The organism is Flavobacterium chungangense LMG 26729, from assembly GCF_000735715.2.
Lineage (GTDB): Bacteria > Bacteroidota > Bacteroidia > Flavobacteriales > Flavobacteriaceae > Flavobacterium > Flavobacterium chungangense.
Genome location: NZ_JASY01000022.1, coordinates 1 through 57,423, shown reverse-complemented (window position 1 = coordinate 57,423; position 57,423 = coordinate 1). Strand labels below are relative to the sequence as shown.

Here is a 57,423-nt window from a genome sequence, read left to right as displayed (position 1 = left end):
TGGAGCCAACCTGCAGATCAACGCAAGTCCTGATTTTGAAACTAAATCCTCGTACTCGATTCGTCTAAGAACTGCCGATCAGGGGGGGCTTTCTTTTGAAAAAACTTTTACTATCAATGTAAACAACCTGAACGAAGTACCTACAGACCTGGCTCTTTCTGCTACGGCAATCAACGAAAACGTAGCTGCCGGAACAACAGTGGGAGTCCTATCTTCTGTTGATGTGGATGCTGCAAATACTTTCACTTATACTTTGGTTTTTTTGATTTTGAAACTAAATCCTCGTACTCGATTAGAATAAGAACAACAGATCAGGCTGGTTTAAGTTTTGAAAAACAGTTTACGATTACTATTAATAATGTATGCGAATTAGACAATGGAGCTACTCTGACATCTGGTGTCATTACAGCAACACAAACTGGCGCTTCATACCAATGGATTCAGTGTCCTGCTACTATATTAGTTGGAGAAAACGGACAATCGTATACTCCAACAGCTATTGGTTCATATGCGGTTGTTGTAACAATCGGAGCATGTAGTACACTATCATCATGCATACCTGTAACATCTTTAGCTAATCCTAATGTAGAAGAAAAATCTAAATTTGTAATATACCCCAATCCAAACAATGGTATTGTAAACATACAAACTGATCATGATGCTGATTTGAATATTATAAATCAATTGGGACAAACTATTAAAACAGCAAAAGTTACTTCTGATATAGTTAACACAATTAATCTTGAAAGCCAGGCTGACGGGGTTTATTTCATAACAGAAAAGAAAGGGAGTAAATTAATTACTCACAAATTGATTCTGAAAAAATAATTCAAAAAAGGTTTTATAAATTCTTTAAAATTAGAAAGGGAAAAATCAAATGATTTTTCCCTTTCTAATTTTAGTAAATTATTTTTAATTTTAATCCAATCTTAAAACGGTACATCACTATCATCATCGTCATCGTTCAGATTACTTCCGAAAGCCTCATTTGCAGATGGCAGATTTTTAGTTATATACTGATTATCATCATGATTCATTTTTGACGGCAAATCATCATAACTGCCCGAAAAATCATCAAGATTATCAAATTTTCCAAGGTGACCTATAAATTTTAGACGAACGTTTTCAATACCACCATTACGGTGTTTTGCGATCATAATTTCTGCCTGACCAGCGGTTGGGGAAGCTTCGTCATCATCCCACTCGTCAATTTTGTAATATTCAGGTCGATATAAAAACGAAACGATGTCGGCATCCTGCTCAATTGCTCCGGATTCACGAAGATCTGATAGTAAAGGTCGTTTACTGGATCCACGTGTTTCTACAGCACGCGATAACTGAGAAAGTGCAATTACCGGAACATTAAGTTCTTTTGCCAAAGCTTTTAGGTTTCGGGAAATGGTAGAGATTTCCTGCTCACGATTTCCTCCACCTTTATTATTTCCTCCTGCAGTCATTAACTGCAAATAATCCACAATGATAATTTTAATACCGTGTTGTGAAGCTAAACGACGGCATTTTGCTCTTAAATCGAAAATAGAAAGCGATGGAGTATCATCAATAAATAAAGGGGCTTTTTCTAAGTCCTTTACTTTGGTACTCAACATAGTCCATTCGTGAGGTTCTAGTTTACCAGTACGTAATTTCTCTGATGACAATCCTGTTTCAGACGAAATTAATCTGGTAATCAACTGAACAGATGCCATTTCAAGAGAGAACAAGGCTACTGCGTGTCCAAATTGAATAGCAATATTTCTGGCCATAGAAAGTACAAACGCCGTTTTTCCCATCGCAGGTCTTGCTGCAATAATAATTAAATCACTGGGCTGCCATCCGGAAGTCAGTTTATCTAAATTAGTAAAACCGGTTTCCACACCACTTAATCCCTCTTTTTTAGAAATTTCTTCAATTTTCTTTTTAGCTTGTAAAACTAAACTTTGTGCAGTTTCAGAACTACGTTTGATATTTCCCTGAGTTACTTCATATAGTTTTGATTCGGCCTGGTCTAATAAATCGAAAACATCCGTAGTTTCATCATACGATGCCTCAATAATTTCAGATGAAATTCGAATTAAACTTCTTTGGATAAACTTTTGAAGAATGATACGTGAATGAAATTCGATGTGTGCCGAAGACGCAATTTTTTGTGTAAGCTGTATTAAATAAAAATCCCCTCCAACTAATTCTAATTTGCCATTCTTTTTTAACTGACTTGATACCGTAAGTAAATCAATTGGCTGCGTTTCGGTAAAAAGCTGTATAATGGCTTCAAAAATATGTTTGTGTGCCTCTTTGTAAAAAGCATCCGGCTGTAAAATATCAATTACATCATCAACCCCTTTTTTATCAATCATCATAGCACCAAGCACAGCTTCTTCTAAATCAAGAACTTGCGGCGGCAATTTTCCTTTCTCCAGATTAATAATAGTGGTTTTATCTACCTTTACAGGGTTTATATTTTTGAAATTTTCCATATAGCGAAATTAGCGAAATTTAAAAAAATATTACTATTGAGTTATAAGTAATAATTGTTTATAAATAAGTATTTTTTGTTCATAACCCCAAAAAAAAATCCGAAACTGTAAGGTTTCGGATTTTAAATCAATTTATATAAATTTATTCCTTATACTCACCCATATTACTGTACTTGTCCATTCTTTGGGCAATTAAATCGGCTGTTGATAAATCTTTCAATTCGTTATATCCTTTCGTAATATATTCAGCTACGGTTTTAAAAGTAGTTTCTCTGTCATAATGTGCTCCTCCAAGTGGTTCCGGAATAACATCATCAACTAATTTTTGCTTTTTCATGTCAGATGAAGTCAATTTTAAAGCATCAGCAGCACGTTCTTTGTACTCCCAGCTTTTCCATAAAATTGAAGAACATGATTCTGGAGAAATTACAGAATACCAGGTATTTTCTAACATATAAACTTTATCTCCAACACCTATTCCTAAAGCTCCGCCTGAAGCTCCTTCTCCAACAATAATCGTAATAATTGGCACTTTAAGGCGAACCATTTCGAAAATGTTCCTTGCGATTGCTTCTCCCTGCCCTCTTTCTTCAGCTTCTAGTCCAGGATATGCACCCGGTGTATCTACTAAAGTTAAAACCGGGATTCCGAATTTCTCTGCCATTTTCATCAAACGTAAAGCTTTGCGGTATCCTTCAGGATTTGCCATACCAAAATTACGGTACTGACGTGTTTTTGTATTAAAGCCTTTTTGTTGTCCCACAATCATAAACGACTGACCGTTTATTTTTCCAAGGCCTCCCACCATAGCTTTATCATCCTTAAAGTTTCTGTCTCCATGAAGCTCTAAAAAAGTTTCGCCGCAAATGGCTCTGATATAATCTAAAGTATAAGGTCTGTTTGGATGCCTTGACAATTGTACTCGCTGCCAGGCTGTAAGGTTTTTGTATATATCTTTCTTAGTTTGTTCTAATTTCTTGTTGATTTCCTTACAAGTTGGCGTAACATCAACGTCAGATTCTTTTCCAATTATAACACACTTTTCTAACTGTTCTTCAAGTTCTTTGATTGGAAGCTCAAAATCTAAATATTCCATGGATTTTTGAATTTTGTTTTTAAATCGAACCGCAAATATAAAAATATTATATCATTGGTATAAATAATTTGTATTTAAATAGAATAATGCAAAATAAATATAAGGTAAATATTACACTTTTTCTTTGTTTTTATAATGTTTGAAAACACCGTTTAAAATAACTGTAATTACAATTATCAGAGCACCAATATAAAATTCAGTACTCATTTTTTCTTTTCCTCCCAAAATAAAATAGGCAAGCATAATTCCGTAAACAGGTTCTAAATTAGTCGTTAACATTACTGTATAAGGTGTTAATTTCTGCATTACTTTTACGGATGCTGTAAAAGCATAAGCAGTACAAACCGAAGCTAAAATAAGTAACAGCCCCCAATTGTTTAATGACATGGTAAAAAAATCAGCTGTGAATTTTCCCTGCAACAAAAAATAAATGGATATAAAGAAAACTCCTGCACCAAATTCATAAAATGTAATAACAGAAGGCTCATGATCAGAAATCAATTTCCCATTCATTAAAGTAAATAAAACCCCTAAAATAATCGAAGCCAAAGCGTAATACATTCCATTCAGATATTTTACTTCAACCTGCATAATCAAAGCTAAGCCTCCAATGATTATTAATCCAAAAAAAACTTCATACCACAATATTTTCCTTCCATAAAAAAGAGGTTCTAACAATGATGCGAAAAAAGCGCCCAGAGAGAATATTGACAATGTTATCGAAACATTAGAAACGTGAATTGCTTTAAAAAAGAAAATCCAATGTAGTGCTATTAATAATCCGACAAAAATTAATTTAGCGAAAGACTTTCCTGATATAACAAAAGATTGTTTTTTATAAACTATAAAAGCAGCCAAAAAAACTCCAGCAAGCAGCATTCTGTACCAAACCAGATTCTCTGCATCAATAGTTATTAAAGCGCCTAAAATTGCTGTAAAACCCCAGATAAAAACAATTAAATGAAGATTTAAATAACTTTTTAAATTATCGTTTCGCATTACGTAATAAGTAAACTGCCAAAATTCCAAATACAATATTCGGAAACCAAACAGCTAATAAAGGTGAAAATGTAGATTTTTCGGCAAGTGTACCAAATATTTTATCAAAAAATACAAATGAAAATGCAATTGCAATTCCAATTGCAAGATTAGTTCCCATTCCGCCACGGCGTTTCATTGACGAAACTGCAACTGCAATAATAGTTAGAATAAAAGCTGAAACCGGTACACTATATTTTTTATAAAGCACTACTAAATAAGTATTGATGTTTCCGGAACCTCTTTTTCTTTCCTTTTCAATAAAATCGATTAATTTTCCGAGTGAAAGTGTTTCGGCAATGTAAACCACCGGGGTTAAATCTGCCAGTTCAAACTTAAAATGAACTTTTTTTTCTGGAGATTTTTCAATTTTATCATTCAATTCCCCAAGAGTTCTCTTGGTATAATCATACAAAATATAGGTTTTCTTTTTAGGATCCCAGGTAATTCGGCTTGCGGTAATTTTATAAGTCAGTTTGTCCTTTTCAAAATGTTCCAATGAAAAATTAAAAGCTGTTTTAGTCTCCTCATTAAAACTATTTACAAAAATAAAATCGTTGTCATTTATTTGTCTGTAAACATTCGTATTTTCACCACGCATCAGTTGTTTTCCATTCCCTTTTAGATACGTATACCTAAAATTATTAAACCCTTCACTGGCTGCCGGAACTATAAAGAAACCCATTAAAAGAACAAAAACAGAAACAATAGAAGCCCCAATAATGTAAGGCCTTAAAAAACGTGTAAATGAAATTCCCGAACTTAAAACCGCAATAATCTCTGTATTATTGGCCAGTTTAGAAGTAAACCAGATTACTGATAAAAATAAAAATATCGGAAACAAGGAGTTCGCAAAATAAACCGTAAAATTGTAATAATAAATCGCAATTTCGGTAAACGGAATTTTGTTCTCCAGCATTTTATTCACCTTTTCAGAAACGTCAATTACAATCCCAATCGGAATAAATAAAAGAATCATCACCGAAAAAGTGGCTAAATATCTTTTTAAAATATACTTATCTATTATCGTTAACATAAAACTTTTGTTTCAGGTTCAAAAGTTTCAAGTTTTAAGTTTCAGGTTTCAGTTTCTCTACAGAAACATGAAACCTGAAACAAAAATAACCTGAAACATTTTTTATAGTCTTTGACTCATATTTTTAACCATCATTTCTTTCCATGGTCTAAAATCTCCTGCTAAGATATGTCTTCTGGCTTCACGAACCAACCACATATAAAAACCAAGATTATGAATCGTTGCAATTTGTTTTCCTAAATATTCGTTGGCTGCAAACAAATGACGTAAGTATGCTTTTGTATATTCTGTATCTACAAAAGTATGTCCCATTTCATCAATTGGAGAAAAGTCAGCTTCCCATTTTTTATTTTTGATATTGATTGTTCCGTTTGCAGTAAACAACATTCCGTTTCTCGCATTACGCGTTGGCATTACACAATCAAACATATCAATTCCTAACGCAATATTTTCCAAAATATTAATTGGCGTTCCAACTCCCATTAAATAACGGGGTTTATCTTCCGGAAGAATTTCGCAAACCACTTCTGTCATCGCATACATTTCCTCAGCAGGCTCCCCTACTGATAATCCTCCGATAGCATTTCCCTGTTGACCTGAATTAGCAATATATTCAGCAGATTGACGACGCAGATCTTTATATGTACTTCCCTGAACAATAGGAAAAAACGTTTGTTCGTATCCGTATTTATAAGGAACTTTATCTAAATGGTTAATACAACGATCAAGCCATCGGTGTGTCATGTGCATAGATCGCTGTGCGTATCTGTAATCACAAGGATACGGTGTACATTCGTCAAAAGCCATAATGATATCGGCTCCAATGGTACGCTGAATTTCCATTACATTCTCCGGAGTAAAAAAGTGATACGAACCATCAATGTGTGATTTAAACTTTACTCCTTCTTCCTTAATTTTTCTGTTATTCGAAAGAGAATACACCTGATATCCACCTGAATCAGTCAAAATATTACGATCCCAATTCATGAACTTATGCAGTCCACCCGCTTTTTCCAAAATCTCTGTTTGTGGACGCAAGTACAGATGGTATGTGTTTCCGAGAATAATATCCGGATTAATATCGTCTTTCAATTCACGTTGGTGCACGCCTTTTACAGAAGCAACTGTTCCAACAGGCATAAAGATAGGCGTTTCAATTACGCCATGATCTGTAGTAATACTCCCCGCTCTTGCTTTAGACTGCGGATCTTTTTGTAATAAATCAAACTTCATCTGTTTCTTTTTTCAGAGCGCAAAGATAGATTAATTTGAGGGAATTTTTATTAATTAGAAAATTTGTCAATTAGAAAATCAGATAATGTTTTTCAAGGACTTGAAACATCAAACCTTAAACATTGCATTTTCAGATTTTGCACCTGGCCTTTCAAATTTATTTTGGGCGTTCCCTACGGTCGGGCTATCCGCTGTATTCCCGTTTAACAAAAACTACGGCTAAAAAGCCTTGTTTTTCTAAATCGGGAGATGTCGCTGCTATCCCTAACGCAAGACCAGGATTTATCTATTACCAACAATAATCAAATGTAAAATTTACAACAATCACAATACTAAAATATAACGATGTAAATGGCTTCCCTTTATAATTTTACAAGAAATAATTTTCAACTAAACATTAGAAATCATGATAAACTCAGAAGAAAAAATAGATCAAATCAGGGATGCTCAAATTGAAAAAAACATCGAAAGAAATCTGGAAAACTTAGATTATCCTCCAAACGAAGACATTTACAATCAGGAAGAAAACCTCGAAGACATTGATCCGGAAGGGATCTCAGGAGAAAAACTCATTATAAATCAGGAAGATCATGAGTGGAAACAAAACAGTGACAAAATCGGAAATGATTTAGATATTCCGGGTTCTGAGCTTGATGATGAACAGGAAGAAATTGGATCGGAAGACGAAGAAAACAATTTCTACAGCGAAGGCGACACAAAATAACAATACATTAATTTCATTCCAAACAAAGCTTCATAATGGGGCTTTGTTGTTTTAAATTTTCGTCAAAAGACAATGAAATACAGATCTCTAATTCAAAAAACTTAAAACATTTCAACGTTTTTTTCAAGATCAATAAAAAAACTACCTGAATTTAACAATTACGACAAACTAAAGCAAAAAATCATTTGTCTTACCGCAAAATAAAATTTACTTTTGCACCAGTTTAACTTTTACATATAAAATGAAGCCTAACACACAACAATTAAGCGATTTAACTATCCAAGTAAGAAGAGATATTCTTCGAATGGTACATGCTGTCAACTCAGGTCACCCAGGTGGTTCACTAGGTTGTACTGAATTTTTGGTAACGCTATACCAAAATATTATGGAACGCAAAGAAGGTTTTGATATGGACGGAATTGGAGAAGACCTATTCTTTCTTTCAAACGGACATATTTCACCTGTATTTTATAGCGTTTTAGCACGAAGCGGTTATTTCCCTGTTTCAGAACTTGCAACTTTCAGACTATTAAACTCTCGTTTGCAAGGTCACCCAACAACACATGAAGGTTTACCTGGTGTTCGTATGGCTTCTGGTTCATTAGGACAAGGTTTATCTGTAGCTCTTGGAGCAGCTCAGGCTAAAAAATTAAATGGCGATAATCACTTAATCTTCACTTTACACGGAGACGGTGAATTACAGGAAGGACAAAACTGGGAAGCTATCATGTATGCTTCTGCTAAAAAAGTAGACAACCTGATTGCAACTATCGATGTTAACGGAAAACAAATTGACGGAACAACTGACGAAGTTTTAGCAATGGGAAGTATTCGAGCTAAATTTGAAGCTTTTGACTGGGATGTTTTAGAAATTGCTGAAGGAAATAATATCGATGCTATCATTGCAGGTTTAACTGATGCTAAATCGAGAACAGGAAAAGGAAAACCGGTTTGTATTTTATTACATACTGAAATGGGTAATGGTGTTGACTTTATGATGCATACACATGCATGGCACGGAAAAGCACCAAACAACGATCAGTTAGCAGCTGCATTGGCTCAAAACTATTCTGCAGATCAAATCGATTATTAAAAAAAGCTTTAAGCCAAAAGCAATAAACGACATGTTTATTATCTAAAGCCTATCGCCCAAAGCAAAAAAAACAAAATGAAAAAATATACAAATACAGGAAGTAAAGATACTCGTTCAGGTTTTGGAGCGGGAATGACTGAATTAGGTCAAAAAAACGAAAAAGTAGTAGCCCTTTGTGCTGATTTAATTGGATCATTAAAATTTGATGAATTCAAAAAAAATCACCCGGAGCGTTTTTTCCAGATTGGAATCGCAGAAGCTAACATGATTGGAATCGCTGCAGGTCTAACCATTGGAGGAAAAATTCCTTTTACAGGAACTTTCGCTAACTTCTCTACAGGAAGAGTTTACGATCAAATTCGTCAATCTGTTGCGTATTCTGATAAAAACGTAAAAATCTGTGCTTCTCACGCTGGTTTAACTCTTGGAGAAGACGGAGCAACTCACCAGATCTTAGAAGATATCGGGTTAATGAAAATGTTACCTGGAATGACTGTAATCAACACTTGCGATTACAATCAGACAAAAGCTGCAACGTTAGCATTAGCAGATCACCACGGACCGGCTTATTTACGTTTTGGACGTCCGGTTGTTCCTAACTTCACTCCTGCTGACGAACCTTTCGTTATTGGAAAAGCAATTTTATTAAACGAAGGAACTGACGTTACAATCGTAGCAACAGGGCACTTAGTTTGGGAAGCAATAGTTGCTGCTGAAGCTCTTGAAGCAAAAGGGATTTCTGCAGAAGTAATCAACATTCACACCATTAAACCTCTTGATGAAGAAGCTATTCTAAAATCAATTGCAAAAACTAAATGTGTTGTAACTGCAGAAGAACACAACATTCTTGGAGGTCTTGGAGAAAGCATTTCAAGAGTATTGGCTTTAAATACTCCTGCTCCACAAGAATTTGTAGCTGTAAACGATAGTTTTGGCGAATCAGGAACTCCTGAGCAATTAATGGAGAAATACAAACTAAACAACCAGGCAATTGTTGAAGCTGTAGAAAAAGTTATCAAAAGAAAATAATTTCAATTTTCTTAATCATAAAAAAACCTCGAAATTTACATTTCGAGGTTTTTTTATGATTTTTTCTTGACTTTTAGTTTTTATAAGGATAAGAATTATCTAAATGTATTCTTAATCTTCCTGAGGCAATGTAATCCTCCTCTGTAAACTTTCTAGGATTACTTGAAGACTCCGGCAAATTAGGATTAGTAAGAACACCTGTAGGTCTTCGTGGAATTCCTTTTGGCTCACTATTTAAACTTTCATTTACATTTGGAGTCATTGGATCGTCTACAATCTTAAATGCTTCAAACGGATAATACCTGCTTGGACCAAAACTACCTCCAACCTCAACAGTTGGTTTTGCAATTTCTACAATGGTTCTATATCCATCACCATCATCATCTATATCAATAAAATCAGGAATACCATCACCATCTGTATCATCTAAATTTACCGGTGCATTAGGATATAATGTTGTATTACGATAATCATATACGTATCCGTCGCCATTAATATCTTCCTGATAATCAAAAACTCCATCACCAACATATGCACTAACACCATTTACCACCCCAAGCTCATGATCCATTCTTTCCAAATCATATAATTTGAAACTAAAAATTAATGGCGAATAAGGCGGAATAACTACACTTCCTCTTGAATTTCCTGTATAATACCCTAATCCTGATGGAATAAACAATACACCTGCACCAAAATTTTCATATTTTACAGTTCCATCTGTCTGTACAGCACTGGTTCCGGTTTTAAACTGAGGAAAGATTTCGCTCCACCCCATAACACTACCATACAAATCAAGGGGAGCCTGAGGAAATTTTATTTCCTGAAAAAGCGTTGTTGTTAAATGAGCCGGGACTATTGGTGCTGTAGTAGTTGCCTCAACACGAGTCATATACTCTCCTTTGTAAGCAGCTAAAACAGCGTCCGTATTCATAGGCGAAGTACCCGTACCTTCTCTCAATACCAAATAATACATTTTGTACACAACACCATTTAAACTAATATTTCTTGTTAAAAGTTTAGGAAAAGAAGCACTATTAAGGTACGACATGATAGAAGGCTGAGTTGCGGGATCAGTAATTTTAGATATTGCAACATCCTGATCTTCCTGGTTACCAGGGCTATCAATAACTGTAATGTAATATGTATTTAAATACTCTTCAATATTAGTATTATCCGTATTATATTGTTCCGTATAATCTCTCAACGGAACCGGCTTTACATCATCATCATCGTCGTTTTTATTACAGGAAACCAAAATAACACCTGTAATCAGTAAAATAAAAAAATATTTAAATTTATTCATTATTGTTAATTTTTTAGGTGCGCAAGATACAATATTGATTTATTTTTGTAAAGAATTTAACTCCGATTTTAGAAAAATTATGCGAATAGATAAATACCTGTGGTGCGTAAGATATTACAAAACACGTAATATGGTTACTGAGGCATGCAAAAAGAACCACATTACAGTTAATGGTCAGGTTGCAAAACCCTCTAAAGAAGTTTTTCCTACAGATAGAATTACATTTAGAAAGGATCAGATTACACAAATTATAACTGTGTTAGATATTCCTCAAAGCCGTGTAGGCGCAAAATTAGTTGATATTTACAGAAAGAACGAAACTCCTCCTGAGACTTATGCTCATTTAGAGTTATTAAAACTTTCCAAAGAACATTATCGCAAAAGCGGTACAGGCAGACCAACCAAAAAGGATCGTAGAGATATTGATGACTATGGAGATGAAATACATGAAGAAGATCAGGATGAGATTTAAATTTCAAAATTTAAGAAAATCCAATATTTAAATTCCAAATCCCAAAACTTAAAAATTCGATGCCAAATTCCAAAATTTTTTAAAAAAAGTCTAGTACACATTTCAAAATTGGAATTTGGATTTTTTATATTGGAATTTAAATTAGTCATATATTAGCAAAAAAATAAATCATGAGCAAAAATATCATCTTAACCAATCAGGAAATTGAACATAAAATAAAACGTATTGCCTATCAGATTTACGAAACTTTTGTTGATGAAGAAGAAGTTGTAATTGCCGGAATTGCTTCTAACGGATCTATTTTTGCCGAGAAAATTGCTTTAGCTTTAGGCACTATCTCTACCCTTAAAATCTCTTTGTGCGAAGTTATTGTAGACAAACAAAATCCTCACTTACCAATACAAACTTCCCTTACTGTCACACAATATGAAAATAAAGGTTTGGTATTGGTTGATGATGTCTTAAATTCGGGAACTACATTAATTTACGCTGTTCGTCATTTCCTGAACGTCCCTTTAAAGAAATTCAAAACCGTGGTACTTGTTGACAGAAACCATAAAAAATACCCGGTAAAAGCCGATTTTAAAGGAATTTCTCTTTCAACATCTTTATTAGAACATGTACAGGTTGTTTTTGGCGAAAACGGAAACGATTATGCTTTTTTAAGCTAATATTTCCAAAATGTCCTGAACTGTTTCTTCAACGGTTTTATCATCGACAGAAACTTTATGCTGCGCGTGGTTGTAATAAAAGCTTCTGTCGAATAAATGTTTCGCAATAAACTCTTTCATTTCCTCTTCGTTCATATTGGCAATTAACGGGCGTTTGCTTTTGTTATGCACCAATCTACTATATAAGGTATTAATCGATGCTTTTAAATAAACAGAAACAACATCATCCCGTTTTAATAATTCATGGTTATTAGCATAACATGGTGTTCCGCCCCCCAAACCAATTATATTATTTTCTGAAGACTGAAGTAATTCTACAAACATTTTGTGTTCTAATTTTCGAAAATATACTTCTCCGTGCTGTTCGAAAATTTCATTTATGGATAAATTTGCTCTTTTTTCGATGCATTTGTCTAAATCTAAAAATGGAATATTGGTAATTTTTGATAAATTTTGGGCAATTGTAGACTTTCCGCAACCCATATAACCTAATAAGATGATTTTTTTCATTGTAATAAAACCTTATAAACTAAGGTGTTGTAAAATTTGATTAAAAAAAGACAAATTTATAATAAATTTGCTTGCAATTAATAAAATAAACTCCTTATATTTGCACCCGCATTCAAGGAATTAAATGACTCGATAGCTCAGTCGGTAGAGCACATCACTTTTAATGATGGGGTCCTGGGTTCGAGCCCCAGTCGGGTCACAAATTTTGTGATAAACAAATTAAATTTCTTGAAAGCAATGACTCGATAGCTCAGTCGGTAGAGCACATCACTTTTAATGATGGGGTCCTGGGTTCGAGCCCCAGTCGGGTCACAAAAGGTCGAGTATTAATTTACTTGACCTTTTTTATTTTTAGGCCATGTGGAGAAACGGTAGACTCGCCATCTTGAGGGGGTGGTGCTCGCAAGGGCGTGAGGGTTCAAATCCCTCCATGGTCACAATTTAATTGTAATTTTAAGCAAAAACACCTGTATTTACAGGTGTTTTTCTTTTATGCACTAATTCAATATCCCGACAATTTTTACACGATAACAAAAAAATATATTATTCTTTCCCTCATTCTTTTGATTTTTATATAAAATCAAAGCAGGATCCACAATTAAGTTAGAATTTATCCTTTAAGTTTTATTCTATGAATTGAAGAATTTTATAGATCAATCTAAATAAATATGCTATCAAACAATACAAAACTACCATTAATACCGTAAGTTTTATATTGAAGTATAAAATTAAAAAATGATTATTCGTAATCTTTTTTTGATTAAAAAAAAACCATACTTTTACGCCCGAAAATAACCGAATTATACTACATGAAGAAACTTTACTTCTTAACATTACTTTTTATTTTAATCATTTCTACTGCTGCCCATAGTTATAATCGTAACGATAGAAATAATTTTTCAAATAAGCATTACAGCAATTTTACAGCACCAGTGGTAGATTTCAGCTTTACTAATGATGGTGCCTGCTCAGGAACTCCTGTTACGTTTACCCCAATAGTAGCGGGCAGCACTCCCTTTTCTTATAAATGGGATTTTGGAGACGGAAAAACTTCTACTGAAATGAATCCAAGTCATAGCTTTACATCTGTTGGATGCGGAACCCAAAATTTTAATGTAAAACTAACCGTTACTGACGCTAATGGTCAGATAGGTTCGATTACAAAATCTATTTCTGTAAAACAGAAACCTGATTTAAAGTTTACTGACCTGAATGCTCCGGGTTCTAATAAACCTTTTGAAAGATGCGGGGATAATAACTCAAATCCAAAATACACTATTAATGTAGGAAACAGTTCCAGTTCTGTTTCTTGTATTACATCCTATAATGTCGACTGGGGAGATGGCAGTACAGATACAAATGTTACTTTTCCAAAAAGTCACCAATACCAGAAATTAGGTTCTTTTAATATGGTGATTACAGCAGTTGGAAATAATAGCTGTAATAATTCTGTAACTTATGTAGTTAAAAACTCCAATAACCCAATTGGTGCACTTATTGCTCCTGGTAACACTACCAACTTATGTATTCCGGTAGAACCAATGCAATTTGCTATTGGTTCCTGGGCTCTTAATCCTTCTGACACTAATTATTATATTAATTATGGTGATGGCTCTACTCAAACTTATACGCAGTCTCAACTGGAAGCTTCTTCTTATTATAATAGTCTAAATCCTCAGGCTTCACAAAATTACCCTATCCCACATGAGTTTAAAAGAGCCAACTGCCCGTCAGGAAACACTGTTACCTTAACTATAACAACATCCTGCGGAAGCACCTATCTTACTGCAGGACCCATTATTATTTTAGATGTACCCGTAATCAGTTTTAGCATACCATCTGTTGCATGTGTAAATTCAGGTGTCTATTTCAATAATTCAACCTATGCCGGTTATACTAATGGCTGTAGTACTGTAAATGTTTACACTTGGGATTTTGGGGATGGAACAACTTCAAGAGAGGTTAATCCATATCACTCCTATGCAGCACCGGGAAGATATAAAGTTACCTTGAACGCTACAACACCATGTGGTGTAGGAATCACTCCTGCTGCACAATATATATGTGTAGAGCCAATATTACGACCTGACTTTACTTTTGGTAATGCTTGTGCTAACAATAATATTCAAATGACTAATACGACTGATACAAGTTTAAGTTGTGGTGCAGAAAGTTATAATTGGAATGTTGATTATTATGCACCAGGATACTGTGGTAAAGAAACATCTCCTGGATCACAAAGAGGACAATGGAATTATGCAAACGGTTCTAACTCATCATCAAAAAATCCGGTTTTCAATTTTGTAACACCTGGAACTTATTATGTAACGCTAACAGCCTGGAACTCTTGTGGAATAACTCCAAGATCTATTCAAAAAATAATACAGGTAAAAAAACCACCTGTTATTTCCTTAAAACCAATTTCAGACTTTTGTAAAACGGCTACGATTTATCCTGTAGGAACGGTAGAAGAAACCTGTTCTCCAGCTTCAGAAATAACATATTCGTGGAGTTTCCCGGGTGGTACACCTTCAACTTCAACTTTACTAAATCCCGGCCCTATTAACTATACCAAAACAGGTAATTATGAAGCTATTTTTAGTGTTACAAATAGTTGTGGTACAGAAACAAAGAAAGTGAGTTTTTCTGTAGACATGGTTCTTTCGCCTGTTATAACCCCTAAAACAGCAAAAATATGCAGTGGAAATACTTTTCAAATTATACCTGTCAGTAACGGAACAACAGATAATGTACCATCGGGAACTACTTATGTGTGGTCTAATCCGGTAGTTTCTCCGCCGGGTGCAATAAGTGGTGCCAGTGCGCAATCCAGCCCAAGAGCAAGTATAAGTCAAACCTTAATAAACAATACTGCCAGTCCGGCAACAGTAACCTATACTGTATCTCCAATATCTGCTTCATGTCCTGGTCCAGATTTTACAGTTACAGTTACAGTAGAGCCAACTATAAAAGTCGTTCAAACTATAAAAAATGGCAAATGTTACGGATCTAATGATGGCTCAATCAGCTTAATTATAAGTGGAGGAACACCTCGTACAACAGGAAAACCTTATACAATATCCTGGACAAGCCCTAACGGATTTACTAGCTCAGATCAGGATATCTCTAATTTAAAAGCTGGTTTGTATTTTTTATCTATCACAGATAATGGAGGCTGTCCTTTTAATACGTCATATAATGTATCAGAGCCAGGAGAATTTAGAATTGCAGGCGAAGGTAAAAATGATATAACCTGTTTTGGATTAAAAAACGGTACCATCAATACCTCTGTAACAGGAGGAACACCTCCATATAATTTTGTATGGACAAAAGATGGAAATCCTTATCCCGGGAATTCCGGGAACCTGAATAATCTGGACAAAGGAGTTTATCAGGTAAAAATAACAGAAGCCAATAATTGTGGCGAACTTACAGGAACCAGTTTTACTATTATCGAGCCTCCATTACTGGAAGTAAAATGGGAAAGCCAGGTAGATGTTTTATGCTACGGATATAATACCGGTGAAATTAATGTGAGTTCGTCTGGAGGAAGACCTGCTCATCGTTACAGCTGGACTGGACCAAACGGGTTTAGAAGTAATCTTCAAAATTTAAAGAACCTTTATGCCGGTACTTATAATTTAACGGTTACGGACAATTCCGGATGTACCGTTCCATTGAAGGTTGAAATACTTCAAAATCCTGAAATAAAATTAAATACCTCTGTTACTCATTTAACTTGTTACAGCGTTAGGGATGGAGTTATAAAAATTAATTCTATCACAGGAGGAGTACCTTTTGCAACGGGCGATCCGTATATTATAAAATGGAGCAATTTAGGAACTGGCATGGAACAGTCTAATTTGTCTGCAGGAAACTATATAATTACCATTACTGATGCCTTGGGATGCCCGAAAGATTTTCCTATAACGGTTAACAATGCGCCGGTATTTATGATTAATCCGGACTTTCAAAACATTTCTTGCCATGGAGCTAATGACGCACACATCCGACTCAACCTTGTTGGCGGACAAGCACCGCTTAAACTCGAATGGAGTGATGGCTCTACAGCTGGAATCGAAAGAAACAACCTTGGTCCTGGAAGTTATAAAGTAAAAATTACCGATGCTAAATTATGTGTAATAGAAGCAGAATATATTGTTGTTGATCCATTGGAATTAGAGATAAGAGGAGATGTTTCAAACCCGCTTGATTGTGTTAAAGCAAATACCGGTGTCATTGATCTTGTTGTTACAGGTGGTACAGCTCCTTATACCTATGTTTGGTCTAATGGTGCACGAACTGAAGACTTGAGTCAACTCACGCCTGACAATTATACTGTTACGGTAACAGACTCAAGAGGCTGTAAAAAATCAGATACGTTTAAAATTACGCGATTTGAACAGCTTACTCCAACGATAGAAATTTTAACTGATTTTAATTGTGAAACCAAATTTGTAGATCAGACATTTGTGGGGCATGTTAAAGGGGGGATTCCACCTTACACATTAAAATGGTCAGATGGAGTTATTTCTGGTGTGAATGGTGAAATAATGAAAACCGATAATAAAGGATTAGTCATTTTTAGCGTTACTGATAGTTTTGGCTGTACTGCCGACGTAGTTCATAATGTTAAAACACCTGTTTTAGGTGTAGCAGGCTTCTCTACCAGTTCGTACGGAAAAGAGATGTTTGACCTCTATGCCGTTTACGACCCGGTTACATTTACAAATTTAGCTACAGGAGATTTTACAAGCATGTCATGGGATTTTGGAGATGGTAATTTTTCTACTGAAACAAATCCAAAACACATTTACACCAGAGAAGGCACCTATACTATAAAACAAGTTGTTAATTATCCTTTTGGATGCCAGTACTCTTATGAAACCAGTATTCTTGTAGAAAAAGGATATAAGCTCGTTATGCCAAATGCTTTTACGCCCAATAATGACGGAATCAACGATTCATTTGCACCTGTCTTTCAGGGATTGAATAATGTGACCCTTGATATTTATGACACATGGGGAGGTATTATTTATACAGAAACAGGTGTAAATATTCATGGCTGGCGAGGAAAAATTAAGGATTTAGATGCCGAAAACGGTAATTACTATTTCAGGATAACAGCAAAAACCTTTTACAATCATACCATAACAGAAAAAGGATCACTCACATTAATTAAATAAAACAACAGATTAAAAAAATGAGATTAAAATTACTATTTGTTATATTGATAACATGTTGTTTTTATACCAAAACAAGAGCACAAGATCCTATTTTTACACAATATTTTTTAGTTCCCGAAACCTTAAACCCGGGTTTTACAGGTTTTATGGAAACTACCTATGCCGGAATTATTCATCGTGAACAATGGCCTGAATTAGATTTAAGTGTCGATACAGACTATGCATTTGTTAATACCTGGAGTGATGACCTTAATAGCGGAATTGGCTTGAACATTTTAAATCAAAGAGAAAATGCTTCCAAATATAATTTTACACAAATCAATGCCAATTATGCCTACAGGGTAAGAATAAACGATACCTGGACATTCAGACCGGGTATAGAAGCAGGATTTGGTTTAAAATCATTTGCTTTTGGCAATTTATTACTTGAAGATCAGATTAATATAGGAGGTTCAAACAACGCAACTTCTATCGATCCGCTTCTGGCTAATGATAAGGTTACTTTTTTTGATGTATCTGCAGGTATGGTTTTTAATACCGATGATCTCTGGATTGGACTTTCGATGAAACACCTCAACAGACCTAATATCGCTCTGAGTACTAACGGAAATCTGCCTTTAAATACTTTTTTCTCGCTAAGCAGCGGGTATGAATTTCTAGTGGCTGATTATATTGATGTATTGTTTCTTCCCTATGAAACCAAAATGTTTGTTACATCAAATTATATGCAGCAAGGGCGATATAACCGACTGGATATGGGAGCTTCTATTTTATTCGAAAAAATGTTTTTCGGAACAACTTTCGTTACCAATCCTGCTAAAAATGGAATGAATAATGAATTACTGACTTCTGTTAATTTTTTCACCGGACTGCAATACGAAAATTTACGATTAGGGCTTTCATATGATTTGAATACCACTAAAATAGGAAGAACAGGAGGTGTTTATGAACTTTCATTAACCTATCAGTTCAATATGGCACGTAAATGTTTTGGCTGCCCAAATTATTCAGGAAACTAAGATTGACTAACTATCTTTAATTAAAAAAAGAACCCTCTCAGAATTAAATCTTAGAGGGTTCTTTTAACTTTAAAATTAAATTATTATTTTCTTAGCAAATAGTATATAATCAAAAGAGTAAATTCTTTTCTTTTATATTCTAAGCAGGCTCCCATAATTCAATTTTATTGCCTTCGGCATCCATGATATGCACAAATTTCCCATAGTCATATGTTGCAATATCATCCAGTATGGTTACTCCGTTTTCTTTCAGTTGATTTACTAATCCTTCAATATTCTGAACTCGGTAATTGATCATAAAATCTTTTTTAGATGGAGAAAAATATGCATCTCCTTTTTTGAAAGGACTCCATTGAAGAGTGTTTATTTCCTCAGGCCTTTCAATGTTTCTGGATTCAAACACTGATGTACCCCATTCGCTGATTTCAAATCCTAAATTTTTGGCATACCAGTCTTTTGTTTCCTGTGGATTGTCTGAAAAAAAGAAAATCCCCCCAATTCCTGTCACCTTAGGTGTTACATCACGTGAAACTGAGTTCTCTGAGTGATTTTTTTTATCTTCCATAGTTATCGCTTTTAGTTAATTAGCTGATTTCTGAATCTTTCTGAAAATTTTCCATTATATTTTTTAACTCTTTTAAGTCACTTGCAAGCGGATTTAACACTATCTCTTTATTTAATTCTATAACAATTTCGGACTCTATCCGACAAAAAACACGACTATTTTCCTTGTAGAAATGAAACTTCAAATTATCTAAATTTGGATTAGAAGTATACAATATATTTTCTAAATAATAATTTTCAGAATCATACCTTATTGATAACCTGAACAATGTGGGATCTCTTGAAAAATCTACACTAACCACCTTTTGATTTTCAAAAAGAGTAAAAAATGTAACATTCCAGGTTCCTTGTGAAAATCGAATCCGCAAATCGTTATTATATTCTCCACTTACTATAACTTTCATGTTTCTTTTTATACATTTTACAAAAAACTTCCGGTAGTCTAAAAACCTAAACCCAGTTCATAGCTTAGGCAGCAGGAATTTGATTATTAACGATTACTTTGTCTGATTAAAAGGAAATTAGCAGCCCACTGAAAACCTATAAATCCAAATAGAAAAATTACTGACACCATATTAAATATATCTCCTGTCATAAAAGTTAACGCTATTGCAACAAGACCTATAACCGCCATAACAATAGCATACACTAATAGTGAATATTTGTATTTTGTGGGCGAAAACATCACACTGCAAGGCAGCATCATCGCACACCCAAAAACGGCTACTGATAAAAATCTTTCATCCGGTAAAACAAAATAAAACAAGAGACCAACAGCAAATATGGCTAAACCTAAAGCAACAAAATTAGAACTTTGTTTTTGTTCATTACTGAGCAATAATTGTCCGTATTTATTAAAACGGAGAAATAAATTTCCGATTGGCGTGATAACCCAGGTAGAATAGGCAAACAAAGCCAAAATAATTATTAAAGGATTTAAATACGGCTGAAGACTGACATTATTATCTGCTAAATTTCTAAGCAATTTAACTCCAAAATAAAACCCAATTATAACTCCCCATTGATACTTGGCCGTTAAATTACCCATCCAAAATGAATATTTTAAATAACCTCTATATACAGGATTAGAAGCTTTTATGGCTTCAAGCATTCCTGATTGTGCATAGGGAAAATTAGGATCGCTTTTCAATGCTTCGTTAAAGTGCTTCAGTGCCTTTTTATTATCTCCTTTTTCTAATAAACTCCAGCCATAATTGGCATGTGTATAAGCATTATTAGGGTCTTCCCTTAAAGCACCTTCGATGGTACTAAATGATTCTTCACTTCTGTCCAATTTTAGTAAAGCGGTACTTCTGGTGTTTAGTCCCAATAAGTTTTCGGAATCAATCTCTAAAGCTTTATTGGCAAATTCCAAGGCCTCTTTATATTGTTTGCGAGCTAACTTAATGTTTGCCATAAAAGCAAAATAATCTGCATCATAAGGATCTAACGTTATTGCCTGCAAGATGTTTTTTTCCCCTTCATTATAATCGTCCTGCTGAATAGCAATTCTTGACTTTACATAAAACAAATGAGGTTCATCTGGTGCTAAACCAATTGCATTTTCGATTATAATTTTGGCTGTATCAAATTTGTCTTGTTGTAAATTAACTTCTGCCAGCAATGACAAAAAGTAAATATTATTGACGTCGCCTGAAATTAAATCTTTCAGTACTTTTTCAGCCTCTGCGTATTTTTTCTGTTGAATTAAAATAGTAACCTTTGCTATTCTATGATCTTCTGACATGTTATTTTTTAATTTTTAAATACGTTAGAATATCATCATACAATCCTGAATCATTTGCGAACATGGCAAAATTTTTCGCAGTCATAAACCACTCCTGTGTACTGGGTTTGTGTTTTTTGATTGCATTTTGTAAATCCTTTGTACTAATTGGTTTTGGAATACCATCCTGAAAAGAAGATTCTAATTTTTCTTCTATAGCAATATCAATAATGGCTTCAATATCTGCTCCTGAAAAATTTTCTGTCTTTTTTGAAATACTGTTATAATCAATTGCTTCTGTCGGCTTATTGGTTAGTTTAAGCTTTAGAATTGATTCTCTCGAAGCTTCATCCGGTGGTGGAACAAAAACGATTCTGTCAAAACGGCCAGGCCTTCTGAAAGCGGGGTCTAAATTCCAGGGGGTATTTGTTGCTCCAAGTACCAATATGCCTTCATTATTATTATCTATTCCATCTAACTCTTGCAGAAACTGATTGATTAAGTGACGTCCGCTTGATTGTTTCATGTCGCTTCTGCTTGCGCCCAGAGCGTCAATTTCATCTATAAATAAGACGCAAGGTGTATTTTGTCGGGCTAGTTCAAATATATCATGCAGATTTTTTTCGCTGCTGCCAATCCACATATCTAAAATATCATTCAGTCCAACACTTATAAACTTTGCGTTTACCTGTCCGGCTGTTGCTTTTGCTATATATGTTTTTCCGCAGCCCGGTGGTCCGTAAAGTAAAATGCCTCCTCCTATTTTCTTTCCATAGGCTTTATAAAGTTCAGGATGCTGCAATGGCTTGATAATTTTTAGCTCGATTTCTTTTTTTACAAATTCCATTCCGCCAACATCAGCAAAATTAACCGTTGGTTTTTCCAGAAATCTGCTGTCTATTTCCTCATCTGATTCAATTACTTCATTGCTCCCCTTTAATCTAAGTTGATTATCTAACTCTTCATCAAAAAATTTAGGATCAATTGCCAGTGCTCTTTTATAGGTTTCAACTGCCTTGCTAATTGAATTTTCTTTTAAAAGTCCTTTGGCATACAATGCAAATACGTTTACGTCATGAGTCCCTTTCTCCATGACTTCTTCCAAAATTACATTACAGGCTGAGTAACTTCCCTTTTTAAAGAAAGTAGTTGCAAGTCCTACTTTTGCTTTAACATCGTTTGTACTCCTTAAAAGTGTAAGATATTCTGTTTCTGCTTCTTCCAGTCTGTTTAAAGTTAGTAAAGTCTCGGCTAAGAGAAATCGTAATGGTGCGTTTTCCGGAGAATGCTTCAATGCCTCTTTTAAACTGTCAATTGTATTATCGTTCATATTAGTAAATATTACTCCTCTTTTTAGAATTCTTTTAATTTCAACCGATTATCGGCAAAACGAAAATACAAATTAAAATGATAATTCCGTTAAAATCCTAATAGATGTAGTGTCCTAAATTTCCTTCAAACTAAAGCAAAAAAAAAAACGGAAATAACTTTATCAGCTATTTCCGTTTTTAATTCCAATTCTAAAGAATCAGATTTCCTACTTAGGTCATTATCTGGTATAAACTGTGATAATACCAGTAGCTTTGTCTTTTAATTTCAGCTCTTTATTAGTAAGATTCATGATATCGCTGGTTGTACTGGCAGTACCAATAGTAATCGTTAAATCATTATGAGATCTTACGTAGGTTCCTGTTGTTTCAGTTTTGTTACAACTCTCACCGCTATAATCCCCTATAACTGCTACATTACTCAGTTTTAGTTCTAAATAATCTTTACTACATCCACTTGCATTTTGTGGAGCATTAACTAAAACTTCATTCCCGTTCGAATCTGCTGTTCCCACTTTGCTTAGTTCATATTTTCCCTGAATTGGTACTATTGTTTCTCCTTCATTATCTTCATTACTGCAAGATGTTGCTGCGAATAATCCAAAACTTAGTGCTAATACGTATAAAAAATTTCTCGTTTTCATGTTTGTTTGTTTTTAAAAATTATGTTTGATTTATATTTACGAAATTACATTCGATGTAATTCAAATCTGTTTCATAATTTTCAAAATAACTTACATAATTGCCGTTTATATACTAAAATCGTAATTTTATGTTAGATACCTAAAGAATAAAACAAAAAAAATCCTGAACTAAATTCTCAGCAGATTGTGTTTATGAGTTAATTTTAAACCTGATTATTTCCAACTGTCTTTAAGCTGCGACAAGTTCTCTGCTTCGTAACTCCTGCTTAAGATTCACAATATTTTTAAATCAACATTTAATTTCTCATTATTTTTTTGTCTAGCGACCAGAAACCGCCACCCTTTATGAAAAGAAAAATATTTCCTAAAAGCATTGCCCAGTCCGTTCTGCTTTCGTGCATCATTTTCCAAAATCCGTCATTGATTAAGATTTCTGTTTTTGTTGTTGCGATTGCAACAAGTATAATTGCAATAAGGGGAATACTGGCGAGTCTTGTAATTAAGCCCAATAAAATTAATACACCACAAATTATCTCAAAAAGGCCAACAAGACTTCCTAAAAATTCAGGCGAAGGGAGTCCTATTTTTGCAAATCGTCCGCTTCCTAAACTATCAGCGAATAGAAATTTTTGAATGCCCTCTGAAAGAAAGACTATTCCAACCATAATTCTGATTAGGATAATAGTTTTTGAACTGTTGGTATTTAATATCTTACATTTCATTTCTTATAGATCAAAGTAATTATTCTTAATTAAATATCATTTTACATATTTATCAATAATATATTGAGTGACGGGTTTTAATGGTTTATTATTTTCAGGATGCCTTCCGTGTTCATTAAAAAAATCAACTCCATTTGCTGTCTTTGCATACCAAATAATTGCTACTCCGTTTTTATCAAAACAAGTTGTGGTATCGCAAATGGTAATTTTTTTTAGATTAACAAGACCAGGATCCAAGACTTCGATTGCATTTGCAGGTATGAAACCTTCTTTTTTTACATCACAATCTACAATTTCATAATGGTCGCTTGTCCATTGCATACATTCTTTTTTCTCAGGAAAATAATACGACCCTAAAACTACCAGAAAAGAGACTACTCCTATCCGGATCCATTTATTGCGTTTTATTATCGATTCTTTTTGAGGTAATTCTTTTTTAAAACCTAAAAATAATTCTAATGGTTTAATAGCCTGTTTCGTCGTTTTAATTTCTTTTAAAATCTCTTCTTCCGGGGCTTCTATTAAAATTTCATCTACAGTTAAAATATTCTCTTCATTCGAAAATGCTGTTTTATCTAAATTTTCTTCTTTACATAAATCTTCATTTAGATTTTCTTCTGGAATTGCCCTTTCCTCTTTAATTCCATTACTCTTTTCAAATTCTTCGTTATCATCATTTTTTATAAAAATCACTTCCGGTACATGAGGATTGTTTACAGGTTTAAGAGTTTCTTCAACAGAATTATCTATTTCAATACATCCTTCTTTATTGAATTTTTTAAATGGTCTTGGATGAAAATCAACCAAAATTGCAGCAAGTTCTACCGTGCTAAATTTAGCCGGCTCTTTTTTACCTGTTAAGAAAGTTACAACAGGTCTGAATTTATCTGTCATATTGGTAGAAAAATGTCTGCTTTTAGAAAGATCAAAATCAAAATCAAAAACAGAAAAGAATATACTTGAATCATCTTTACTTGTGTTAGTCTCAAACCTTACCCAACACAAATTTCTAAGATTGGCTTGCGAAGTAGGCAAAAAATAATTAGAAAATTCTCCCTCTTTTTCAATTTCATATTTAGTTCTAATAGCTTTTTTGTAATCATCTCGAGTATTGTTGTTCATAAGCTTCTGGGAAATTTTAGGAATTTCAGGAAAATTTCGGGATCCTTTAAACATTGTAGGAATTCCCGGAATTCCGTATCAATTCACGTTTACAACGGTTGTTACTTTGCCTCAGAATCAAGTTAACGTTTTGATCTGCAGGTTAAAACAAATGTACAAAACTAGTTCAATTATAAGTGCGGAAAACCGTAAAACGGACTTTATCCGGGAAGTATAAATAAAATTTTATAGTTCTACGCACTTCACTTCCCAAACACCATTGGTATTGCCAAACAAGATCCGGACAGAATCCGGACAGCAATAGCCATGTAAATTTTTTAAATCCAAAAACATGAAAAAATTATTTTTATTGGGAACGTTTGCCCTATTGACAACTACATTATTCTCCTGCACTGCCGACGAATATGAAACTCAAACAAAAAAAGAAATAGCTCCAACTTATGCTGATGGACCTGGTGATGATCCAATTAGAGTACCACCTCCGCCACCAAAATAATAATAGATTAAATTACAAAATATACAATTAATCATTAATTTCGGGGAAAGTATGTGTTATGCTACGATCCCCGTTTTTATATTTATTTATTTTTCTTGTTATTCTTTCTTGTAAGGAAAAAATCCCCAATGCTATTACTACAAATACAACATCTTCTAAAAAAGAAGCAATACGCTTTCGAGAAAAAGCAATAGTCAATTTTGAGAAAAAAAACTTTAACATTGCTTTTTACAACTTCAATAAATCAAAAATAGCTTATGAAAGTTTAAAAGATACTGCTAACATTGTATACATTCTTATTCAGATGGCCTCAATACAACAAATAAATGGTGATTATTATGGAAGTAAGGAAACACTAACTGAAGCATTACCTTACATCAAAAAAAAAGATATTTACAGCGCTTCTATTAATAACTATTTTGGTATAGCAGATAAAGAACTTTCGATTTACCATGATGCAATTTACTATTATAATGAAGCTATAAAAGATTGTGAAACCGAAATAGCAAAACAATCTCCTTTAAATAATATTGCAGTTGTTTACATTCTACAAAAAAAATATGACAAAGCTATCAACATACTGGAATCCATTCGAAACAAAAAATTAAGCAATTTAGAGACTAAAGCACGAGTTATAGATAATTTAGGTTACACCTATTTTAAAAAAGGTTTTACAAAAAAAGGTTTTGTACTAATGACTGAAGGTTTTGCTATTAGAATTCAAAATAATGATCCTTATGGAAGCATTGAAAGTAATTTGCACTTAGCGGAATGTTACAGCAAAACAGATTCAAAAAAATCAAACCATCATGCCTTACAGGCCTATGAAACAGCTACAAAACTCAATAGCATTGATGAAAGATTAAAGGCTTTACAATTTTTAATTTCGAATGGTTTTAGTAAAGAAAGTAACAGACATGCGCAAAAATATATCACACTAAACGATAGCATAATTAAAATAAGAAACAATTATAAAAACAAGTTTGCCAAAATTAAATACGATTCTAAAAAAGAAAAAGACGAAAACCAAAAACTGCGTTTAGAGAAAGCAGAAAATCAATTATCACTTCAGGAAGCAAAATATCAAAAAATATTTTTCATAATCGGAATTACGTCCCTTTGTCTCTTATTATTATACTTAAGAAAGTTTTATCAAAACCGAAACCGAATCGAAAAAATAAAAACCGCATACGATACCGAAACCAGAATTGCCAAAGACATTCATGATGAACTCGCAAATGATGTTTTTAATGCCATCACTTTTACTCAAACACAACCTTTAGAAAGTGACAATAGAAAAGAAACCTTAATTAAGAAACTGGATCATATTTACTCACGTGTCCGGGGAATTTCGAGAGAGAATAATGATATTGATACCGAAACAAATTATTCAGCTAATTTAAAAGAAACACTTTCGACTTACAACCTTGATACCAGAAATGTCATTATAAATAATATCGAAAAAATCAATTGGCATGATATTGATAAAATAAAGAAGATTACCATTTACCGCATTTTACAGGAATTAATGGTAAATATGAAAAAACATAGTGAGGCATCAATAGTAGTCATAAAATTTGACAACAGTCCAAAAAAAATATTTATAGACTATACGGATAACGGAAAAGGCTGTGATCAAAATAAAATTATAAAAAATGGTTTGCAAAATATGGAAAACCGTATTCTGGCTGTAAAAGGAACTATTACTTTTGACACTCAACCCGAAAAAGGATTTAAAGTAAAAATATCCATGCCAAAATAATCTTATGATGTTTAAAAAAGTAATAGTTGCCGAAGATTTTGACAGTATTAATTTAGGAATAGAACAAGCCTTAAAAGATGTAGGTATTACAGATTATCAATATTCTAAATATTGTGACGATGCCTTTATAAAAATAAGAGCTGCTATTCAGAACAATGTTCCTTATGATTTACTTATTAGTGATTTATCCTTTAAAACGGATCATCGGGAAGTAAAGATAAAAAGCGGAGACGAACTTATTCAAAAAGTCCGCGAAATACAGCCAGACATTAAAATTATTGCCTTTTCTGTCGAAGAAAAAAGTTACCGTATAAAATCGCTTTTTGATGATTGCGGAATTAATAGCTATGTGATTAAAGGCAGAAACAGTATTGAAGAACTTAAAAAAGCAATAAATGCTTTGGTAAACGCTACAGATAAATATATATCTCCAGAAATTGGAGTCATAATCCAGGAAAAAAGCAATTACGAAATAGATGATTTCGATATTGAAATTTTAAAACATTTATCCGTTGGAACTGCCCAGGACGACATCACAGAAATTTTTAAAAAATCAGGTATAAAACCCAATAGTAAAAGTGCTGTCGAAAAAAGAATCTCAAAACTCAAAGACTTTTTTAAGGCAAATAATACCGTTCATCTGGTTTCTATTACTAAGGATATGGGTATTATTTAAATCTCATTTAGTATGATATTAATTTTTAAAAGCTCTTTCGGGGGCTTTTTTTTATGACTGCAATTTAAAATACCTGGATTATGGTTTTCCGTAAAACACTGGCTTTAAATAGGTTTAAGTTTGAATTATTAAATCAATTTAAATATTAATTAAAACCAAAAATTATGAAAAACTACTATGTAAATAACACTCCACAATTAAACGGAGATCACGAAGTCCATACTGATGACTGCCGTTACTTTGAAAGCATTGTAAGTAAAAAATACTTGGGCGCTTTCTCCAACTGCAAACCTGCAGTAGATGAAGCAAAAAAAACGCATCCAAAATCAAATGGCTGTAAAACGTGTTGTAATCCCTGCCATACAACCTAATCATGGGCTTCCGATTTCAAAAGAGAATTAAACTTGGAGGCGGACTCGGTTTAAACATTAGCAAATCCGGAATTTCTCCAAGTCTTAGAACCAAAATGGGAACATTTAGCAAATCCGGCTATTCTGTAAAAACAGGCATCCCTGGATTAAAATACCAAAATAGCGGATGTTTTGTACTATTCATATTCACAGGACTTTTAACATTTTTAATTTATCAAATAAAATGAAACATAATAAACTTATAATAATTCTACTTGCAGTTTTTACAGTAATAGCATTTTCAATTTCTTGTTCATCAGATTCAAATTCAGATTGTCCAACCAAAACTTGTGGTGATTTCGCAAATCAGGAACAAGCACAATCCGCATATGACAATAATAAAAGCTGCTACAAAAACTTAGATTCTGACGGTGATGGTATTGCCTGTGAAAACTTAAAGAAATAAACATGATAACACTAGAACTAAAAAGCCATTTTTTGAGATTATATCAAATGGCATTATCAGACGATCAATTTAATGTATTAGAACTTCAGATGCTTTATCATTTTGCAGATGAAAGAGGAATTCCGAAAGAAGAATTGGATAAACTTTTCCTTAATCCTGTCAATATTGAATTCACAGTACCGGAAGCCTTAAATACAAAGATTGAATACCTGTATGACCTAACCCGAATTATCTGGGCAGATGAAAAAATAACCGATGACGAATTGAATATGCTCCGAAAGTATTGCCGAAAATTTGATTTCGTTGAAGAAAACATCAATGATTTATCTGATTATCTCATTGAGTGTGTACAGAAAAACATCGGTAAAGAAGAAATTATTAGTCAACTAAATGCTTAAACCATGAAAACACTTTCACAATTATTTAGTTTAAAAAAAACTGAAGATTCTTCTTCTAAATCTTTTGAAGAAAATGAAGAAGACAGAGAACAAATAAGAATTACTTACTATCAAAGCGGTTTCGCCGCTTCAATAAAAGCAACAGGCAAACCAATTGTTTTAAAAGCATGTCTTCAAAATTTATATATGAGTTTTGAAGATCAGTGTCGAAAACAAAAAATGGAGCAAGACAGATTAAAACAGCCTTACCGCGAAGAACAGGAAAAAAACAGAACTGAACTTAAAAAGTCTGAAGCTGCTATTGGCATTTTCGAAAAAAAAGAACAGGATATCAACAATACTATTGACGAGATCAAAAACGAGATTATTGAAGTCAAACGTAATCCTGACAAATACGGTATCGAAGATGGCAAAGGTTTAAAAGCGCAATTTTACATCGGTTTGTTTTTACTACTTCCTATTACACTCTACGTATTAGTCTTTTATATTTCGGCTTCGTATTCTGCTTTTTTCAAAGAATTTTCAAATGATAGTTTAACAGCTGCGATTTTTGATGCCGATGCTTTTACAAATGCTTTTAAAGCGAGCTGGCTTGAAGGTGTTTTGGTTGTAACAATTCCTTTTGTATTTATGGGTTTAGGTTATGTAATTCATATGGTTCAAAAAGGAAAAGGCATAAAAAATGTTTTAAGAATGATGTCCTTATTTGTTATCACCTTTTTATTTGATGCTTTACTCGCTTATCAAATAGAAAAAAAGATATATGAGTTTAATAAAACAACCGATTCTGCTCCATACAATTTGAACATCGCTTTGGGTGAAGCTGAGTTTTGGATGATCATATTTGCCGGATTTGTGGTGTACATCATCTGGGGCCTTGTATTTGATTTTGTAATGAAAGAATTCGAAAACATCGATAAAATAAGAGCTTTCATCCGGGGTAAAAAAGAGAATTTAATTAACCTGGAAAAAATAAAAGCAGATTACATCAATAAAATCAACGATTTCAAACAACAAATTGTTACTCTAAACGGAAAAAATTCAGAGCTACAATCAAAAATAGACGGTTTTGTTTTTCCGGTAAAAGAATATCTTCATTATCACCACCAATACAAAGAAGGATGGTTTCAGGCAATAAACACAGAGATTGCTTTGGCTCATAAAGAAAAAACAGAACTTCTGGAAAACTGTGAATTTCATTCTGAAGAACACCTCAACAAATTAAACTTAGCTGATCCTGATTTCCAGCATTTGGTATATTCTAAAAACTAATTAAATGAAAAATATTTTACAAAAAGTACTCCCTTCATTAGTATTGATTTTGTTTCTTTCATGCAAAGAAGAAAACAAAAATGGAGAAAAAGAAACGGTACATAAAAATCCTGTTTCAGAAAATTACAATATAAGTATCCTTTTAGATTTATCAGATCGAATTAGTCTCAAAAAAAATCCAAATTCAACAATGGAGTATTATCAAAGGGATTTAGGATATATTAAATCGGTTTCAGAAGCTTTTACACAACATCTAAAATCAAAAAGAATAAGGCAGATTGATGACAAAATGCAGCTGTTTTTTAATCCTGAACCGGAAAGCCCTGAAATTAATTCGATTGCAAATGAATTAAAAATTAAAGTTGATAAAGATAATGCTTCAAAGGATTTACTGAACTCGATAAGTGGTAACTATGCTTCAAAAACAGCAAAAATATACGATTCGGCAATTAAAGATGATAACTATATCGGATCTGATATTTGGAATTTTTTCGACAGCAAAGTTCAAGATCAATGTATTGATAAAGGGTATAGAAACATTCTGGTTATTTTGACCGACGGTTATATGTTTTATGAAGGAACCCAAATCAAAAATGGCACTCTGTCGAGCTATTTAACACCTCAACTAATTAAACAAAATGGGCTTAACACAAACGACTGGCAGAAAAAATTTGAAAGTGAGAATTTTGGTTTTATCAAAATTGACAATGATTTATCGAATCTGGAAGTTTTAGTCCTTGGCATAAACCCTGGTAAAAATAATCCTTACGAAGAAAAAGTCATTAAAGCCTATTGGAGCAAATGGCTAACAGAAATGAACATCAAACATTTTGAAATTAAAAGTGCTGATCTGCCTTCGAACACAGATAAAATTATTAAAGATTTTATTTTGAATAAAGAATAATACTTTACAATAAACAATTTAAAAGAGGAATTCTATTGTCCTCTTTTTTCTGTTTATAAAAGTTTCAAAAACTTCTCTCTCTTTACGGTTTTCCATAAAATACTGATTCTTATTGGTTTTACATTTGAATTATTAATTTAAACTAAAATCAATGGAAATCAATATTCAACTTAAATCATTAGCTGATAAAATCAATCAGTTAAAAAACAAGATTGAGACAGAAGAATCTACAAAGCATGCTTTTGTATTGCCGTTTATACATGTTCTCGGATACGATGCTTTTAATCCGCTCGAAGTTGTTCCTGAATTTACGGCCGATTTAGGTCTTAAAAAGGGAGAAAAAGTAGATTATGCTATTTTTCAAAACGGAGAACCTATTATAATTGTGGAATGCAAAAGCTGGAAGGAAAAACTAACGATTCATAATTCACAGCTATTCCGCTATTTTCATGTGACCAAAACCCGATTTGCACTTTTAACCAATGGCATCCATTATCAGTTTTTTACTGATTTGGATGATCAGAATAAAATGGACGAAAAACCATTTTTAGAATTTGATATTACTAATTTAAAAGAAAATACAATCAACGAAATAGCGAAGTTTCATAAAGCCAATTTCGATGTAGATAATATTGTAAGCAATGCCAGTTCTTTAAAATATATCAAAGAAATTAAGAAACAAATCAATGCCGAATTGGAAAGTCCTTCAAATGATTTTACTAAACTTTTTGCTGGTAAAGTTTATACCGGAAGACTTACTGAAAAAGTGGTGGATGAATTTAAGGATTTAGTCCAGAAATCAGTTAGTCAATATATAAACGACAAAATTAATGACCGATTAAATGCTGCTCTGACCAAAGAAACAATTAAGCAACAGGATGAAGAAATTGTAATAGTCGAAGATGACAATAAAATCATTACGACCGAGGAAGAACTTGACGGATATCGTATAGTGGTTGCTATTTTACGCAGAAAATTACCAACGAACCGAATCGTACATCGCGACACACAATCTTATTTTGGAATATTATTGGATGATAACAATCGTAAACCTTTATGCAGATTACATCTAAACGGAGGAAAAAAGTACATCAGTTTATTTAACGTAAACAAAACCGAAACCAAATTACCCATTTCATCTATTGACGATATTTATCAATTTGAAAAGGAATTATTAGAAACAATTGCACTTTATGAAACTGAATAGAATCAGGTATTAGTACTTATTTCTAAAAAAATTATTCTAATTAGATTTATCACAGACATTAAAAATAAATCAAAGAATTATCTATCTCCTAAAAAACTATAACGTATGAAAACAAAACATTATGTAATTATTGGACTTTGTTTATTTGCATTAATTGCAGCATTATCAAATCCCGGAACTGAGAAACATAAGGAAGAAGTAAAATTAAAAATGAATGTATTTCTTGAAAAACAAATGAATGAAAAAAATACCAATCAAAATGACGAATGGTCTAAAGCGGGAAATACAATGGGAAATGTTTTCGCAAAATCAATGATAAACATGATGGTTGATAATATGGTTTCTTCATCTAATTATGTTCTTTTTTCAACAACAAATGTAACTTTCGAAGGAAAAACAAAAACAATTGGTATTGGCATTTTGGGAAATATCTTTTTGTCTGGCAAAATTGATGAAGCAATGAATCAGGAAAAATAAATTTTAAAGTTTAACCATTCAAAATAAAAATGCCTGTGCTAAAAAACTACCTAATCTTATTATTCATAATCCTTTTAGCTCTTTCCTGTAAAAAAGCCGATGCTCCTCCTCCACACATTAATTCCTTTTACAAAAAAGTAATTACGGCAGATGACCGAAAAACAATTACCCCCGAGGAAGCCAAAACCTATCATGTCGATGAAACTTATCAATACGAATACAGGACTGGAAATTCAGGACATTATGAATATAATTATAATGTAAAGGGAATAAATGTAAAAGGCGATTCGGTTTTTGGAAATATAAATGTTGAAGGAAAATGCGGTGCCGGAATTTTAATGAACGACAGCATCGCAGATATTGAAATCAACACCGAATGGATCTCTTATGGAAAGTTAAAAGCAACTGATAAAAAAGGAAACGAATATCAACTAATTGTCAAATAAATAATCCCCAAATGAAATATACCCTACTCCTGCTGTTTATTTGTTTTTCTTCTTTTTGCCCTCCGCCAACACAAGTATTTATATGCGGACCAACCGGTGCAAAAAAATATCATTATAAAGAAAACTGCCGTGGCTTAACAGCTTGTCGACATGTATTAACCAAAGTTTCTGAATCTCAGGCGCAGGGATATGGATTAACGCTTTGCGGTTGGGAAGATTAAATTTAAAATCTAAATAATAACAACGGCAAATAATTCTAAAATTATTTTTGTTCTTTATCTATAGTAATAGTTAGCTTGTTTTTCTTTTGTTCAATGTTTACGATTTGCCCTTTCCTGAAACCCAGTTTTTCTAACCATTTGCCTTCTAACCTGATTTCGGGTATAGTTGTACCGCCATAAGTTCTTGCCTGATATTTCGTATGAATCTTTAGTTTTCTGAATTTGCCCATTATCTTGTGTTCGTTATTCCGAACAAAAGATAAGTATAAATTTTGGATATTCGCTATAGTGAACACGAAAGAAGAAAAATATTTCAAGAATTTAGGCGAAAAAATTAAGCAATTGAGAGAGAAAAAAAATCTTGATCAAAAAACTTTTGCCTTTGATTGTGAGATCAGCCGTACTCAACTTCATATGATTGAAAATGGTAAAACAAACCCACGATTACTGACGTTAATAAAAATTACCAACGCTTTGGAGATTTCTTTATCAAAATTGGTAGATTTGTCTAGTTAGAGTCGCGTTTCAAACGCTATATTTCATTCTCTTAATCTGATGCCCCTTCAATGTCATTAAGTTAAGAGATTTTAGATTGAGGATTAACGATTTTTGATATCAGATTTGATGCAGCTAAATAATTAGATTGTCGATTTTGCGAGTTTTTTTATATCAGAAATCAAAAATCAGCAATCATTTTATCTTTTAGTCCCTAACTTAATTGCATTAATCACACTCCGCCAAACTGCACAGTAATCTATGAAAAATGGAAAGTAGCTGTAGCTGTTTTAATTTATAGGACATAACCAATTTCCCAAATGTGTCCAAAAGGATCTTTTATTTTACCAATTCGCCAGTCTTCTTCTGTAGTCATAGGACATATTGCTGTGGCGCCAAATTTTAAGGCCTGATCAAACAACTCATCTGCATCTCGGGTTGTTAAAATTAATCTGACAGGACTATTGTATTCTCTATTAGGACTCAGGTTTCCAAATTCAGGCTCTTCATCCCCAATGAAAAAGGAGGCATTTTCAATGACTAATTCAGCACTTAATTTTCCGTTTGGCAATTCATATTTTGTTTTTACCGATGCACTGAATGCAGAAACATAAAAATCAAGAGCTTTTTTTCCATCATTTACAGTCAAAAAAGGTTTTATAGTTATTGTAGTATTAAGTGTCATTTTATAATAAATTTAATTGTTGTCTATTATTTTTTAGAAAATTTGGTACTGAATCTGGTGCGCGTTTGCAAATCAGCCCTTTACCACAATGATTCACTGAAACATTACAAAAAACAGTATTATCGTCTTCGTAATTTCTATAACTGCTGTTTACATAATCACGTTCCTTAAAAACAATTTGAGCCTTTACAGAAAAATCTACCTAATAACCACTGACCACTGTTATTGTTATTGTTATTGTTATAAAAGTTGGAACTAAACTGTCTATTACATTATACTGGTCAGAAAATCGTTTTTCTTGTTTCAGATATTTCGTTTATTATAACCATTTTTCTTAATTAGCGGTGATTGCAAACGTTAAATTTCATTCTCATAATATAATATTTGCAAACGAGCAACAGAATGGTTTTTTAATAATATTCATAATGTCCGTAGTGAAAATCTTGTGCTCGTCTTAAATAAAAATTATCTGAAATTAACGTGTTTAGTTTATCAACTATTTCATTAAGTTTTTTATTTCTTTCGATTTTTTCTTGCCCTAATGTTTCAAAGTCAATTTCACTTTCATCTTTTATAAGTTGGCGCAATGATTTTATATATAATTCTTTTTGTTTTGTAATGTCATAAGTCTTCTCGATTTCATTATTCTCTTTAGGTAAAAGGTAAATGGAATATTCTGCATATCCTAAAATTCTCATTTTTTGATGTCCAAAGTATGTTCCCCCATATTGGAAATGTCCAAATAATGAATTTATCATTGAATAGATTTCAATAAGTTTTTTTCGCTGATGAGTGTATTTTTCAATACCATTTTTTTGCTTTAAAAAGTGAGCATATAAAATAAAATAGACATCCTGTCCTTGTTCACTTCCAAAATCGACACTATTTACAAAATTATAATAAAGTATATCTGGATTTGTTGGAAATTCCTGAATTAATTCCGGGTGTTCGTTTATGATTTTATTGAAATCCGATTTAGTATATTTTAAAGTATCGCCAATTTCAGTTGTGATTAAAATGGTGTCTTTTTGGGTATAATAATTTGAATTAATATTTTTTTTAATTGCCGTTTTTCTTTTGGCATTAGTTATCTTCTCAACTTGTTTTGGTTGATTCTTGCAACTTAGAAATCCAAATATAAAAATCAATATCAAAATAAATTGTCTCATTTTATGCATTTTAAAATATTAATAGCTATTAGCCATAGTTTTTTATTCTGTTTTTTCGTCAAGGTAAACAAAATCTCCTGTTTTCATTTTTCCAAAAACTTCGTCTTTTAAAACTGGGTTTATGACAAATAAATATACTAGATAATGTGGCTCTTTCTCTCCCGAAGAAATAATTTGTTTCTTCGGTTGAATTACAAGCTTCATTGTTGTACTTTCATCATTGTAGGCAGATACTAACCTTACAATTCTATTATTTTTTATCCACTCATATAAGATAAATTTTTCATTCCAGTTATTTTTTAATTTTTTAGGTTTACCATATTGAGTCACTAATTTTTTGAATAAATCTCTACTTTGTTGTCCCGTTAGTTCTTCAGAAACAGCATTTATTACTTTTATTTTCCCTTCAATTGTAGTGGCTACATTAATTTTTTGAAACTTCTGATTTTTAAATACGGCCATAGTATCTATAGAAGTTGAGCTTTGTTGACGATATTTAATACCAATTGCCTTTTTGTTTTCAGAATATTCATTTAAAAAGGTTGTGTCTTTAACAACCAATTGTGAACGTAATGCTCCTTTTATTTCGTAGTAACCTATATAATCTTTACTCTTATTTTTCTCAGGATACAAGTCTGATATTTTTGTATCGAAATTGAAGTTTTCTAAATTTAAAGGCTCTTCTCCAATTGGCTTTGTCTGACCGTAGCAAGTGGTAACCATTATTGTAAATAGTAAAAGTAGTAGTGTGATGTTATTTTTCATTTTGTGTTGTCTTTCTTATTTCATGGCTAATGCGTGCATAATTATCGGGAACATCAGTCTGTTAAAAAACTAAAATCAACCTCTTGAGAGTTTTTCTCTTAATTTATACAGGTACTCGTTACAAAAGAGCACCAGATTAATTTTTAGTGGTAGTAGCTACTAAATGTTTCCATCAAATACGCATTGATTTCATAAAAAATTTTTAACGTCGGTATAAAATGATATTGTTCATCTTGAATTAACGCATTGCTATAGGTCACACCTCTTGATTTCTTTTCATCATATATTGTCATATTGCAATCGTGAGAAGCCGATGGTAAACTATATCTTTCGATTATTTTCTTCTGCCTTTTATTATTTTTTTGGCTATATTTATTTTGAATTGATTCTTTAGTCAACTGTTTAATTTGATTCAAATTATATTTTTCAAGTTCATTAATTAAATTGTCAGCATCAAATGAAACTATCTTTGTAACGAGTCGTTTAGTTTTTAATTCTAACTCTTTTTCGTCAACGATTATAGTATTTGGTTCATATAAACCATCTATAGCTAAGTCTTTAATAAAACTACCTTTCCATTTTAGGTTGTCTTTGAATAAATATAACTCGCAATATCTTTCACAAATCTTTATTGCAATAAAACTTTTAGACTTCATTAATTTCACAACAGAATCTCTAACCTTTTCAAATTCCTCGGATGTATTATTAACTTTAACATTTGTCAAAGTTTGCCCAAAGAGAGTTTGATTAATTAAAAAAAGAATTATTACTGTAATGATTTTCATTTTTTTGACTGTATATTGCTATTACAGCTAACTTGTTTATAATAAATAAAAAACAACTCCTATATACTTAATCTTGGGAGGAGCCATTAAATTCAGCTAATATAACAATCTTATTATTACAAAAGAAAATCAGTAATCAAATCACAAAAAAACCTCCCGAAAATTTTACTTCCCGGGAGGTTCAGTCCTACAATCTATTAATATAAAAAAATGATGCTATTTCCAGCCACCGCCTAAGTTCCTGTAAACATGAACTGTTGCGTTTAATTGCTCTTTTTTGGTGTCTATCAATTCCAGTTTTGCTTCTAAGGCATCACGCTGTGTCATCAAAACTTCAAAATAATCTACTCTGGCAGATTTAAACAAATCATTAGAAACATCAATCGATTTATTTAAGGCATCTACCTGCTGTGATTTTAAATCGTATCCTTTTTGCAGGTTATCAATTTTTGAAAGCTGATTGGAAACTTCCAGATAAGCATTCAAAATTGTACGATCATAATTATACAGAGCCTGAAGCTGTCTTGCATTGGCGCTTGAAAACTCTGCTTTGATGGCATTTCTGTTGATCAGCGGTGCAGCCAGATCTCCAGCTAATGAATACAAAATAGACTCCGGAAATGTAAACAAATACGAAGGATTAAAGGCCTGTACACCCACCGCGGCTGAAATATCCAGTGATGGATAGAATTCGGCACGAGCTACTTTTACATCCAGTTTTGCTGCTGCCAGTTCTAATTCTGCTTGTTTTACATCGGGACGGTTTTGCAGTAATTGCGAAGGAATTCCGGAATTTACGGTAGCCGGCACCAAATCGGTAAAATTGGTTTTTTCCCTTTTGATTTCCTGCGGATAACGCCCTAACAAAAAGTTGATTCGGTTCTCAGCTTCTTTTATCTTTTGAAGAATGTCGAATTCCATACTTTTAGAAGTCAAAACCTCAGCCTGAAATTTTTGAACAGCCAACTCTGTTGCTCTTGCCGCCTCTTTCTGAACTTTTACAATTTCCAAAGCATTGGTTTGCAGCTGAATGTTCTGTTTTACAATATCCAGTTGACTATCCAAAGCTAAAAGCTCATAATAATTGTCAGCGATTTCGGCAATAAGATTAGTTACCACAAAATTCTTTCCTTCAACCGTGGCTAAATATCGGGTTACAGCCGCTTTTTTAGAATTGCGCAGTTTTTTCCAGATATCTACTTCCCAGTTGGCATAAGCAGCAATCGTAAAATCACCAAGCGGATCCGGGGTTTCTTTGCCGGGTTTAATTTCTGTGGTCGCATCTCCGGCACCCTGACTGGTATAACGGCCCACTTTTTCAACTCCGGCTCCGGCACGCACACCAACTGTTGGCAGGTAAGCCCCTTTTTTGATACGAATATCGTTTTTGGCTATTTCAATTTCCTGAAGCGTAATATTTAACTCCTGATTGTTTTTCAGGGCGATATCAATTAAATCTGTCAGGTTTTTATCTTTAAAAAAATCCTTCCACGCAATAGCTGACGTTGAGGTTGTGTCCTGAGTTTTGGCATAACCAAAAGATTCAGGAACCGGTTTGCTGGTAGTTGACACCTCCGGAGCGGGAGCCTTACAGCTTACTGCAGCAAGACAAATACTTGCTGCAATACTGTATTGATATAATTTAAATTTATACATGATTGTTATCAATTTCTTCAGTTAATGGATTTTCTTCTTCATGTTTCACCAATTTGTGTTTCTCGGCAATTTTACCAAAAATGTAATACAATCCCGGAATCACAAATACTCCGCAAATAGTTCCAATAAGCATTCCTCCAGCAGCTGCTGTACCAATGGTTCTGTTTCCAATTTTACCCGGACCGGTTGCAAAAGCAAGCGGTAATAATCCGGCGATAAACGCAAATGAAGTCATCAAAATAGGACGGAACCTCGCTTTTGATCCTTCCATTGCAGCTTCCAAAACTGATTTTCCTGCAGCATGCCTTTGAATAGCAAACTCTACAATCAGTACGGCATTTTTACCCAGCAATCCAATAAGCATTACCATGGCAACCTGAGCATAAATATTATTTTCTAATCCGGTTAATTTCAATAGAAAGAAAGCTCCAAAAATACCCGCCGGCAATGAAAGAATTACTGATAATGGCAAAATGAAACTTTCGTATTGCGCTGCTAAAACCAAATAAACAAATCCTAAACAGATTAAGAATACCCAAATGGCCTGATTGCCCTGCGCTACCTCATCGGCAGAAATACCTGCCCAGTCAATATCATACCCTCTTGGCAGTTTTTTGGCAGCCACTTCCTGAATCACTTTGATAGCCGTTCCGGAACTATATCCCATAGCAGGACCACCACTGATTTCAGTAGAAGTATACATATTATGACGCGTAATTTCTGAAAGTCCGTATACTTTTTCCAGTTTCATAAAAGCTGAAAAAGGAACCATTTCATCCCGGTCATTTTTTACATACAGTTTTAAAATATCATCCGGCTGAGCACGATATTCAGGTGCCGCCTGAACGATTACTTTATAGTTGATTCCGTATTTAATGAAACTGATTTCGTAGTTACTCCCTACAAGCGTTGATAAAGTGTTCATTGCATTTTCGATCGAAACGCCTTTTTGCTGTGCCAGATCATTATCTACTTTCATCATATACTGAGGAAAACTCGCACTAAAGAAACTGAAGACGTTTGTTAATTCAGGACGTTTGTTCAGTTCTTCTACAAACTCTTTATTGACTTCTTCCAGTTTTTTGAAATCACTTGTACCCGTTTTGTCCAGAAGACGAAGTTCAAATCCTCCAGCGGCTCCATATCCCGGAACTGCAGGCGGCTGGAAAAATTCGATATTGGCTCCCGGAATGTCTTTCGATTTTTCTTCGAGTTCGATCATAATTTCCTGAACAGATTGTTTACGATCGTTCCAGTCTTTTAAATTGATCAGACAGGTTCCCGCATTCGCTCCGGTACCTTCCGTCAGGATTTCATAACCTGCCAGTGATGAAACTGATTTCACCCCTTCTATGCCTTCGGCTATTTTTTGCAATTTCTCTGCAATATTATTTGTTCGCTCTAATGATGAACCAGGAGGTGTCTGAATAATGGCATAGAACATTCCCTGATCCTCATTCGGAATAAATCCCGAAGGAACCGTACTGCTAATTAACCATGTTCCGGCACAAAATCCAAGAAGTGCAACAATAGTTACGGCTCTTCTGTTTACAATTTTTGCCAGTACATTTTGGTATTTACCCTGAGCAAGGTTAAACTTATTGTTGAAACCATCAATGAATCTGTTTACCGGTGTTTTCTTTTTAGGCTTACCGTGATTATTTTTCAGCATCATCGCACAAAGTGCAGGTGTTAAAGTTAAAGCCACAATACCCGAAAGTATAATTGCAGTTGCCATTGTAATCGAGAACTGTCTGTAGAAAACCCCCACAGGGCCTGACATAAACGCAACCGGAATAAATACTGCCGCCATTAAAAAAGTGATTGCAATAATAGCCCCCGCAATTTCGTGCATCGCTTTTTTTGTAGCTTTAAATGGCGACAGATGTTCTTCTTCCATCTTGGCGTGAACGGCTTCGATAACCACAATCGCATCATCGACGACGACTCCAATTGCCAGTACCAGTGCAAATAAAGTAATCAGGTTAAGCGAAATATCGAAGAAGGTCATGAATACAAAAGTTCCAATAAGCGAAACCGGCACCGCAATTGCCGGGATAACCGTAGAACGCCAGTCTCCCAAGAAAAGGAATACTACTAAACCTACCAGAATAAAGGCTTCTATTAAAGTGTGAATTACTTTTTCGATAGAAGCATCAAGGAATTTAGAAACGTCATACGAAATTTCATAATCCATTCCTTTTGGAAATTTGGTTTTGATTTTTTCCAGTTTGGCTTTTACATCTTCAATAACCTGATTCGCATTACTTCCAAAAGATTGTTTCAATACGATTGCTGCAGATGGTTTTCCATTTAAATTAGAATAAATATCATACATCGAGCTCCCAAATTCTACAGTGGCAATATCTTTTAAACGTAAAAGTTCTCCATTAGGATTAGATCTTACTACAATATTACCGTATTGCTCCTTAGTTGTAAAACGCCCTGAATACTTCAATACATATTCGAATGCCTGAGAACGTTTACCGGAACTCTCTCCCGTTTTACCAGGCGAAGCTTCCAAACTCTGGCTTGATAATGCTTCCATTACCTCTTCGGCTGAAATTTTATAGGCCAGCATTCGGTCAGGCTTTAACCAGATACGCATCGCATATTCACGTGTTCCTAAAATATCTCCTGAACCAACACCGTTTACCCTTTTCAATTCTGACAGTATATTGATATCTGCATAATTGTAAAGGAACTTCATATCAGTATTTTTATCGTTACTGTAAAGGTTCACATACATCAGCATACTTGGAACTTCACGGGTAATTTTTACCCCTTCCCTAACTACCAGCGGAGGAAGTTTATTGGTAACCGATGCCACACGGTTCTGAACATTAATAGCTGCCTGATTTGGGTCTGTACCTAAATTGAAAACCACCTGAATACTGGCTTCACCGTCATTTCCTGCATCAGAAGTCATATATTTCATTCCCGGAACACCGTTAAGGGCGCGTTCCAACGGAATAATAACCGATTTGATCATCAACTCACCATTCGATCCCGGATAATCTGCCGTGATATTAACCATCGGAGGAGAAATCGAAGGAAACTGGGTGATTGGTAAACTTATTACCGACAATATCCCTAAAAAGACAATTACCAACGATATAACAATCGACAGTACAGGTCTTTGTATAAATTTATTAAACATCTGTTTATTTTTTTAATGATTGGACTAAAGAGAAAGTTTAAAATTTGTTTCAGGTTTCAAGTTTCAGGTTTGCTTCGCTAATTCACCTAAAAGCCTCGCGTCAAGTTTCCGTATAAAACTTGAAACCTGAAACTTGAAACGAAAAAAACAAAAAAGCTACTCCGCTTTTAATCGTAAATTTTTGATCACCTTTTGAGGAGCGATATAACCGTAATTGATCTTATCATCTTCTTTTACTTTCTGAACACCTTCAAGCAAAATTTTATCATTTTCAGTTATTCCGCTGCTTATCACATACAAATCTGGAATTTCGCCTGTAATCGTAATTTCTTTTGAACTTACCTTATTGTTTTTGCCTACAACAAAAACATATTTTTTGTCCTGAATTTCATAAGTCGCTTTTTGCGGAATTACAACAGCATTCTTCAAAGGAACCAGCATTTGAACTTTTCCGGTTTCTCCGTTTCTAAGCAGTTTCCCATTATTAGCAAACCTTGCTCTAAAAGCAATATTTCCGGTTTCATTGTCAAATTCACTTTCAATAAGTTCTACTTTACCTTTGTATTTAAAAGATTCGCCGTTTGCCAAAAGTAAGTTTACTTTATTTTCGGCACGGTCTTTTACATTAGTTTGATATTGAAGATATTCCGGCTCCGAAACGTTGAAATAAGCAAACATCTGACTGTTGTCTGAAAGACTGGTTAACAATTCGCCTTCGTCAATAAGACTTCCTAATTTTAAAGGAATTCTATCAATCGTTCCGTCAAAAGGAGCTCTGATTTCTGTAAAAGACAAATGAAGTTTTGCCAGAGCAACCTCAGCTTTTGCTGATTGCACTTTGGCCAGCGCTACTGCCTGTTCGTTTTTAGAAACAATATTCTTATCGGCCAGTGTTTTGGCATTTAGCAATTCAATTTCAGCTGCTTTCTGTTCTGCCTGTGCTTTAAGCAGTTCCGCTTCATACATTTTCGGCATGATTCTGAATAATATCTGACCGGCTTTTACAAACTGACCTTCATCAACATAAATATTTTGCAAAAACCCTTTTTCCTGGGCGCGGATTTCGATGTTTCGTACAGAGCGAATCTGCGAAACATATTCTTTGGTAAATGAAGTGTCAATTCTAACCGGATTGGTAACCGTGAATTTTTCCGCTTCCTCTTTTTCTTCTTTTTTAGACGTACAACTGGTTAGGCACACCAAGGCTATTAAGCCTGTTAATACAACAATTCTCTTCATGATTTAAGTATGGAAATTAAGCGATTGAATGTGGGAATGCAAAAATTCCCTTAAAAGTAAAAGCACCAGTAACCATAGTCAGAACAGAACTGTCCCATGAAAGAAGTAAAAAAAAATATACATCTATGAGATATGAATACTCATAACTCAGGCAACTGATGTATAATATTTATCAGATTCTTAAAACGCGCTGCGTAATATAAATAGGATTTGAATTGCCACAGAAGGGCACGAAAAATTTGAAGTGACTGTGATAATTAACCGTAATTTGATCTGAGAATGTCAAATACCAATTATCAAGCAGACTGTAATTTGCAGTAAAAACTTTATTTGTTAAACCGTTTTTAAGAGCATCACCGGAATATTCCTCATCCAGATCCAGGTCGGCTTCTTCTATAATAGAACTTCCCTGCTCCTGACTGGTATATTTAATATGGTGTTTGTGCCCGTAAGTATGACCAGAATTTTGATGTGTACCCGCACTTAGATATTGCCCTCCGCCAAACAGAAGGAAATTCATAAATACCATAAATACAATTATTCTTTTCATACGGGTGCGAAAGTAAGCAAAGTATCAAAACAAAAAAAGAAATTTTAATAAGGTTTAACAACTAAAAACAACGAAAACGTTTTCTATTGCGGATATAAAACGTAACAATTTAATTTTCAGATTTTATTTGTAAATAATAGACGATGTTTTTGATTTATATCAGGATTTAATTTTGATTTTACCACTTTGCAGGCTGCCAACACATGATAGTTTTTTTTAAACCCATTATTAGATGTTTTACATATAATTTTTAATAACGGCAACATTTAATAAATTCTATAATTGAAGGAATATATTTTAATACCAAATATTTCCTAATTCTTTAAAAATTGATTACTTGCATTGTACAGAAAATTTAATTTTTAATTTCCATTTTTTTAAGTAAAACACCTTCTCTTAGAAAATAAATATTTCTATATTCGTCACATATTAATTTAACCCCAAATTAGTTTTTATGAAACACGTATTACTTACTTTATTTTTTATGGCGACCTGTTCTGTTTGGTCACAATCTGCAACTGCCTATTTTGACAAGGCAATGAAAAAAGCCGAAGCAGGAAACACTAAAGGTGCTATTGCAGACTATACGAAAGCAATCAGTATGAATTCAAAATTTGTTGAGGCGTATCAAAACAGAGGTGTTGCCAAATACAAGCTCAACGATTTAGAAGGAGCTTTAGCCGATTTTAGCAAAACAATCGAACTAGACAACATGAATGCTGATGCCTTTACCGGAAGAGCTAACGTTAATTACAAATTATTAAAATATCCGGAAACTATAAAAGATTGTTCTTATTCCATTATGTTAAATCCTAAAGATTATGTTGCTTACAACCTTAGAGCTTTAGCTTATAACAAATCAGGCGACAAAAAAAATTGCTGCAAAGATTTCTCTAAAGCCATTGAACTAGGCAGCCAGAGTGCAATAAAAAACAGAGCTACTTTTTGTAAATAATATAGTAGCTGAAAAATATTCCTGAGCAATCTGTAGAATTCAAATTTTACAGATTGCTTTTTTTGTAAAAAACGCATATCTCCAGCCTAAAAAGATAGTATTACATTTGCTCAAAATAAAATAAATGGCTCTCTTAAGAAAAATAAATAACAAAGCCCAAACAGATCAAAATTCGGGTTTCGGCACCAATGCAAATAGTTATGGCGGACGTTTTGTGAATAAAAACGGAACCCCGAATATCGAAAAAAGAGGTATGCATTTGTTACGCCGAATCAGCTGGTACCATACCATGATTGATATGCCCAACTGGAAGTTCATGCTCATTCTGTTTACATTTTACATCGTGATCAATTTTATTTTTGCCGTTCTGTATTACGCAATCGGAATTGAGCATCTTGATGGAATTGCACAATCTCAAAGTGTATTGACACAATTTGGACAGGCATATTTCTTCAGTGCCCAAACTTTTACCACTGTTGGTTATGGACACATCAGTCCAACGGGATTTTTTACGAGTGCACTTTCAGCTGCCGAAGCTTTGATTGGTCTTTTGAGTTTTGCTATTGCTACCGGTTTGTTTTTTGGAAGATTCAGTAAACCCACTGCATTTTTAAAGTTTTCGCACCATGCGTTAATTGCTCCTTACAAGGACCATAAAGGTTTAATGATTCGGCTTGTACCTTTTAAGAACACCAATTTTACAGATGCCAAAGCAAAAGTAACCCTTGGAATGACGGTAGAAGAGAACGGAATAATGACCAATAAATTTTACAATCTTGATTTAGAATTAGACAGAATTAATGCTCTTTCGTTAAGCTGGACATTAGTTCACCCCATTACAGAGAACAGCCCTGTCTATAATTTTACCGAAGAAGATTTCAAGAAAATTCATGGTGAAATTTTGGTATTCATTACCACTTTTGATGATATGTTCAGTAATACTGTCGCTGCCAGAACCTCATATACTTTTAATGAAATTATATATGGAGCCAGGTTTAAAACCATGTACAACCGAAGCAAAAATGGCTCAAAAACAATTTTGCATTTAGACTTGTTAAACAGCTTCGAACGAGTAACTTTCTAATATTTTATCATTTTAAACACGTTAGTAAGGTTATCTCAGTTTTTATTCTATTTTTGTTTATCCCAATACTAAAAAATGATAAACAATATAAAGACCGTTTTCAGCATAAAAGATCTTGAAAACTTATCCGGAATAAAAGCACATACCATTCGCATATGGGAAAAAAGATATAATGTTCTTGAACCTATGCGAACAGATACCAATATTCGACTATACAATCTAGCCAGTTTACAAAAGCTGCTAAATATTACATTACTTCACGAATATGGGTACAAAATATCTAAAATAGCCACTTTCCCTGAAGAAAAAATACCGCAGCTGGTTCGTGAAATTATTTCTATGAAAAATTCACAGAACTATGCCATCAATTCCTTTAAGATGTCTATGATGAATTTCGATCAGGAAATCTTTTTCAACACCTTTGACTGGTTAATTTCTGAAAAATCATTCCAGGAGGTTTTTAAGGAACATTTTCTTCCTCTCTTAAAAGAATTAGGGTTATTATGGCAATCGCAAACTATAAGCCCGGCAAATGAACATTTCATGAGCCATTTGATCAAACAAAAAATATTAATTTATACAGAAAATCTTCAAATCCTGAAACCCACCAAAACTGATAAAGTTTTTGTGCTCTCATTACCAATGAATGAGATTCATCAAATAGGATTGCTGTATCTTCAATATGAAATTTTACTGCAAGGATATAAAACTATTTATTTAGGCGAAAGCATGCCTATCGAAAACCTTCAGGACCTTACCAAATATTTTAATACAATCACTTTTGTGACCTTCATGACTGTTCAGCCGGACCGAAACATAGTGAATCAGTATGTAAAAACAATGGAGCAAAAATTATTACTTAAAAGCAATGAAATCTGGCTTATCGGGAAAATGACAGAACATATTGACAGAAGAAACTTATCTGAAAGAACCTATGTTTTCGATTCTATGGAAGAAACAATTAATAAAATATAATTTTGTTTAAAGTTTTTGTACATTTGTTAAACAAATGAAAAAAACTATCTCCATAATAGGTTCTGGATTCTCTGCTTTAGCAGCTTCGTGCTACCTTGCACAACAAGGACATGAAGTAACAATTTACGAAAAAAACGATTCAATTGGTGGGCGGGCAAGACAGTTTAAAAGCAATGGCTTTACCTTTGATATGGGACCAAGCTGGTATTGGATGCCGGATGTTTTTGAACGTTTCTTTAACGACTTCGATAAAAAACAATCTGATTATTATGAGCTTATAAAGTTAAATCCGGCATATCGGGTTTATTTCGGAATGGATGATTTTATTTCTATCCATGACAATCTTGAGGATATAAAATCGACTTTTGAAAACATTGAAAAAGGAAGTGGTCAAAAACTGCAAAGTTTTATCAATAGCGCCAAAAGCAATTATGATATCGCGATAAAAGATTTGGTATATCGTCCCGGAGTTTCTGCTCTGGAACTAATTACACCAAAAACGATTTTAAAACTTAACCAGTTTCTTAGCAACGTCAGTTCTGATATTCGAAAAGAATTCAAGGATGAAAGATTAATTCAGATTCTGGAATTCCCGGTTTTGTTTCTGGGCGCTAAACCTTCGAAGACGCCTTCATTTTACAATTTTATGAATTATGCCGATTTTGGTTTGGGAACCTGGCATCCTAAGACCGGAATGTTTGATGTGGTTCGTGGTATCGAAAAATTAGCCTTGGAATTAGGGGTAACAATAAAAACGAACTCTCCTGTTGAAAAAATAATTGTTGAAGACCAAACCGCAACCGGAATCATAATTGACGGAAAAGAAATTAAATCTGACATCATTTTAAGTGGTGCCGATTATCACCATACCGAAACTTTACTCGAAAAACAGCATCGTGCTTATTCTGAAACATATTGGGAAAGCAGAGTTTTTGCCCCTTCATCTCTTTTATTTTTTGTTGGTTTCGATAAAAAAATAGAAAACATTACGCACCACGCTTTATTTTTCGATGTCGATTTTAACCTGCATGCAGCTGATATTTATGACGATCCAAAATGGCCTGATGCACCATTATTCTACGCTAATTTTCCATCAAAAACAGACGAAACTGCTGCGCCTGAAGGAATGGAAACCGGGTTTTTCCTAATTCCGCTTGCACCGGGAATAAATGACAGTCAATCACTTAGAGAAGAATATTTTGCAAAAATAATCAATCGATTTGAGCAGATTACGCAACAAAAAATTAAAAATAACATTATCTTTAAAAGATCATTCTGTAAAAACGATTTTGTAACAGATTACCATGCTTACAAAGGAAATGCATACGGAATGGCAAATACCTTATTACAAACTGCTTTTTTGAGGCCAAAACTAAAAAGCAAAAAAGTTCGTAACTTATATTTTACAGGACAATTAACTGTTCCTGGACCAGGGGTTCCGCCTGCTTTAATTTCAGGAAAATTAGTTGCTGAGTTAATTCAAAAATCACTTAGATCTTAAAAAATGAAAGCACTATTCGACGCCGTTTCTTTTAAATGCAGTAAGCTAATTACACAAAATTACAGCACCTCATTTTCGCTGGCAGTTAAAATGTTATCGCCCAGCATTCGTGATGCCATATACAGCGTTTATGGATTCGTACGCTTTGCTGACGAAATTGTAGATTCATTTCACGATTATGAGAAAGAGTATCTTATTGACGATTTCGAAAAAGAATATTACAAGGCTATGCAATTAGGCATCAGCCTTAATCCTATTATCAATTCTTTTCAGCATACTGTAAAACAATACAATATAACAGACGATTTAGTACAGGCCTTTTTAAGAAGCATGAAATTAGACCTTATAAAATCGACTTACAATACTCAGGCCGAATACGAAGATTACATTTACGGCTCTGCAGATGTGGTGGGCTTAATGTGTCTGAGGGTTTTTGTAAAAGGAAACAATCAAAAGTACGATCAGTTGAAAAACGAAGCCATGCGTTTGGGATCTGCTTTTCAGAAAGTAAATTTTCTGAGGGATCTAAAAGATGACAATTTAGTTTTAAATCGAAATTATTTCCCGGGGATCAGCTTAAATTCATTTGATGAGAATACAAAAAAACTGATCATCAACGAAATCGAAGAAGATTTCAAAGTGGCCTATCAGGGAATCGTAAAACTGCCAATGGAAGCTAAATTTGGAGTTTACACTGCTTTCATCTATTACAAAAAACTGTTGAAAAAGCTTAAAAATACACCTTGTTCAGAGATTGGAAATTCAAGAATCCGGGTTTCAAATTATACTAAAGCCGGACTTTTGGCCCAATCTTTTGTAACTTACAAGCTCAAATTAGTCTAAAATTCATTTCAAAAAATAAAGCAAAAATGATTTCTTTTTTAATCTTTTTAGGTGTTTTTCTATTCATGGAATGTGTTACCTGGCTTACGCATAAATACATCATGCACGGCTTGATGTGGTATTTTCATGCAGATCATCATCAGCCAAAATACGAACATACTTTTGAACGAAACGATATCTTTTTTGTCATTTTTGCTATTCCAAGCATAATGTTGTTTTATTTTGGTGTTCAGGGCGGATTCAATTACCTGTTTTTCGTCGCCTGCGGTATTACCACATATGGATTCTGCTATTTTATGATTCATGATGTGTTAATTCATCAGCGTTTTAAATGGTTCAAAAACACCAAAAACAAATATCTGATCGGATTACGAAAAGCACATAAAATTCATCACAAACATTTAGGAAAAGAGGATGGAGAATGCTTCGGAATGTTATTTGTCCCTTTCAAATATTATAAAATGTAGTATAATTTGGGCGTTCCCCAAGGGTCGGGTTTTCCGTTCCCGCTTTTTTGTGACAGGCAGACCTTAACGATAGCGACAAACGAAATAAATGCCTGCCACAAAAAGAGCTCCACTACAACCCCTAACGCAACCGTATTTCAGGAACTATACGTAAATAATTGTATTTATGAAATTATACAAAATAGAAACCGAACAACTTATAAACGCCAGTATCGAAGACTGCTGGGATTTTTTTTCAAGCCCAAAAAACCTTCAAACCATTACCCTTGATAACATGAGTTTCGAAATTCAGGATTTCGATGATAAGCGCATGTATCCCGGACAAATTATCACCTATACTTTAAAACCGCTTTTAGGAATCAAAATTAATTGGGTTACCATTATTACAGTATGCAAGGAAAACCAATACTTTATAGACGAACAGCGATTTGGCCCCTATAAATTATGGCATCACAAACATTTTTTTGAACCTGCAGAAGATGGCAGAACAAAAATGACAGATATTGTTCATTATGCATTACCCTTTGGTTACTTAGGTCGGATGATGAATAGTCTGGTTGTAGAAAATAAACTGAAAACCATATTTGATTATCGTTATAATAAAATCGAAGAATTGTTCAATTCAAAACTATAATGAAGCAAAAAGTCTCCCTTTTCTGGTTCCGACGCGATTTGCGTTTAGAAGACAATACAGGTTTGTTTCATGCCTTGCAATCTGATTTTCCTGTAATTCCGCTGTTTATTTTTGATGAGGATATTCTGGACAATCTTCCTAAAGATGATGCCAGAGTAAGTTTTATTTATGATTCACTTGAAAAAATAAACAAGGAACTTAAAACAATTGATTCCTCAATTTTAATCAAAAAAGGAAAAACATTTGAAGTATGGAATTCGCTTATTGCCGAATTCGATATTCAAAATGTTTTTTTCAATAAAGATTACGAACCGTATGCCATCAAACGTGATTTGAAAATTAATGAACTGTTAAAACAAAATAATATCGAATCGTTTTCTTTTAAAGATCATGTAATTTTTGAAGAAAAAGAAATCACAAAAGCGGACGGACTTCCGTACACGGTTTACACGCCCTACAAAAACAAATGGCTGGAGAAATATCATCTTTCAGGACAAGCACCCGAATATGATACAAAACCATTATTGAGCAGCTTTGCAAAAACACAATTTCCATTTCCTGAATTGTCCAAAATTGGTTTTGAAAGAAGCACAATAAAAGTGATTCCACATAACTTAACGCAGATTGGAAATTATAAGGAAATCCGTGATTTTCCTGCTTTGGATGGTACCTCATACTTGTCGCCTCATTTGCGTTTTGGCACCGTGAGTATTCGAAAATTGGTGAACTGGGCGAATCGTAAAAACCAGACTTTTTTAAGCGAACTGATTTGGAGAGAATTTTTTATTCAGATTTTGTTTAGCTTTCCGAAATGTGTCAATCATAATTTCAAGCCGGCTTATGATGGAATCCAATGGCGTAATAACGAAGACGATTTTAAGCGCTGGTGTACCGGAACTACCGGATATCCGATGGTTGATGCCGGAATGCGTCAGTTAAACGAAACCGGATATATGCACAATCGCGTGCGTATGGTCGTAGCAAGTTTTTTATGCAAACATTTATTAATTAACTGGCAATGGGGCGAAGCTTATTTTGCCGAAAAATTACTGGATTTCGAATTAGCCTCCAACGTAGGCAATTGGCAATGGGCTGCCGGAACAGGTTGTGATGCTGCACCCTATTTCAGGGTTTTTAATCCGGAAATCCAACAAAAGAAATTTGACGAAAAAGGAACCTACATCCGCAAATGGATTCCTGAATTTGATTTGGGTTATAATGAACCAATGATTGATCATGCTTTTGCCAGGGATCGTGCAATTGCTACTTATAAGGCTGGGATTTTAAAGTAAAATTCCAAATTCAAATGCTTTAATGTTTAAAGTTCAGGTTTCGCTATTCGAGTTTTAGATGTGTCGTTAATCTATTTTTGTAAAATCAGTTAATAAAACACCTTTAAGTATTCATGCACCCCTTTCTTTAAATTTTACTGTCGTTTGAACATTATATTTAATCCTAATCTTGTCAGGCCCAAATCTACTAGCCAGAATTCATACATAATTCACAAAAAAGGTTATTGAGTTTAATACCCCAAAAGAAAAATGATAAAATAATCAGAATAAAGATTAAGGCTTCAATCGTGATTTTTTTAGGATAATATTTTATTAGATAATAACTCGTCAGGAATATAGAAACAGAATAAAAAATTGTCCCTAAAAGTGCCGATGAATAATGACTATTAGCCATGTTCTGAGCATCAGGCAAAAGAAAAAAATAAACGATTAAATTTATCATTAAAAACATAATCGATAATATATATTTTCTACTCATTTTTTAAGTTTTGTTAATTAATTTTTGACTGGAAGTTAAAGAATAGTTTTTCAGACTTGCAGCTAAAATCTCTTACATAAAAGGGTAGAGATTTTGAAACAAAATATTTCGACTAAACGAAAATACGAATTAAAACGATAATTCAACTAAAACCCAAATATAGCGAATGCTCTGTTATGTTTGATGTTCCAATCTCTTAATAAGCGCTTTAACTCTTTCAAAAACAAATTCTGCTTTCTTGTATATTACAATATAATACCCTATAAAAATGAAGCATAATAGCAGGCAAATAGGAAAGCAAATATGTTTTTCAACTCTGCTTCTTTGCCTGCGTTCTCAAAATACTTTCTGTAAAACTATGGAACAAGAATAATTTTTCCCACAGCATTTTTAGTCTGAATAATCTCGTGTGCTTTTGCCATATCTGCCAAAGGAAATAAATGTGAAATATGTGTTTTGATTATACCCTCAGATAAAAGTTGAGAAATCGTTTCTATATCCTTTAGATAGGTGTCATTTGGCGTAACATTTACCCGCTGAACGGTTATGTTTTTTTCTGCTTTTGCCTTATCTATAAATTGTTGGTCAGGGTAAACGACAATGCTTGACAAAATTCCCCCATTTTTGATTGTTTTCAATGAACGGGCCAAATGAGTATCTTCTGTACTATTCACATCTGCTTCTACCCAAACTGCATCGTGAACGATATCGGCATCATTGACAAAATCTTCAACTTTCTGTGTTTTATAATCAAAGAATTCGTCTGCACCAAGACCTAAAACAAAATCTTTATTATCACCAGAGGCAACGCCAATGACATACGCTCCAAAATGCTTTGCAATTTGTACAGCATAATGCCCTACACCTCCTGAAGCTCCGTAAATAATTATCTTATCCTCTTTTTTTACTTTGGCAAATTTGACTAATGATGCCCACGCTGTCAAAGCAGCCATTGTTGCTCCAGCAGCAGCTTCAAAGCTTACATTGGCCGGCTTAATGACCAATTCCTCTTCTGGTGCAGCCACGAACTCTGCATACGCATTTGCCTGACCGATAAAATTAAAATTTCCGAAAACTTCATCGCCTGTTTTAAATTTTGTCACAGCACTGCCAACCTCAGTTACAATACCTGCTACATCCCATCCTAAAATAATATTTTCTTCATCGCCTTTAAGCGCATAAATCATTTCTAACGCAGCCTGATTTCTACGGACAAATGCATCTACAGGATTAATGGCTATTGCTTTCACCTGAACTAAAACTTCATTGTCTTTGATTTTTGGTAAAGGGACTTCGGCCAAGATTAAGTTTTCAGGACTTCCTATTTCTTTTAAAACTATTGCTTTCATTGTTTTTTATTTTTTTAAATGATTTGTCAAAATTAGAATCAGTTTGAGATTTTTATTTTGTTCATAATGTCAAATTTGCTTTGCTGAGATTGTCAAAATAGTAGAAAATGAAGTTTTGATAATGACATTTTAAACAATCTTTTTTTGACATTTTGAACAAAAGCCAAACGCGTTTACTTAGTTAGTTTTGTAGTAAAATTAAAAACCGGCTATCGTTTAGTTAAAAAGGATAGTCAATTAGTAATAAATAATTAAACACATTTAAAATGTCAGAAAAATCAATTTTGAGACTCACTATGTCTGCAACGGTAAATGCTGTTGAATGGAAACAATTAGAACAGCTAATGGCAGCAGCAAGAATAACAGTGCCAAAAGAAGGAGATGGGGTTTTAATTCACGAATGCCACTACAATCCTGAAACATTAGAGATTCTTTTTTTGGAATCTTATGCTAATGAAAATGAATTGATTAAACATGCTCAAGCATTTGCTCCTGTGATGAATAATCATAAAGTAGATTGGAAAATCAATAAAATAGAGCTGCTTGGCAACTATTCGGACGAGATTTTCGGTATGATGAAAGGAATGGCAAACGGTGCAGAAGTAAATCTTTACAGAAAAGTATTTAAAAACAAATAATTATAATTCTGAAGGAGAATAACCGAACTGTTTCTTGAAGGCAAAAGAAAAATGGGAGAGATTTTCAAAACCTATTTCCAAATAAATATCTCCCGCTTTCCTGCCTTTCTTGGAAAGTTGAAAATGTGCTAATTCCAGACGCTTCTTTGTCAGCCAACGTTGTGGTGTTACTTGAAAAGCTTTCTTAAAATCCCTGATAAATGTTGAAAGACTACGCCCCGAGAGATAAGCAAATTTTTCAAGCGGCATATTAAACTTATAGTGCTTCTCCATAAAATCTACCAGATTGATTTTTCCCGGTTCAGAGAAATCCGCTAAAACACTGTCAATATTTGGTTCAATAAACCTGAGAATAGATATGGCCTCTTCAAATTTAAGTTGCGCAATACTTTCGGGAAGATTTTGCTCTAATTCAAAATAAGGAAGTATAGATGAGAAGAAACTTTTTAACAAAGGCTGGTCACCCAAAATCCGAACAGAAGAATCTGGTGCTACTGAAAGATTTGGTTTTTCTTTTGTATAAAATGATTTCAGTCTCTCTACCGTCAATCCAAAAACAATAGCCTTGTAAGGTCTGCCGTCTTTTGGTTGTTTTATGACAGCAGATATTTGATTCCTTGGAAAAAGCAACACGTTTTCCGCTCCGAATGTATATGCTTTATCTGCCTGTATGATTTTCATTTCGCCGGAAATAATCAGTACAAAAGAATGAAAGTCAAGACTAAGGTCATCTTTGTAAATACCTTCTTCTGTAACCGTCCAAACAAGATCCGTGAATTTATTTAAGTTTTGTTTTGCCATGGCTATATAAATCAATAAACTATAAGTTTTGAGGTGTCGGTTAAAGTAGTAACGTTACCTAAAGGGGGCTTGGGATTAAATTAAGCCTATTCTTCGGATTTGCCAAATCATCCCAAATACAAAACTAACTTTCCATTAAGCCAATTGCCTAAATCCGTTGTAGTAGCTGTTAGCCGTTCGGTTTACTTTTTTAATGCTTTAATTTCTAACTTCATTTTTTCCACTTCTCTTTTTAGTTCTTCACTTTCAGATTTTTTATTGAGGTTGATGTAAAAAGTTAAGCCTGATAAAATTAAAGCTGATAAAGACAAAAAATAAGGAAGTAATCTGGTTTTGTAAATCCATTTTTTTGAAAGAAAATCAACCTTATCTTTTTCCTTGTTTTGTTTTGAAATTTCTTCTTCTGCTTTTAGATATTCTAGCCATCCACCTTTTTTTATTATGCTTGCACCTTTCGAATTTAAGCTAACAATTCTACGATTTGCAAATGGCTTGTAAATGATTACCAAGTGATTTTGCATTAAATAAATTAAACTTAAATATTCTTGAAATTCCTCCCATGAAAGAAAATCTTCTTCGCATTGTACTTCATATTCTGAAGATTTTGAAATATCGTTTAATATATCGTTGATTTTTTCGTTGTTCATTTTTGTAGTATTGTTTTTAAAACTGACGGCTAACGTTTCGCCTGTAACCGCCGTCGCGGATCAAAGCGAGCAGAGTTCTCTCTGCCAAGATAAAACTTTCTTCGTGAACCAACAACTTCCGGCTACCGAAAATCTCCGCGATGACGGTTACAGGCTGTTAGCGGTTCGGCTTTAATTATAGTGCTCGTTAGCTTCTTCACTATTAAAGAAAAATTTTTATTTTTAATTCATCGCTTTTCTTTTAATTATTTTGCCCTCCTTTTTGGCGAAGTAATAAAGAACAATACCAATAATTAATAGAAATGATGCCGTAAAAATCGAACCTTCAATTCCAAATGCACCTCCTGTTAATAATTCAGGACCTGTAAATTTAGATTGGATAATATTGCCCATATCATTTGTCCCCGTGAGATTAGAGCCATAAAAAGGCTGAGCAAAATTCCAGCCTAAATGGAAGAAAAAAGGTAGCCATATTCTCTTGGTATATATAAATAGCATAGCCATGGTGAACCCCCAAATCAAATAAAAAAAAATGTCAAATAAGCCTGAGTTGGGATTGAAAATGTGCTGAAGCTCTACTAACATTGCTATGACAATCGCTATATGTGTACCTAACCAATTTTCTATCTCCCTAACGATTAGTCCTCTATGAAACAAATCTTCAACTAACGCAGCAATTATTAACATAGTGAAAAACTTTGTTGAGTAATAAGCTGTCGTAATACTAATAATTTGATAGTAACCCAATAAATATAAAATGAAAATTGATAATGATATTGTCAAAAAACCAAGAATAAAACCCCCAAACATTTCTTTGGGTAAATGGTTTACCGATAGTTCGGTAATTTTTCTTTTATCATAAAAACGGAAAAAATAGTAATAACTAACTAATAATAATACAGATGAAATACAATGAATAATTGGCTTAGCAATACTTTGATCTTGAATAATATTAAAGAAAAAAGGTTTTAATAAAAAGTTTTGAATTACTACAAATAGTGAAAAGCAAACAATTATTCCCAAAATTATTTTTGTAATTGGGAAATCCAGGTTTTTTTTGATTGATTGATTCATAAATGATTGATTGATTGATTGATTGATTGATTGATTGATGACTGATTAAAGTACATATGACGGGAGATTGTTAACTTTGTTACAAAATAGTAGTTAATCAGGATGATTTTAATGTGTAATTTTTATTGACACATTTTTTTTAACTCAAATGGTTTTCTATCTATTATTATCAGTTCGTTTCAAGTTCGGGATATCGTTGTTCGAGCTGACCGCTAACGTCTTGGTACTACAGCGGGTTTGGGATTAAATTAAGACCTATTCTCGGATTTGCCAAATCATCCCAAATACAAAATCATTTTTCCATTAAGCCAAATGCCCAAATTGCTTGTAGCGTGTGTGCTTGTTGCACAACTGCTCAAATATAACAAAAAGGAAACATTAAAAAGCGTGCTTTTATGTAAATTTAAACATGCAAGGAAGAAAAGAATTTACGCCAAAAATGCTCTATCAAGTACACTTAACAGACTTGATTCCAGCGCATAATTTTTATAGATTATTAGATCAATCCATTGA

General features: G+C 33.5%; 60 protein-coding genes and 3 tRNA genes. 35 read left to right on the top strand and 28 right to left on the bottom strand.

Annotated elements, in window-relative coordinates; all coding sequences use genetic code 11:
- The coding region (locus tag JE46_RS24325; RefSeq protein ID WP_031457400.1) for a hypothetical protein at window positions 1–301 on the top strand (301 nt) is incomplete at its 5' end.
- Between the two features lie 139 nt (window positions 302–440).
- Here JE46_RS24325 and JE46_RS24595 read toward each other — a convergent pair.
- Window positions 441–644 carry a hypothetical protein gene (locus tag JE46_RS24595; protein ID WP_031457399.1) on the bottom strand — a complete coding sequence of 68 codons (204 nt, stop codon included), beginning with the start codon at window positions 642–644 and terminating at the stop codon, window positions 441–443.
- Window positions 645–666: 22 nt separating this feature from the next.
- On the opposite strand from JE46_RS24595, the gene JE46_RS24760 reads away from it, so the two are divergent.
- Complete coding sequence (locus JE46_RS24760) at window positions 667–828, top strand: T9SS type A sorting domain-containing protein (RefSeq protein WP_394332081.1); 162 nt, start codon at window positions 667–669, stop codon at window positions 826–828.
- Between the two features lie 101 nt (window positions 829–929).
- Here the strand turns inward: JE46_RS24760 and dnaB are convergent, their stop codons facing one another.
- From dnaB to tgt, 5 genes are all read right to left on the bottom strand, one after another.
- Window positions 930–2,474 (bottom strand): replicative DNA helicase, encoded by a 1,545-nt coding sequence (gene dnaB, locus JE46_RS21730; protein ID WP_031457398.1) that lies wholly within the window; start codon window positions 2,472–2,474, stop codon window positions 930–932.
- A gap of 142 nt (window positions 2,475–2,616) precedes the next feature.
- Window positions 2,617–3,570 (bottom strand): acetyl-CoA carboxylase carboxyltransferase subunit alpha, encoded by a 954-nt coding sequence (locus JE46_RS21725; RefSeq protein ID WP_031457397.1) that lies wholly within the window; start codon window positions 3,568–3,570, stop codon window positions 2,617–2,619.
- A gap of 111 nt (window positions 3,571–3,681) precedes the next feature.
- Window positions 3,682–4,569: a DMT family transporter gene (locus JE46_RS21720; protein ID WP_031457396.1), complete on the bottom strand. Its 888-nt coding sequence runs from the start codon at window positions 4,567–4,569 to the stop codon at window positions 3,682–3,684.
- Window positions 4,556–5,644, bottom strand: coding sequence for an LptF/LptG family permease (locus JE46_RS21715; protein ID WP_031457395.1), 1,089 nt, complete (start codon window positions 5,642–5,644; stop codon window positions 4,556–4,558). Before JE46_RS21715 ends, JE46_RS21720 begins: the two co-directional genes overlap by 14 nt.
- A gap of 102 nt (window positions 5,645–5,746) precedes the next feature.
- The gene (tgt, locus tag JE46_RS21710; RefSeq protein ID WP_031457394.1) at window positions 5,747–6,877 is read right to left on the bottom strand and encodes a tRNA guanosine(34) transglycosylase Tgt; all 1,131 of its coding nucleotides are present in this window, start codon (window positions 6,875–6,877) and stop codon (window positions 5,747–5,749) included.
- A 406-nt stretch (window positions 6,878–7,283) separates the two neighbouring features.
- Between tgt and JE46_RS21705 the strand changes: the two genes are divergently transcribed.
- The 3 genes from JE46_RS21705 (at window position 7,284) to JE46_RS21695 (ending at window position 9,723) form a co-directional block, all read left to right on the top strand.
- The gene (locus JE46_RS21705) at window positions 7,284–7,601 is read left to right on the top strand and encodes a hypothetical protein (protein ID WP_031457393.1); all 318 of its coding nucleotides are present in this window, start codon (window positions 7,284–7,286) and stop codon (window positions 7,599–7,601) included.
- 241 nt (window positions 7,602–7,842) lie between these two features.
- Complete coding sequence (locus JE46_RS21700) at window positions 7,843–8,694, top strand: transketolase (RefSeq protein WP_031457392.1); 852 nt, start codon at window positions 7,843–7,845, stop codon at window positions 8,692–8,694.
- Between the two features lie 75 nt (window positions 8,695–8,769).
- On the top strand, window positions 8,770–9,723 hold the full coding sequence (locus JE46_RS21695; protein WP_031457391.1) for a transketolase family protein: 954 nt from the start codon (window positions 8,770–8,772) through the stop codon (window positions 9,721–9,723).
- Between the two features lie 73 nt (window positions 9,724–9,796).
- Here JE46_RS21695 and JE46_RS21690 read toward each other — a convergent pair whose 3' ends face one another.
- Window positions 9,797–11,029, bottom strand: a complete 1,233-nt coding sequence (locus JE46_RS21690; RefSeq protein ID WP_031457390.1) for an FKBP-type peptidyl-prolyl cis-trans isomerase — start codon at window positions 11,027–11,029, stop codon at window positions 9,797–9,799.
- Window positions 11,030–11,108: 79 nt separating this feature from the next.
- Between JE46_RS21690 and JE46_RS21685 the strand changes: the two genes are divergently transcribed.
- On the top strand, window positions 11,109–11,501 hold the full coding sequence (locus tag JE46_RS21685; protein ID WP_031457389.1) for an RNA-binding S4 domain-containing protein: 393 nt from the start codon (window positions 11,109–11,111) through the stop codon (window positions 11,499–11,501).
- Between the two features lie 170 nt (window positions 11,502–11,671).
- Window positions 11,672–12,172: a phosphoribosyltransferase domain-containing protein gene (locus JE46_RS21680; RefSeq protein WP_031457388.1), complete on the top strand. Its 501-nt coding sequence runs from the start codon at window positions 11,672–11,674 to the stop codon at window positions 12,170–12,172.
- Here the strand turns inward: JE46_RS21680 and JE46_RS21675 are convergent.
- Window positions 12,164–12,682 carry a shikimate kinase gene (locus tag JE46_RS21675; protein ID WP_031457387.1) on the bottom strand — a complete coding sequence of 173 codons (519 nt, stop codon included), beginning with the start codon at window positions 12,680–12,682 and terminating at the stop codon, window positions 12,164–12,166. The genes JE46_RS21680 and JE46_RS21675 overlap by 9 nt on opposite strands.
- Before the next feature lie 126 nt (window positions 12,683–12,808).
- On the opposite strand from JE46_RS21675, the gene JE46_RS21670 reads away from it, so the two are divergent.
- The 5 genes from JE46_RS21670 (at window position 12,809) to JE46_RS21650 (ending at window position 18,887) form a co-directional block, all read left to right on the top strand.
- Window positions 12,809–12,881, top strand: a tRNA-Lys gene (locus JE46_RS21670).
- Window positions 12,882–12,921: 40 nt separating this feature from the next.
- Window positions 12,922–12,994: transfer RNA gene (locus JE46_RS21665), tRNA-Lys, on the top strand.
- Window positions 12,995–13,036: 42 nt separating this feature from the next.
- Window positions 13,037–13,119, top strand: a tRNA-Leu gene (locus JE46_RS21660).
- Window positions 13,120–13,491: 372 nt separating this feature from the next.
- Window positions 13,492–17,868 (top strand): T9SS C-terminal target domain-containing protein, encoded by a 4,377-nt coding sequence (locus JE46_RS24695; protein ID WP_031457386.1) that lies wholly within the window; start codon window positions 13,492–13,494, stop codon window positions 17,866–17,868.
- 17 nt (window positions 17,869–17,885) lie between these two features.
- Window positions 17,886–18,887 (top strand): PorP/SprF family type IX secretion system membrane protein, encoded by a 1,002-nt coding sequence (locus tag JE46_RS21650; protein ID WP_031457385.1) that lies wholly within the window; start codon window positions 17,886–17,888, stop codon window positions 18,885–18,887.
- A 139-nt stretch (window positions 18,888–19,026) separates the two neighbouring features.
- Here the strand turns inward: JE46_RS21650 and JE46_RS21645 are convergent, their stop codons facing one another.
- From JE46_RS21645 to JE46_RS21615, 7 genes are all read right to left on the bottom strand, one after another.
- Window positions 19,027–19,452: a VOC family protein gene (locus tag JE46_RS21645; protein ID WP_031457384.1), complete on the bottom strand. Its 426-nt coding sequence runs from the start codon at window positions 19,450–19,452 to the stop codon at window positions 19,027–19,029.
- 19 nt (window positions 19,453–19,471) lie between these two features.
- A complete protein-coding gene (locus tag JE46_RS21640; RefSeq protein WP_031457383.1) occupies window positions 19,472–19,855 on the bottom strand; it encodes a hypothetical protein in 384 nt (127 codons plus the stop codon).
- Between the two features lie 86 nt (window positions 19,856–19,941).
- The gene (locus JE46_RS21635; protein WP_031457382.1) at window positions 19,942–21,198 is read right to left on the bottom strand and encodes a tetratricopeptide repeat protein; all 1,257 of its coding nucleotides are present in this window, start codon (window positions 21,196–21,198) and stop codon (window positions 19,942–19,944) included.
- A gap of 1 nt (window position 21,199) precedes the next feature.
- A complete protein-coding gene (locus tag JE46_RS21630; RefSeq protein ID WP_031457381.1) occupies window positions 21,200–22,507 on the bottom strand; it encodes an AAA family ATPase in 1,308 nt (435 codons plus the stop codon).
- 219 nt (window positions 22,508–22,726) lie between these two features.
- The gene (locus JE46_RS21625) at window positions 22,727–23,149 is read right to left on the bottom strand and encodes a lipocalin family protein (RefSeq protein WP_031457380.1); all 423 of its coding nucleotides are present in this window, start codon (window positions 23,147–23,149) and stop codon (window positions 22,727–22,729) included.
- Between the two features lie 296 nt (window positions 23,150–23,445).
- Window positions 23,446–23,871 carry a DoxX family protein gene (locus JE46_RS21620; RefSeq protein ID WP_031457379.1) on the bottom strand — a complete coding sequence of 142 codons (426 nt, stop codon included), beginning with the start codon at window positions 23,869–23,871 and terminating at the stop codon, window positions 23,446–23,448.
- 36 nt (window positions 23,872–23,907) lie between these two features.
- A complete protein-coding gene (locus tag JE46_RS21615; RefSeq protein ID WP_051872977.1) occupies window positions 23,908–24,993 on the bottom strand; it encodes a hypothetical protein in 1,086 nt (361 codons plus the stop codon).
- Window positions 24,994–25,342: 349 nt separating this feature from the next.
- Here JE46_RS21615 and JE46_RS24320 point away from each other — a divergent pair, with 349 nt between their 5' ends.
- From JE46_RS24320 to JE46_RS21555, 13 genes are all read left to right on the top strand, one after another.
- Complete coding sequence (locus tag JE46_RS24320; RefSeq protein ID WP_167343459.1) at window positions 25,343–25,489, top strand: hypothetical protein; 147 nt, start codon at window positions 25,343–25,345, stop codon at window positions 25,487–25,489.
- Window positions 25,490–25,793: 304 nt separating this feature from the next.
- On the top strand, window positions 25,794–27,251 hold the full coding sequence (locus JE46_RS21605) for a tetratricopeptide repeat-containing sensor histidine kinase (RefSeq protein ID WP_317041414.1): 1,458 nt from the start codon (window positions 25,794–25,796) through the stop codon (window positions 27,249–27,251).
- A 7-nt stretch (window positions 27,252–27,258) separates the two neighbouring features.
- Entirely contained in the window at window positions 27,259–27,927 is a 669-nt protein-coding gene (locus tag JE46_RS21600; protein WP_031457375.1) for a response regulator, read from the top strand.
- Window positions 27,928–28,091: 164 nt separating this feature from the next.
- Window positions 28,092–28,298, top strand: a complete 207-nt coding sequence (locus tag JE46_RS21595) for a hypothetical protein (protein ID WP_031457374.1) — start codon at window positions 28,092–28,094, stop codon at window positions 28,296–28,298.
- 2 nt (window positions 28,299–28,300) lie between these two features.
- Entirely contained in the window at window positions 28,301–28,525 is a 225-nt protein-coding gene (locus tag JE46_RS24755; protein WP_035137001.1) for a DUF4236 domain-containing protein, read from the top strand.
- Complete coding sequence (locus JE46_RS21590) at window positions 28,522–28,743, top strand: excalibur calcium-binding domain-containing protein (protein ID WP_031457373.1); 222 nt, start codon at window positions 28,522–28,524, stop codon at window positions 28,741–28,743. Before JE46_RS24755 ends, JE46_RS21590 begins: the two co-directional genes overlap by 4 nt.
- A 2-nt stretch (window positions 28,744–28,745) precedes the next feature.
- Window positions 28,746–29,141 (top strand): hypothetical protein, encoded by a 396-nt coding sequence (locus JE46_RS21585; RefSeq protein WP_031457372.1) that lies wholly within the window; start codon window positions 28,746–28,748, stop codon window positions 29,139–29,141.
- Window positions 29,142–29,144: 3 nt separating this feature from the next.
- Window positions 29,145–30,413: a sugar ABC transporter permease gene (locus JE46_RS21580; protein ID WP_031457371.1), complete on the top strand. Its 1,269-nt coding sequence runs from the start codon at window positions 29,145–29,147 to the stop codon at window positions 30,411–30,413.
- Window positions 30,414–30,417: 4 nt separating this feature from the next.
- On the top strand, window positions 30,418–31,317 hold the full coding sequence (locus tag JE46_RS21575; RefSeq protein WP_031457370.1) for a hypothetical protein: 900 nt from the start codon (window positions 30,418–30,420) through the stop codon (window positions 31,315–31,317).
- A gap of 151 nt (window positions 31,318–31,468) precedes the next feature.
- Window positions 31,469–32,524: a type I restriction endonuclease gene (locus tag JE46_RS21570; protein ID WP_031457369.1), complete on the top strand. Its 1,056-nt coding sequence runs from the start codon at window positions 31,469–31,471 to the stop codon at window positions 32,522–32,524.
- A gap of 105 nt (window positions 32,525–32,629) precedes the next feature.
- Window positions 32,630–33,001 carry a DUF4359 domain-containing protein gene (locus JE46_RS21565; RefSeq protein WP_031457368.1) on the top strand — a complete coding sequence of 124 codons (372 nt, stop codon included), beginning with the start codon at window positions 32,630–32,632 and terminating at the stop codon, window positions 32,999–33,001.
- 35 nt (window positions 33,002–33,036) lie between these two features.
- Window positions 33,037–33,447, top strand: coding sequence for a hypothetical protein (locus JE46_RS21560; protein ID WP_031457367.1), 411 nt, complete (start codon window positions 33,037–33,039; stop codon window positions 33,445–33,447).
- Window positions 33,448–33,458: 11 nt separating this feature from the next.
- Window positions 33,459–33,668 carry a hypothetical protein gene (locus tag JE46_RS21555; protein ID WP_031457366.1) on the top strand — a complete coding sequence of 70 codons (210 nt, stop codon included), beginning with the start codon at window positions 33,459–33,461 and terminating at the stop codon, window positions 33,666–33,668.
- A gap of 41 nt (window positions 33,669–33,709) precedes the next feature.
- Here JE46_RS21555 and JE46_RS21550 read toward each other — a convergent pair whose 3' ends face one another.
- Entirely contained in the window at window positions 33,710–33,898 is a 189-nt protein-coding gene (locus JE46_RS21550) for a SymE family type I addiction module toxin (protein ID WP_031457365.1), read from the bottom strand.
- Window positions 33,899–33,956: 58 nt separating this feature from the next.
- Here JE46_RS21550 and JE46_RS21545 point away from each other — a divergent pair, with 58 nt between their 5' ends.
- On the top strand, window positions 33,957–34,184 hold the full coding sequence (locus JE46_RS21545; protein ID WP_031457364.1) for a helix-turn-helix domain-containing protein: 228 nt from the start codon (window positions 33,957–33,959) through the stop codon (window positions 34,182–34,184).
- Window positions 34,185–34,458: 274 nt separating this feature from the next.
- Here the strand turns inward: JE46_RS21545 and JE46_RS21540 are convergent, their stop codons facing one another.
- From JE46_RS21540 to JE46_RS21505, 8 genes are all read right to left on the bottom strand, one after another.
- On the bottom strand, window positions 34,459–34,848 hold the full coding sequence (locus JE46_RS21540) for a VOC family protein (RefSeq protein WP_031457363.1): 390 nt from the start codon (window positions 34,846–34,848) through the stop codon (window positions 34,459–34,461).
- Window positions 34,849–35,258: 410 nt separating this feature from the next.
- Window positions 35,259–36,017, bottom strand: a complete 759-nt coding sequence (locus tag JE46_RS21535) for a hypothetical protein (protein ID WP_031457362.1) — start codon at window positions 36,015–36,017, stop codon at window positions 35,259–35,261.
- 42 nt (window positions 36,018–36,059) lie between these two features.
- Window positions 36,060–36,782: a hypothetical protein gene (locus JE46_RS21530; protein ID WP_157505971.1), complete on the bottom strand. Its 723-nt coding sequence runs from the start codon at window positions 36,780–36,782 to the stop codon at window positions 36,060–36,062.
- A 143-nt stretch (window positions 36,783–36,925) separates the two neighbouring features.
- Window positions 36,926–37,567 (bottom strand): hypothetical protein, encoded by a 642-nt coding sequence (locus tag JE46_RS21525; protein ID WP_031457360.1) that lies wholly within the window; start codon window positions 37,565–37,567, stop codon window positions 36,926–36,928.
- A gap of 216 nt (window positions 37,568–37,783) precedes the next feature.
- Complete coding sequence (locus JE46_RS21520) at window positions 37,784–39,223, bottom strand: TolC family protein (protein ID WP_031457359.1); 1,440 nt, start codon at window positions 39,221–39,223, stop codon at window positions 37,784–37,786.
- Window positions 39,216–42,383 (bottom strand): efflux RND transporter permease subunit, encoded by a 3,168-nt coding sequence (locus JE46_RS21515; RefSeq protein ID WP_031457358.1) that lies wholly within the window; start codon window positions 42,381–42,383, stop codon window positions 39,216–39,218. Before JE46_RS21515 ends, JE46_RS21520 begins: the two co-directional genes overlap by 8 nt.
- A gap of 156 nt (window positions 42,384–42,539) precedes the next feature.
- Entirely contained in the window at window positions 42,540–43,622 is a 1,083-nt protein-coding gene (locus JE46_RS21510) for an efflux RND transporter periplasmic adaptor subunit (protein WP_031457357.1), read from the bottom strand.
- A gap of 172 nt (window positions 43,623–43,794) precedes the next feature.
- Window positions 43,795–44,172, bottom strand: coding sequence for a hypothetical protein (locus JE46_RS21505; RefSeq protein WP_031457356.1), 378 nt, complete (start codon window positions 44,170–44,172; stop codon window positions 43,795–43,797).
- Window positions 44,173–44,626: 454 nt separating this feature from the next.
- Between JE46_RS21505 and JE46_RS21500 the strand changes: the two genes are divergently transcribed.
- The 8 genes from JE46_RS21500 to JE46_RS21465 all read left to right on the top strand — a co-directional run bounded on the left by JE46_RS21500 (window position 44,627) and on the right by JE46_RS21465 (window position 51,923).
- On the top strand, window positions 44,627–45,127 hold the full coding sequence (locus JE46_RS21500) for a tetratricopeptide repeat protein (protein WP_031457355.1): 501 nt from the start codon (window positions 44,627–44,629) through the stop codon (window positions 45,125–45,127).
- A 124-nt stretch (window positions 45,128–45,251) separates the two neighbouring features.
- A complete protein-coding gene (locus JE46_RS21495) occupies window positions 45,252–46,211 on the top strand; it encodes an ion channel (protein ID WP_031457354.1) in 960 nt (319 codons plus the stop codon).
- Window positions 46,212–46,286: 75 nt separating this feature from the next.
- Entirely contained in the window at window positions 46,287–47,186 is a 900-nt protein-coding gene (locus JE46_RS21490) for a MerR family transcriptional regulator (RefSeq protein WP_031457353.1), read from the top strand.
- A gap of 34 nt (window positions 47,187–47,220) precedes the next feature.
- Window positions 47,221–48,687, top strand: a complete 1,467-nt coding sequence (locus JE46_RS21485) for a phytoene desaturase family protein (protein WP_031457352.1) — start codon at window positions 47,221–47,223, stop codon at window positions 48,685–48,687.
- A 3-nt stretch (window positions 48,688–48,690) separates the two neighbouring features.
- Window positions 48,691–49,530 (top strand): phytoene/squalene synthase family protein, encoded by an 840-nt coding sequence (locus tag JE46_RS21480; protein ID WP_031457351.1) that lies wholly within the window; start codon window positions 48,691–48,693, stop codon window positions 49,528–49,530.
- Between the two features lie 26 nt (window positions 49,531–49,556).
- Window positions 49,557–49,997 (top strand): sterol desaturase family protein, encoded by a 441-nt coding sequence (locus tag JE46_RS21475; protein WP_031457350.1) that lies wholly within the window; start codon window positions 49,557–49,559, stop codon window positions 49,995–49,997.
- A 166-nt stretch (window positions 49,998–50,163) separates the two neighbouring features.
- Entirely contained in the window at window positions 50,164–50,631 is a 468-nt protein-coding gene (locus JE46_RS21470) for an SRPBCC family protein (protein WP_031457349.1), read from the top strand.
- Entirely contained in the window at window positions 50,628–51,923 is a 1,296-nt protein-coding gene (locus JE46_RS21465; RefSeq protein WP_031457348.1) for a cryptochrome/photolyase family protein, read from the top strand. Before JE46_RS21470 ends, JE46_RS21465 begins: the two co-directional genes overlap by 4 nt.
- An 834-nt stretch (window positions 51,924–52,757) precedes the next feature.
- Here JE46_RS21465 and JE46_RS21460 read toward each other — a convergent pair.
- Entirely contained in the window at window positions 52,758–53,750 is a 993-nt protein-coding gene (locus tag JE46_RS21460) for an NADP-dependent oxidoreductase (protein WP_031457347.1), read from the bottom strand.
- Window positions 53,751–54,016: 266 nt separating this feature from the next.
- Here JE46_RS21460 and JE46_RS21455 point away from each other — a divergent pair, with 266 nt between their 5' ends.
- Window positions 54,017–54,388 (top strand): hypothetical protein, encoded by a 372-nt coding sequence (locus JE46_RS21455; RefSeq protein ID WP_157505970.1) that lies wholly within the window; start codon window positions 54,017–54,019, stop codon window positions 54,386–54,388.
- Here the strand turns inward: JE46_RS21455 and JE46_RS21450 are convergent, their stop codons facing one another.
- The 3 genes from JE46_RS21450 to JE46_RS24150 form a co-directional block, all read right to left on the bottom strand.
- Window positions 54,389–55,189, bottom strand: coding sequence for a helix-turn-helix domain-containing protein (locus JE46_RS21450; RefSeq protein WP_031457345.1), 801 nt, complete (start codon window positions 55,187–55,189; stop codon window positions 54,389–54,391).
- Between the two features lie 182 nt (window positions 55,190–55,371).
- A complete protein-coding gene (locus JE46_RS21445) occupies window positions 55,372–55,836 on the bottom strand; it encodes a hypothetical protein (protein WP_031457344.1) in 465 nt (154 codons plus the stop codon).
- 222 nt (window positions 55,837–56,058) lie between these two features.
- Window positions 56,059–56,910, bottom strand: coding sequence for a CPBP family intramembrane glutamic endopeptidase (locus tag JE46_RS24150; RefSeq protein WP_157505969.1), 852 nt, complete (start codon window positions 56,908–56,910; stop codon window positions 56,059–56,061).
- Between the last annotated feature and the right edge of the window lie 513 nt (window positions 56,911–57,423).

What these genes read in the sequence shown, in the direction of transcription:
- JE46_RS21590 (WP_031457373.1), top strand. Translation starts at nt 28,522, where the DNA reads ATGAAACATAATAAACTTATAATAATTCTACTTGCAGTTTTTACAGTA.
- JE46_RS21570 (WP_031457369.1), top strand. Translation starts at nt 31,469, where the DNA reads ATGGAAATCAATATTCAACTTAAATCATTAGCTGATAAAATCAATCAG.
- JE46_RS21650 (WP_031457385.1), top strand. Translation starts at nt 17,886, where the DNA reads ATGAGATTAAAATTACTATTTGTTATATTGATAACATGTTGTTTTTAT.
- JE46_RS21645 (WP_031457384.1), bottom strand. Translation starts at nt 19,452, where the DNA reads ATGGAAGATAAAAAAAATCACTCAGAGAACTCAGTTTCACGTGATGTA.
- JE46_RS21680 (WP_031457388.1), top strand. Translation starts at nt 11,672, where the DNA reads ATGAGCAAAAATATCATCTTAACCAATCAGGAAATTGAACATAAAATA.
- JE46_RS24150 (WP_157505969.1), bottom strand. Translation starts at nt 56,910, where the DNA reads ATGAATCAATCAATCAAAAAAAACCTGGATTTCCCAATTACAAAAATA.
- tgt (WP_031457394.1), bottom strand. Translation starts at nt 6,877, where the DNA reads ATGAAGTTTGATTTATTACAAAAAGATCCGCAGTCTAAAGCAAGAGCG.
- JE46_RS21535 (WP_031457362.1), bottom strand. Translation starts at nt 36,017, where the DNA reads ATGAGACAATTTATTTTGATATTGATTTTTATATTTGGATTTCTAAGT.
- JE46_RS21675 (WP_031457387.1), bottom strand. Translation starts at nt 12,682, where the DNA reads ATGAAAAAAATCATCTTATTAGGTTATATGGGTTGCGGAAAGTCTACA.
- JE46_RS21635 (WP_031457382.1), bottom strand. Translation starts at nt 21,198, where the DNA reads ATGTCAGAAGATCATAGAATAGCAAAGGTTACTATTTTAATTCAACAG.
- JE46_RS21695 (WP_031457391.1), top strand. Translation starts at nt 8,770, where the DNA reads ATGAAAAAATATACAAATACAGGAAGTAAAGATACTCGTTCAGGTTTT.
- JE46_RS21490 (WP_031457353.1), top strand. Translation starts at nt 46,287, where the DNA reads ATGATAAACAATATAAAGACCGTTTTCAGCATAAAAGATCTTGAAAAC.
- JE46_RS21555 (WP_031457366.1), top strand. Translation starts at nt 33,459, where the DNA reads ATGAAATATACCCTACTCCTGCTGTTTATTTGTTTTTCTTCTTTTTGC.
- JE46_RS21685 (WP_031457389.1), top strand. Translation starts at nt 11,109, where the DNA reads ATGCGAATAGATAAATACCTGTGGTGCGTAAGATATTACAAAACACGT.
- JE46_RS21510 (WP_031457357.1), bottom strand. Translation starts at nt 43,622, where the DNA reads ATGAAGAGAATTGTTGTATTAACAGGCTTAATAGCCTTGGTGTGCCTA.
- JE46_RS21515 (WP_031457358.1), bottom strand. Translation starts at nt 42,383, where the DNA reads ATGTTTAATAAATTTATACAAAGACCTGTACTGTCGATTGTTATATCG.
- JE46_RS21445 (WP_031457344.1), bottom strand. Translation starts at nt 55,836, where the DNA reads ATGAACAACGAAAAAATCAACGATATATTAAACGATATTTCAAAATCT.
- JE46_RS21600 (WP_031457375.1), top strand. Translation starts at nt 27,259, where the DNA reads ATGTTTAAAAAAGTAATAGTTGCCGAAGATTTTGACAGTATTAATTTA.
- JE46_RS21705 (WP_031457393.1), top strand. Translation starts at nt 7,284, where the DNA reads ATGATAAACTCAGAAGAAAAAATAGATCAAATCAGGGATGCTCAAATT.
- JE46_RS21720 (WP_031457396.1), bottom strand. Translation starts at nt 4,569, where the DNA reads ATGCGAAACGATAATTTAAAAAGTTATTTAAATCTTCATTTAATTGTT.
- JE46_RS21530 (WP_157505971.1), bottom strand. Translation starts at nt 36,782, where the DNA reads ATGAAAAATAACATCACACTACTACTTTTACTATTTACAATAATGGTT.
- dnaB (WP_031457398.1), bottom strand. Translation starts at nt 2,474, where the DNA reads ATGGAAAATTTCAAAAATATAAACCCTGTAAAGGTAGATAAAACCACT.
- JE46_RS21615 (WP_051872977.1), bottom strand. Translation starts at nt 24,993, where the DNA reads ATGAACAACAATACTCGAGATGATTACAAAAAAGCTATTAGAACTAAA.
- JE46_RS21715 (WP_031457395.1), bottom strand. Translation starts at nt 5,644, where the DNA reads ATGTTAACGATAATAGATAAGTATATTTTAAAAAGATATTTAGCCACT.
- JE46_RS21525 (WP_031457360.1), bottom strand. Translation starts at nt 37,567, where the DNA reads ATGAAAATCATTACAGTAATAATTCTTTTTTTAATTAATCAAACTCTC.
- JE46_RS21485 (WP_031457352.1), top strand. Translation starts at nt 47,221, where the DNA reads ATGAAAAAAACTATCTCCATAATAGGTTCTGGATTCTCTGCTTTAGCA.
- JE46_RS21625 (WP_031457380.1), bottom strand. Translation starts at nt 23,149, where the DNA reads ATGAAAACGAGAAATTTTTTATACGTATTAGCACTAAGTTTTGGATTA.
- JE46_RS21595 (WP_031457374.1), top strand. Translation starts at nt 28,092, where the DNA reads ATGAAAAACTACTATGTAAATAACACTCCACAATTAAACGGAGATCAC.
- JE46_RS21690 (WP_031457390.1), bottom strand. Translation starts at nt 11,029, where the DNA reads ATGAATAAATTTAAATATTTTTTTATTTTACTGATTACAGGTGTTATT.
- JE46_RS21520 (WP_031457359.1), bottom strand. Translation starts at nt 39,223, where the DNA reads ATGTATAAATTTAAATTATATCAATACAGTATTGCAGCAAGTATTTGT.
- JE46_RS21620 (WP_031457379.1), bottom strand. Translation starts at nt 23,871, where the DNA reads ATGAAATGTAAGATATTAAATACCAACAGTTCAAAAACTATTATCCTA.
- JE46_RS21585 (WP_031457372.1), top strand. Translation starts at nt 28,746, where the DNA reads ATGATAACACTAGAACTAAAAAGCCATTTTTTGAGATTATATCAAATG.
- JE46_RS21460 (WP_031457347.1), bottom strand. Translation starts at nt 53,750, where the DNA reads ATGAAAGCAATAGTTTTAAAAGAAATAGGAAGTCCTGAAAACTTAATC.
- JE46_RS21605 (WP_317041414.1), top strand. Translation starts at nt 25,794, where the DNA reads ATGGCCTCAATACAACAAATAAATGGTGATTATTATGGAAGTAAGGAA.
- JE46_RS21455 (WP_157505970.1), top strand. Translation starts at nt 54,017, where the DNA reads ATGTCAGAAAAATCAATTTTGAGACTCACTATGTCTGCAACGGTAAAT.
- JE46_RS21630 (WP_031457381.1), bottom strand. Translation starts at nt 22,507, where the DNA reads ATGAACGATAATACAATTGACAGTTTAAAAGAGGCATTGAAGCATTCT.
- JE46_RS21565 (WP_031457368.1), top strand. Translation starts at nt 32,630, where the DNA reads ATGAAAACAAAACATTATGTAATTATTGGACTTTGTTTATTTGCATTA.
- JE46_RS21450 (WP_031457345.1), bottom strand. Translation starts at nt 55,189, where the DNA reads ATGGCAAAACAAAACTTAAATAAATTCACGGATCTTGTTTGGACGGTT.
- JE46_RS21495 (WP_031457354.1), top strand. Translation starts at nt 45,252, where the DNA reads ATGGCTCTCTTAAGAAAAATAAATAACAAAGCCCAAACAGATCAAAAT.
- JE46_RS21725 (WP_031457397.1), bottom strand. Translation starts at nt 3,570, where the DNA reads ATGGAATATTTAGATTTTGAGCTTCCAATCAAAGAACTTGAAGAACAG.
- JE46_RS24695 (WP_031457386.1), top strand. Translation starts at nt 13,492, where the DNA reads ATGAAGAAACTTTACTTCTTAACATTACTTTTTATTTTAATCATTTCT.
- JE46_RS21470 (WP_031457349.1), top strand. Translation starts at nt 50,164, where the DNA reads ATGAAATTATACAAAATAGAAACCGAACAACTTATAAACGCCAGTATC.
- JE46_RS21550 (WP_031457365.1), bottom strand. Translation starts at nt 33,898, where the DNA reads ATGGGCAAATTCAGAAAACTAAAGATTCATACGAAATATCAGGCAAGA.
- JE46_RS21505 (WP_031457356.1), bottom strand. Translation starts at nt 44,172, where the DNA reads ATGAAAAGAATAATTGTATTTATGGTATTTATGAATTTCCTTCTGTTT.
- JE46_RS21575 (WP_031457370.1), top strand. Translation starts at nt 30,418, where the DNA reads ATGAAAAATATTTTACAAAAAGTACTCCCTTCATTAGTATTGATTTTG.
- JE46_RS21540 (WP_031457363.1), bottom strand. Translation starts at nt 34,848, where the DNA reads ATGACACTTAATACTACAATAACTATAAAACCTTTTTTGACTGTAAAT.
- JE46_RS21480 (WP_031457351.1), top strand. Translation starts at nt 48,691, where the DNA reads ATGAAAGCACTATTCGACGCCGTTTCTTTTAAATGCAGTAAGCTAATT.
- JE46_RS24755 (WP_035137001.1), top strand. Translation starts at nt 28,301, where the DNA reads ATGGGCTTCCGATTTCAAAAGAGAATTAAACTTGGAGGCGGACTCGGT.
- JE46_RS24595 (WP_031457399.1), bottom strand. Translation starts at nt 644, where the DNA reads ATGTTTACAATACCATTGTTTGGATTGGGGTATATTACAAATTTAGAT.
- JE46_RS21475 (WP_031457350.1), top strand. Translation starts at nt 49,557, where the DNA reads ATGATTTCTTTTTTAATCTTTTTAGGTGTTTTTCTATTCATGGAATGT.
- JE46_RS21640 (WP_031457383.1), bottom strand. Translation starts at nt 19,855, where the DNA reads ATGAAAGTTATAGTAAGTGGAGAATATAATAACGATTTGCGGATTCGA.
- JE46_RS21700 (WP_031457392.1), top strand. Translation starts at nt 7,843, where the DNA reads ATGAAGCCTAACACACAACAATTAAGCGATTTAACTATCCAAGTAAGA.
- JE46_RS21580 (WP_031457371.1), top strand. Translation starts at nt 29,145, where the DNA reads ATGAAAACACTTTCACAATTATTTAGTTTAAAAAAAACTGAAGATTCT.
- JE46_RS21500 (WP_031457355.1), top strand. Translation starts at nt 44,627, where the DNA reads ATGAAACACGTATTACTTACTTTATTTTTTATGGCGACCTGTTCTGTT.